52 protein-coding genes, 1 tRNA gene and 3 pseudogenes (1 of these 56 cut by a window edge) are annotated in these 55878 nt (G+C 64.3%); 26 read left to right on the forward strand and 30 right to left on the reverse strand.

Going from position 1 to position 55878, the window contains the following annotated elements:
* The 3 genes from I6F20_RS14770 to I6F20_RS14780 all read left to right on the forward strand — a co-directional run.
* Window positions 1-420: the 3' portion of a hypothetical protein gene (locus I6F20_RS14770; protein WP_225126750.1), read on the forward strand. 87 nt of this gene lie to the left of the window's left edge; only the last 420 of its 507 coding nucleotides appear in the window; the start codon falls outside the window, past its left edge; its stop codon occupies window positions 418-420.
* Window positions 421-436: 16 nt separating this feature from the next.
* Entirely contained in the window at window positions 437-775 is a 339-nt protein-coding gene (locus I6F20_RS14775; protein ID WP_225126752.1) for a hypothetical protein, read from the forward strand.
* Between the two features lie 473 nt (window positions 776-1248).
* Window positions 1249-1485: a hypothetical protein gene (locus I6F20_RS14780; protein WP_036009587.1), complete on the forward strand. Its 237-nt coding sequence runs from the start codon at window positions 1249-1251 to the stop codon at window positions 1483-1485.
* A gap of 18 nt (window positions 1486-1503) precedes the next feature.
* Here I6F20_RS14780 and I6F20_RS14785 read toward each other — a convergent pair whose 3' ends face one another.
* Together I6F20_RS14785 and I6F20_RS14790 are read right to left on the reverse strand one after the other, a co-directional pair.
* The gene (locus I6F20_RS14785; protein ID WP_036009586.1) at window positions 1504-1881 is read right to left on the reverse strand and encodes a thiol-disulfide oxidoreductase DCC family protein; all 378 of its coding nucleotides are present in this window, start codon (window positions 1879-1881) and stop codon (window positions 1504-1506) included.
* A gap of 392 nt (window positions 1882-2273) precedes the next feature.
* Window positions 2274-2939 carry a helix-turn-helix transcriptional regulator gene (locus tag I6F20_RS14790; protein ID WP_225126754.1) on the reverse strand — a complete coding sequence of 222 codons (666 nt, stop codon included), beginning with the start codon at window positions 2937-2939 and terminating at the stop codon, window positions 2274-2276.
* A 120-nt stretch (window positions 2940-3059) separates the two neighbouring features.
* Between I6F20_RS14790 and I6F20_RS14795 the strand changes: the two genes are divergently transcribed.
* The 3 genes and pseudogenes from I6F20_RS14795 to I6F20_RS14805 all read left to right on the forward strand — a co-directional run.
* A complete protein-coding gene (locus I6F20_RS14795) occupies window positions 3060-3317 on the forward strand; it encodes a helix-turn-helix domain-containing protein (protein WP_244429400.1) in 258 nt (85 codons plus the stop codon).
* A gap of 163 nt (window positions 3318-3480) precedes the next feature.
* Entirely contained in the window at window positions 3481-4131 is a 651-nt protein-coding gene (locus tag I6F20_RS14800) for a hypothetical protein (RefSeq protein ID WP_370058632.1), read from the forward strand.
* A gap of 81 nt (window positions 4132-4212) precedes the next feature.
* A pseudogene (locus I6F20_RS14805) lies at window positions 4213-5385 on the forward strand (DUF1254 domain-containing protein); the annotation flags it as partial.
* Between the two features lie 21 nt (window positions 5386-5406).
* On the opposite strand, the pseudogene I6F20_RS14810 reads toward I6F20_RS14805, so the two are convergent.
* From I6F20_RS14810 to dnaG, 4 genes and pseudogenes are all read right to left on the reverse strand, one after another.
* Window positions 5407-5667 (reverse strand): annotated as a pseudogene (locus I6F20_RS14810) (transporter); the annotation flags it as partial.
* Window positions 5663-5797 (reverse strand): annotated as a pseudogene (locus tag I6F20_RS14815) (DUF1214 domain-containing protein); the annotation flags it as partial. The pseudogenes I6F20_RS14815 and I6F20_RS14810, both read right to left, overlap by 5 nt.
* 383 nt (window positions 5798-6180) lie before the next feature.
* Window positions 6181-8316: an RNA polymerase sigma factor RpoD gene (gene rpoD / locus I6F20_RS14820; protein WP_036009578.1), complete on the reverse strand. Its 2136-nt coding sequence runs from the start codon at window positions 8314-8316 to the stop codon at window positions 6181-6183.
* A 375-nt stretch (window positions 8317-8691) separates the two neighbouring features.
* Window positions 8692-10689: a DNA primase gene (dnaG, locus tag I6F20_RS14825; protein ID WP_225126759.1), complete on the reverse strand. Its 1998-nt coding sequence runs from the start codon at window positions 10687-10689 to the stop codon at window positions 8692-8694.
* Window positions 10690-10942: 253 nt separating this feature from the next.
* On the opposite strand from dnaG, the gene I6F20_RS14830 reads away from it, so the two are divergent.
* Window positions 10943-11506: a chlorite dismutase family protein gene (locus I6F20_RS14830; RefSeq protein ID WP_225126761.1), complete on the forward strand. Its 564-nt coding sequence runs from the start codon at window positions 10943-10945 to the stop codon at window positions 11504-11506.
* Window positions 11507-11562: 56 nt separating this feature from the next.
* Here I6F20_RS14830 and I6F20_RS14835 read toward each other — a convergent pair whose 3' ends face one another.
* Window positions 11563-11961: a gamma-glutamylcyclotransferase family protein gene (locus tag I6F20_RS14835; RefSeq protein WP_225114069.1), complete on the reverse strand. Its 399-nt coding sequence runs from the start codon at window positions 11959-11961 to the stop codon at window positions 11563-11565.
* A 76-nt stretch (window positions 11962-12037) separates the two neighbouring features.
* Here I6F20_RS14835 and I6F20_RS14840 point away from each other — a divergent pair, with 76 nt between their 5' ends.
* Window positions 12038-12841 carry an N-formylglutamate amidohydrolase gene (locus tag I6F20_RS14840; RefSeq protein WP_225126762.1) on the forward strand — a complete coding sequence of 268 codons (804 nt, stop codon included), beginning with the start codon at window positions 12038-12040 and terminating at the stop codon, window positions 12839-12841.
* A gap of 4 nt (window positions 12842-12845) precedes the next feature.
* Here I6F20_RS14840 and I6F20_RS14845 read toward each other — a convergent pair whose 3' ends face one another.
* Complete coding sequence (locus tag I6F20_RS14845; protein WP_081494564.1) at window positions 12846-13466, reverse strand: LysE family translocator; 621 nt, start codon at window positions 13464-13466, stop codon at window positions 12846-12848.
* Window positions 13467-13591: 125 nt separating this feature from the next.
* Here I6F20_RS14845 and I6F20_RS14850 point away from each other — a divergent pair, with 125 nt between their 5' ends.
* Together I6F20_RS14850 and I6F20_RS14855 are read left to right on the forward strand one after the other, a co-directional pair.
* A complete protein-coding gene (locus I6F20_RS14850) occupies window positions 13592-13906 on the forward strand; it encodes an ArsR/SmtB family transcription factor (protein ID WP_036040181.1) in 315 nt (104 codons plus the stop codon).
* A 28-nt stretch (window positions 13907-13934) separates the two neighbouring features.
* Window positions 13935-14447 carry an SRPBCC family protein gene (locus tag I6F20_RS14855; RefSeq protein ID WP_036009564.1) on the forward strand — a complete coding sequence of 171 codons (513 nt, stop codon included), beginning with the start codon at window positions 13935-13937 and terminating at the stop codon, window positions 14445-14447.
* 193 nt (window positions 14448-14640) lie between these two features.
* Here I6F20_RS14855 and I6F20_RS14860 read toward each other — a convergent pair whose 3' ends face one another.
* Window positions 14641-15414, reverse strand: coding sequence for a DUF2189 domain-containing protein (locus tag I6F20_RS14860; protein WP_036009562.1), 774 nt, complete (start codon window positions 15412-15414; stop codon window positions 14641-14643).
* A 240-nt stretch (window positions 15415-15654) separates the two neighbouring features.
* Here I6F20_RS14860 and I6F20_RS14865 point away from each other — a divergent pair, with 240 nt between their 5' ends.
* Complete coding sequence (locus tag I6F20_RS14865; RefSeq protein ID WP_225126764.1) at window positions 15655-17883, forward strand: ATP-binding protein; 2229 nt, start codon at window positions 15655-15657, stop codon at window positions 17881-17883.
* A 1-nt stretch (window position 17884) separates the two neighbouring features.
* Here I6F20_RS14865 and I6F20_RS14870 read toward each other — a convergent pair whose 3' ends face one another.
* The 7 genes from I6F20_RS14870 to I6F20_RS14900 form a co-directional block, all read right to left on the reverse strand.
* The gene (locus I6F20_RS14870; protein ID WP_036030342.1) at window positions 17885-18328 is read right to left on the reverse strand and encodes a hypothetical protein; all 444 of its coding nucleotides are present in this window, start codon (window positions 18326-18328) and stop codon (window positions 17885-17887) included.
* 2 nt (window positions 18329-18330) lie between these two features.
* Window positions 18331-18684, reverse strand: a complete 354-nt coding sequence (locus I6F20_RS14875; protein ID WP_249784585.1) for a nuclear transport factor 2 family protein — start codon at window positions 18682-18684, stop codon at window positions 18331-18333.
* Between the two features lie 98 nt (window positions 18685-18782).
* Window positions 18783-19250, reverse strand: a complete 468-nt coding sequence (locus I6F20_RS14880) for a MarR family transcriptional regulator (RefSeq protein ID WP_057027726.1) — start codon at window positions 19248-19250, stop codon at window positions 18783-18785.
* Window positions 19251-19276: 26 nt separating this feature from the next.
* Entirely contained in the window at window positions 19277-20887 is a 1611-nt protein-coding gene (locus I6F20_RS14885) for an acyl-CoA synthetase (protein WP_225126768.1), read from the reverse strand.
* A gap of 187 nt (window positions 20888-21074) precedes the next feature.
* A complete protein-coding gene (locus tag I6F20_RS14890; RefSeq protein WP_225126770.1) occupies window positions 21075-22211 on the reverse strand; it encodes an epoxide hydrolase family protein in 1137 nt (378 codons plus the stop codon).
* Window positions 22212-22432: 221 nt separating this feature from the next.
* Window positions 22433-22888 (reverse strand): GatB/YqeY domain-containing protein, encoded by a 456-nt coding sequence (locus I6F20_RS14895; RefSeq protein WP_036009550.1) that lies wholly within the window; start codon window positions 22886-22888, stop codon window positions 22433-22435.
* Window positions 22889-22946: 58 nt separating this feature from the next.
* Window positions 22947-23648: an alpha/beta fold hydrolase gene (locus I6F20_RS14900; protein WP_225114075.1), complete on the reverse strand. Its 702-nt coding sequence runs from the start codon at window positions 23646-23648 to the stop codon at window positions 22947-22949.
* Between the two features lie 146 nt (window positions 23649-23794).
* Between I6F20_RS14900 and carA the strand changes: the two genes are divergently transcribed.
* Together carA and I6F20_RS14910 are read left to right on the forward strand one after the other, a co-directional pair.
* On the forward strand, window positions 23795-24985 hold the full coding sequence (gene carA, locus I6F20_RS14905; protein ID WP_225126771.1) for a glutamine-hydrolyzing carbamoyl-phosphate synthase small subunit: 1191 nt from the start codon (window positions 23795-23797) through the stop codon (window positions 24983-24985).
* A 247-nt stretch (window positions 24986-25232) separates the two neighbouring features.
* On the forward strand, window positions 25233-25754 hold the full coding sequence (locus tag I6F20_RS14910) for a cupin domain-containing protein (RefSeq protein ID WP_225126773.1): 522 nt from the start codon (window positions 25233-25235) through the stop codon (window positions 25752-25754).
* A 139-nt stretch (window positions 25755-25893) separates the two neighbouring features.
* Here the strand turns inward: I6F20_RS14910 and I6F20_RS14915 are convergent, their stop codons facing one another.
* Window positions 25894-26418 carry a Dps family protein gene (locus I6F20_RS14915; protein WP_036009542.1) on the reverse strand — a complete coding sequence of 175 codons (525 nt, stop codon included), beginning with the start codon at window positions 26416-26418 and terminating at the stop codon, window positions 25894-25896.
* A 105-nt stretch (window positions 26419-26523) separates the two neighbouring features.
* On the opposite strand from I6F20_RS14915, the gene I6F20_RS14920 reads away from it, so the two are divergent.
* The 3 genes from I6F20_RS14920 to greA all read left to right on the forward strand — a co-directional run bounded on the left by I6F20_RS14920 (window position 26524) and on the right by greA (window position 31809).
* On the forward strand, window positions 26524-27225 hold the full coding sequence (locus I6F20_RS14920) for a class I SAM-dependent methyltransferase (protein WP_036030319.1): 702 nt from the start codon (window positions 26524-26526) through the stop codon (window positions 27223-27225).
* A gap of 432 nt (window positions 27226-27657) precedes the next feature.
* Entirely contained in the window at window positions 27658-31122 is a 3465-nt protein-coding gene (gene carB, locus I6F20_RS14925; protein WP_225126774.1) for a carbamoyl-phosphate synthase large subunit, read from the forward strand.
* Window positions 31123-31335: 213 nt separating this feature from the next.
* Window positions 31336-31809, forward strand: a complete 474-nt coding sequence (greA, locus tag I6F20_RS14930; protein ID WP_036009537.1) for a transcription elongation factor GreA — start codon at window positions 31336-31338, stop codon at window positions 31807-31809.
* A 239-nt stretch (window positions 31810-32048) separates the two neighbouring features.
* On the opposite strand, the gene I6F20_RS14935 is transcribed toward greA, so the two are convergent.
* On the reverse strand, window positions 32049-32528 hold the full coding sequence (locus tag I6F20_RS14935; RefSeq protein WP_225126776.1) for an Lrp/AsnC family transcriptional regulator: 480 nt from the start codon (window positions 32526-32528) through the stop codon (window positions 32049-32051).
* A gap of 267 nt (window positions 32529-32795) precedes the next feature.
* On the opposite strand from I6F20_RS14935, the gene trxB reads away from it, so the two are divergent.
* The 5 genes from trxB to I6F20_RS37950 all read left to right on the forward strand — a co-directional run bounded on the left by trxB (window position 32796) and on the right by I6F20_RS37950 (window position 36761).
* Window positions 32796-33761 carry a thioredoxin-disulfide reductase gene (trxB, locus tag I6F20_RS14940; RefSeq protein WP_036009535.1) on the forward strand — a complete coding sequence of 322 codons (966 nt, stop codon included), beginning with the start codon at window positions 32796-32798 and terminating at the stop codon, window positions 33759-33761.
* Between the two features lie 4 nt (window positions 33762-33765).
* Entirely contained in the window at window positions 33766-34689 is a 924-nt protein-coding gene (locus I6F20_RS14945) for a LysR family transcriptional regulator (RefSeq protein ID WP_025032176.1), read from the forward strand.
* 446 nt (window positions 34690-35135) lie between these two features.
* Window positions 35136-36044: a 4-hydroxy-tetrahydrodipicolinate synthase family protein gene (locus I6F20_RS14950; RefSeq protein ID WP_225126777.1), complete on the forward strand. Its 909-nt coding sequence runs from the start codon at window positions 35136-35138 to the stop codon at window positions 36042-36044.
* Window positions 36045-36335: 291 nt separating this feature from the next.
* Window positions 36336-36485 (forward strand): hypothetical protein, encoded by a 150-nt coding sequence (locus I6F20_RS14955; protein ID WP_167361666.1) that lies wholly within the window; start codon window positions 36336-36338, stop codon window positions 36483-36485.
* A 147-nt stretch (window positions 36486-36632) separates the two neighbouring features.
* Complete coding sequence (locus tag I6F20_RS37950) at window positions 36633-36761, forward strand: hypothetical protein (protein WP_260345777.1); 129 nt, start codon at window positions 36633-36635, stop codon at window positions 36759-36761.
* Window positions 36762-36830: 69 nt separating this feature from the next.
* Here I6F20_RS37950 and I6F20_RS14960 read toward each other — a convergent pair whose 3' ends face one another.
* The gene (locus I6F20_RS14960) at window positions 36831-37508 is read right to left on the reverse strand and encodes an AAA family ATPase (protein WP_025032179.1); all 678 of its coding nucleotides are present in this window, start codon (window positions 37506-37508) and stop codon (window positions 36831-36833) included.
* A 458-nt stretch (window positions 37509-37966) separates the two neighbouring features.
* Window positions 37967-38317 (reverse strand): hypothetical protein, encoded by a 351-nt coding sequence (locus I6F20_RS14965; protein WP_225126779.1) that lies wholly within the window; start codon window positions 38315-38317, stop codon window positions 37967-37969.
* A 361-nt stretch (window positions 38318-38678) separates the two neighbouring features.
* On the opposite strand from I6F20_RS14965, the gene I6F20_RS14970 reads away from it, so the two are divergent.
* The 4 genes from I6F20_RS14970 (at window position 38679) to I6F20_RS14985 (ending at window position 41776) form a co-directional block, all read left to right on the forward strand.
* Entirely contained in the window at window positions 38679-39845 is a 1167-nt protein-coding gene (locus I6F20_RS14970; RefSeq protein ID WP_225126781.1) for a CaiB/BaiF CoA transferase family protein, read from the forward strand.
* A gap of 2 nt (window positions 39846-39847) precedes the next feature.
* Window positions 39848-40771 (forward strand): HpcH/HpaI aldolase/citrate lyase family protein, encoded by a 924-nt coding sequence (locus I6F20_RS14975; RefSeq protein WP_225126783.1) that lies wholly within the window; start codon window positions 39848-39850, stop codon window positions 40769-40771.
* A gap of 155 nt (window positions 40772-40926) precedes the next feature.
* On the forward strand, window positions 40927-41073 hold the full coding sequence (locus I6F20_RS14980; RefSeq protein WP_225126785.1) for a hypothetical protein: 147 nt from the start codon (window positions 40927-40929) through the stop codon (window positions 41071-41073).
* A 316-nt stretch (window positions 41074-41389) separates the two neighbouring features.
* Entirely contained in the window at window positions 41390-41776 is a 387-nt protein-coding gene (locus I6F20_RS14985) for a nuclear transport factor 2 family protein (RefSeq protein WP_225127150.1), read from the forward strand.
* Between the two features lie 32 nt (window positions 41777-41808).
* Here I6F20_RS14985 and I6F20_RS14990 read toward each other — a convergent pair whose 3' ends face one another.
* The 5 genes from I6F20_RS14990 to I6F20_RS15010 all read right to left on the reverse strand — a co-directional run bounded on the left by I6F20_RS14990 (window position 41809) and on the right by I6F20_RS15010 (window position 44739).
* On the reverse strand, window positions 41809-42306 hold the full coding sequence (locus I6F20_RS14990) for a DinB family protein (RefSeq protein ID WP_225126787.1): 498 nt from the start codon (window positions 42304-42306) through the stop codon (window positions 41809-41811).
* Window positions 42307-42389: 83 nt separating this feature from the next.
* Window positions 42390-42866: an RES family NAD+ phosphorylase gene (locus tag I6F20_RS14995; protein ID WP_036009526.1), complete on the reverse strand. Its 477-nt coding sequence runs from the start codon at window positions 42864-42866 to the stop codon at window positions 42390-42392.
* 9 nt (window positions 42867-42875) lie between these two features.
* Window positions 42876-43634 (reverse strand): Xre family toxin-antitoxin system antitoxin, encoded by a 759-nt coding sequence (locus tag I6F20_RS15000; protein ID WP_225126788.1) that lies wholly within the window; start codon window positions 43632-43634, stop codon window positions 42876-42878.
* 166 nt (window positions 43635-43800) lie between these two features.
* A tRNA-His gene (locus I6F20_RS15005) sits at window positions 43801-43877 on the reverse strand.
* 427 nt (window positions 43878-44304) lie between these two features.
* On the reverse strand, window positions 44305-44739 hold the full coding sequence (locus I6F20_RS15010) for a phasin (RefSeq protein ID WP_036030951.1): 435 nt from the start codon (window positions 44737-44739) through the stop codon (window positions 44305-44307).
* Window positions 44740-45452: 713 nt separating this feature from the next.
* On the opposite strand from I6F20_RS15010, the gene I6F20_RS15015 reads away from it, so the two are divergent.
* The gene (locus I6F20_RS15015) at window positions 45453-48782 is read left to right on the forward strand and encodes a PAS domain S-box protein (protein ID WP_225126790.1); all 3330 of its coding nucleotides are present in this window, start codon (window positions 45453-45455) and stop codon (window positions 48780-48782) included.
* A 133-nt stretch (window positions 48783-48915) separates the two neighbouring features.
* Here the strand turns inward: I6F20_RS15015 and I6F20_RS15020 are convergent, their stop codons facing one another.
* The 5 genes from I6F20_RS15020 to I6F20_RS15040 all read right to left on the reverse strand — a co-directional run bounded on the left by I6F20_RS15020 (window position 48916) and on the right by I6F20_RS15040 (window position 55790).
* Window positions 48916-50889: a methyl-accepting chemotaxis protein gene (locus I6F20_RS15020; protein ID WP_225126792.1), complete on the reverse strand. Its 1974-nt coding sequence runs from the start codon at window positions 50887-50889 to the stop codon at window positions 48916-48918.
* 201 nt (window positions 50890-51090) lie between these two features.
* On the reverse strand, window positions 51091-52263 hold the full coding sequence (locus tag I6F20_RS15025; RefSeq protein WP_036030944.1) for a thiolase family protein: 1173 nt from the start codon (window positions 52261-52263) through the stop codon (window positions 51091-51093).
* A gap of 355 nt (window positions 52264-52618) precedes the next feature.
* Complete coding sequence (serA, locus tag I6F20_RS15030) at window positions 52619-54208, reverse strand: phosphoglycerate dehydrogenase (RefSeq protein WP_036030940.1); 1590 nt, start codon at window positions 54206-54208, stop codon at window positions 52619-52621.
* Between the two features lie 123 nt (window positions 54209-54331).
* Entirely contained in the window at window positions 54332-55504 is a 1173-nt protein-coding gene (locus I6F20_RS15035) for a phosphoserine transaminase (RefSeq protein WP_225114088.1), read from the reverse strand.
* Window positions 55505-55583: 79 nt separating this feature from the next.
* On the reverse strand, window positions 55584-55790 hold the full coding sequence (locus I6F20_RS15040; RefSeq protein WP_036009515.1) for a hypothetical protein: 207 nt from the start codon (window positions 55788-55790) through the stop codon (window positions 55584-55586).
* Between the last annotated feature and the right edge of the window lie 88 nt (window positions 55791-55878).

Consider the following 55878-nt stretch of genomic DNA (forward strand, 5'->3'; position numbering starts at 1 on the left):
CTCGGCCTTGCGCCACGGACGCCGGCGGCCACGCCGCCGCAAGTCCCCCACCTCGTCGCCTGCAGCGTGGAAGACATGGCCGGCGTGCTCGAGCACATCCGCGGCGTGCTTCCGGCCGTGAACGTACTGTTCGAGCTCGGCCGCCCCGGTATCAGCTTCGGCCGCCCCGCGGTGATGACGTTCCGCCTGATGGACCTCCTGCATCACACGCGCCTTTCGGACGTCAGCGAGGTCATGACGTGTCTCGAGATGATCAACCAGGCGCTAACCGAGGTGAAGAAGGACGCTTCCGTGCGGTTCTGCGGCTTCGACAATGAGGGCCATTGCCTGATCGCGCCGCAGACGCAACAGAGCATCGCGACGTTGTGGCAGACCATGATGGAGCGACAGCAGGCCGCGCGCGCCGCGCCGGCGGCGTGAGGGGAACGTCATCGCCATGCCCAATCGCCAGCAGCCTCCATCAACCCGCTCGCTCCTCCGCATCCCGCTATTTCGCCTGCTCGCCATCAATCTCGCGATCGGCGCCTGCGCCGCCGTGCTATTGGTCGGCGGCCTGCTCTGGCTCAATCCCGGGCATCTGCGCGAGCTGATCTTCGCCGACCGCGCACCTGCCATTGCGCTCGTGCTGCTGCTCGCTTCCTTCCTCATCACCTTCGGCTCGGCCGCGATGGGCAGCGCGATCATGGCGCAGGGACGCAAGGAGCGTAGCGATAAAGGCGGCGGACGGGGATTGCGGCTCGCCGTGCAGGAGGTGGTGCACCGCCGGCGAGATTGAGGCGCGCAGCGCGAAGCGTGCGCGGCGGCGCCGAAACAAAACCGCAAAAACAACCCCATGCACAGTAGAAGTCTTGATGTGATCTTTGCGATTTTTCCATGGTGCCAACATCGCAAGACTCCAGACGCTGACGCCCGCGCGCTCTCGTTGCCTTCCGAGAGCGCAGCAAGATGAACAAAGTACTTCGAGAATCCAAAGCATCTGATTTTCGAAATTGTGGGAAATCGCGATATCCATTAGCTGCATATCTGATGCGCCTGCTGCGACATCGTCGCGCGACGATTTACCTTGCCATCGCGGCGCGCCTTCTATAGCCTTCTATTTTAGGTTGTCGCCCTGCCAGCCCCGGGCGACGCTGAAAAGATAAACGGCGGGCTTCGGCCCGCCGTTTATTGAAGGGCGTGGCGACGATCGCGAAGGTCACAATCCCGAAAGTCATTTGACTGCGGCGTCCTGATCGAGGACAAGCCGCCATGGCCAAAAAACCCGGAACCAACCCCAAAGGCGAATTCGCCTTCTTCAACGTCGTCTACGAAGACGATTCCCAACGCTCCAACCGCCGCGTCCCTTCCGAACTGCTCGGCGGCCTCGACGGCGACGAACCCGCCCGCAACTTCATCATGGAACAGGACCGCGAGATCGCGGAAAAGAGCGGCCGCCCGGCGCTGGAGATCAAGCGGATCGAGCGGGTGGGAGCGAAGAAGAAGTAGGCGGGCACAGCGGGGCGTTCACCAGCGCCCGCTCCATTTATTCCAGGCAAATAGCAGATCGGCAAACCGGTCATAGGCAAACCGCGTGATCGGCAGCGCCACGCGATTGCCGAACAGCACCGCAAGCCACCCCTGCCCCGGCGTCAACCGCCACAGCGCAATCGCGACATCAGCGCCGACGACGAGCCGCCCGGCCTCATCCGTCGCGTGTAGGCGCCGCCTGATGTCGTCGAGCGAAGCGCCAAAGTGCGCCAGTGCATCAGGCTGCTCGTTGATGTCCCTGAACTCGACGGTGCCCGCGCGCACCAGCGCCAGCAGCTTGTTGCGCTGCCAGTCAATGCCGGCGTCGCAGACGGGGCAGCGGGTGTTGTAGTAGACGGTGAGGTGGGGTGGCATCAATGAGCCTTTCTCGCGGAATTATAGTCCGAGAGAAAGCCAGATAAACGCCTTCGGCTGAAGCTGCCGATACAAAGGCACAAAGAAGGACGACCCGACCTCGGCCCGCCGAATTGCGCGGCAGCCTCGACGGCGGCGAGCCGCGCGCAACCTCATTGGGAGCAGGATCGAGAGTCGCGTAAAAGAGTGGGAGGTCGGCGCTGGAGATCGAGCGGATTGAAAGGAGGCGAAGAAGAAGCAGGGTTCGGCCCTATCCCCGTCATTGCGAGCGCAGCGAAGCAATCCAGAGATGCGTCTGTGGGGATGGGCGGCAGAGCAGACCTGATTTGCTCAACTTGAGTTCTTCGCATTGTGCCCCCGAAGCGGACATGATGCAGCGAATGACAACTCGACTATCGAGCCCTCCATTGCTCGCGGAATTGCCCGGGCGTCACGCCTGCAACCCGGCGGAATGCACGGGTAAAATGGGCGGGATCTGCGTAGCCCGAAGCAAACGCAATCTCGATGATCTTGGAATCCGTATCTCGCAAAAGCTTTCTGGCATTCTCAAACCTCACGGTATCCAACAGCCGCGAATATGTCATCCCGGCGCGAGATAGCTTGCGTTGAAGGCTGCGTGCGCTGACCCCCGCCATCTCCGCGACTTCCGCCAGCGCCGGAGGCCGCTCGTCCATGTAGGATGGCAGCATCAGCTTAAGTGCGTGGATAAAGTCAAAGTTCGAATGTTCGACAAAGTCGCTCTTCGGATGAGAAGGAGCTTGCTTCAATCTGTTAGGAAGGCCCAGCAATGAAACAGGTACGTCGATCCACGAAGCTTCTTGACCAGACAGGAATTGAGACGTCGGCCAGAAAGACCGACATGCCGGACCCGGCGTGTACCGCGCCTCAAAGGCGATAGTTGCCGGAGCCCAGTCCGGTCCGGCGAATTGGCGGACGATGTAAATCGGGAAAACGTTCTGAAGCCATTGTGAATGCTCGAGATGCTGAAGTCCGGCAGTGCCGGCTAGCTTGCTGCAATAGCGAACATGGTCGCCGTGGCGCTCGACCCAGTTGCTCAAGTTTGAATCTTCGAGCGAAGCTAATCTACAGGCCTGGTGCAGCGCGACGAGCAAACCCTCGATAGCACAGCGCATGCGCTCAGAATTAGCGGGCGCACATTACAGCGTCATCTAGAACGCATGGGCACAAGCCACAGCAAGATCCTCGACGAAGTCCGATTGGAGATTGCGTGCCGCCTGCTGGCCGATACGAGTAAGCGCTTGTCGGATATTGCAGAATTTCTAGGATACACGAACGCGAGCAGCTTCAGCCGCGCTTTCGTGCGTTTGATGAAAATTCAACCCATCGTTTATCGGCGGCAGCAACGCGGCCGCAAGCATGATCGGTCGCTCGTCCGCCGACGTTCTCACCCCACCAACCCGTTGAATGATTCCTGACGATTGGCGCGAAATGGCAAGACGCGCCGCGTGATTTGGCGCGAAATGCAGAGATGCCGCCGCCACTAGCGACGCTCTTGTCGCTTCCGAATTGCTCACGTGCTGTTCGAGGAAGAACGACCAGCCTGCAAAGGAGAGGACCATCATGACAATCCGCGTTGCCTTGATCGCGGTCTGCGCCGCTGGCTTAGTGGCAATTCCGCACAAGCTTCTTGCTCAATCTCCGGCCGAACCCAAGCCGCACATTCCGCTCGAGAAATCGATTGGTCAGGCTAAGCCGGAAGTGGTCCCATCGCTATTTGTCCTCAACTCGCGCGGGGTGAGCCTGAAGGAGGGTAAGCTGGTGCTGAGTGCGATTTCTCCGAATGCGATCGTGTTTGCCGACCGACCGGTTCGTGCCGCCGGGCATGATCTGACCTCCCGGATTATCGAGGACTGGGGCAATGGCAGCGACAACTTCGCTAAAGACCCGCCCAACGCCACGGTGTCAGGATTCAAGAAAGACGGATCGTCGGTGTTGGATGCCGTCGTCGTGTTGAAATCCCCCAAGCTTGAGGGTGATAAGCTGACTTTCGACGTCGATCTCCTCGAAGGTGATCTCGCCGGGGCGGACGGGCCGGCATCTGTCTTTATCGATATCATTGGCCGTCCGTTGACGCCGTTGTCTTTCGCCGGCGTCGCTCGCCGCACCGCCTGGCGCGGAGCGTTCTACCGCGGCGCTGCCGTGGCAGGAGCCGCTGCTGTGGCCGGGGCTGCGGCGTATCCCTATTACTCACCGCGCTGCGGCTACTACCCCTATCCGCCCTGCTATTGAGCCGTTCGCCCGAGTGGCTTCGTTACAAAGGCGTGAACTGCGAATCCACGTGACTGGTTTTCTATAGGAAGGAGATTAGCGATGAACATCACCCGTCGATCCCTTGCATTTGGCGGAATGGGGCTGCTCGCGGGAGCCGCCGCCACACGACCGGCTCTTGCCCAGGATTCATTTTTCGGAGTGGGACAAGGCCTGGAGGATTTCTGGCTGGCCAGCGACGCCTACATCTTTGGCTACCCGCTGGTGACGATGGAGATGACCCGGCGGATCATCACGAATGTCGCCGAGTCCGTCGGCACGCGCGGTCCGATGGGACACATCATCAAGCTGCGCCAGTATCCCGACGCCACCTTCAGGGATGTGACGGCACCGAATGCCGACACCTTGTACACGACATCCTTCTTCGACGTCGGAAAGGAGCCCTGGATACTCAGCATTCCGGACATGAAGGGCCGCTATTTCCTGATGCCGATGCTGGACGGCTGGACCACCGTGTTTCACGTGCCAGGTAAGCGCACCACCGGCACCGGGGCGCAGACCTACGCGATCACGGGGCCGGGTTGGAAGGGCACGCTGCCGGCGGGTGTCAAGGAGTACAAGTCGGCCACCAATATCGTGTGGCTGCTCGGCCGCATCTATTGCACCGGCACGGCGGACGATTACGCTGCGGTGCACAAGTTGCAAGACGAATGCAAGCTCGTTCCGCTCAGCGCTTATGGCAAAGCCTACACGCCCGCCCCCGGGAAGGTGGATCCAACAATCGATATGAAGACGGCGGTCCGCGAGCAGGTCAATCGCATGGACGCGGTCTCATACTTCAAGCTGCTTTGCGAACTCATGAAGACTAATCCGCCATACGCCGCGGACGCGCCTCAACTTGCGAAGTTTGCCCGCATCGGCATCGTCCCAGGGCAGGATTTTGATGAGAGTAAGCTGAAGGCAGATTTTCTGAGACGCCTGCCGGAGGTGTCGTTCGACCGGATCATGCTTCAGTTCAAAATCAACAAGGCCATCAAAGACGAGAATGGGTTCGCGTTCACGACCAAGACCGGCATCTACGGCACCGACTATTTGATGCGGGCTTTGGTAACCGCGATCGGGCTTGGTGCCAACCGGCCGCAGGATGCCGTCTATCCGACCTCGCAAAAAGACGCCGACGGTCACAAGTACAGCGGCGCGAACAAGTACGTGATGCGATTTCCGAAAGGTCACTTGCCTCCAGCGGAGGGATTCTGGTCGCTTACGATGTACGACAGCGGCTAAGCGGCCACGCTGCTATTTTGTGATCCGCCGGGTTGATGCGACAGTTCTGGTCGGCGCTATCGGCGATATTGAGAACGTCAGCCAAGTGTTCCAGCCAGCCGGCCGATTCTCCGCAGCGAACTCGCCATATCCCTTCAGATTCAAATACCCCTGCATATCGCCTACCGGAAATAGAAAGCCAATCTGCGGACCAACTGCGAAGACTCGGGACCGAAAGCCGCCTAGGGCGGGATGCTGGCCAAAGTCATCAGTTATCTGCTGATAGGCATAGCCAGTTCGACTCCTTCTCTTTGCCGGGAGAGTCCTTCTGGATGTACAGATCAGTTGATCCGTCCGGATTCTCCTTCAAGTCTTCCCGAGCGCTGACGGAGTACCTGTTGAGCGGGTTCTTCACGAAGAAATAGCCGATCTCGCCGACACACCATGGGTCGGTCGAACGTCTCACGTGAACATATCGAACTGAGCTGGTTATCTGCGTAGCCTCGAACCTTCCACCTGCTGAACAAAGCTGGCGTGAAGGTAGTCCAGAAGATCTACCTGCATCGAAATCCCGCACTTTGAAGAAGGAAAGTCGCCCCCCGGACCGGCACTTCCGCTTTCGGCCCATCTCGGAAGTCGGGCACCGTCCGCACTTTCGTTGCTGTTGGAATGGAATCGGACATGGGTAGGGCAATCGCCTGGTGGATTGCTTCGTCGCAAGCGCTCCTCGCAATGACGGGGCGAGAGCCGGGTCAAAGAAAAACGGCGGGCTGTTGGCCCGCCGTTTTCGTTCTGATTGAAATCGGATCAATTATCCAAAAAGCTCCGCAGCTTCCGGCTCCTTGACGGATGCTTCAGCTTCCGCAGCGCCTTCGCCTCGATCTGGCGGATACGCTCGCGCGTCACCGAGAACTGCTGACCCACCTCTTCCAGCGTGTGATCGGTGTTCATGCCGATGCCGAAGCGCATGCGCAGCACGCGCTCTTCGCGCGGAGTGAGAGAGGCGAGGACGCGCGTGGTGGTCTCGCGCAGGTTGGACTGGATCGCGGCGTCGATGGGCAGGATCGCGTTCTTGTCCTCGATGAAATCGCCGAGATGTGAATCCTCTTCGTCACCGACGGGCGTCTCCAGCGACAGCGGCTCCTTGGCGATCTTGAGGACCTTGCGCACCTTCTCCAAGGGCATGCCGAGCTTTTCGGCGAGCTCCTCCGGGGTCGGCTCGCGGCCGATCTCGTTGAGCATCTGGCGGGACGTGCGCACGATCTTGTTGATCGTCTCGATCATGTGCACGGGGATGCGGATGGTGCGCGCTTGGTCCGCGATCGAGCGGGTGATCGCCTGCCGAATCCACCAGGTGGCGTAGGTCGAGAACTTGTAGCCGCGGCGGTACTCGAACTTGTCGACCGCCTTCATCAGGCCGATGTTGCCTTCCTGGATCAGGTCGAGGAACTGCAGGCCGCGGTTGGTGTACTTCTTGGCGATCGAGATCACGAGGCGGAGGTTGGCTTCCACCATCTCCTTCTTGGCCTGGCGGGCCTCGCGCTCACCCTTCTGCACGGAGTGAACGATCTTGCGGAACTCGACGATCTCGAGGCCGGTCAGCGCGGCGAGCTGATGCACCTCGTGGCGGAGGTCCTTGATGCGGTCCTTCTCGTGGTGGACGAAGTTCTTCCAGCCCTTGGCCGACAGCTTCGAGACGCGGTTGAGCCAGCGCGGATCGAGCTCCGAGCCGGTGTAGTTGCGCAGAAAATCCTCGCGGGCGACACCGTGGCTGTCGGCAAGGCGCATCAGGCGGCCCTCATGCGAGACGAGGCGCTTGTTGATGTCGTAGAGCTGCTCGACGAGGCTATCGATGCGGGCCTGGTTGAGGCGCAGCGACTTCACCTCGACGATGATCTCGTCCTTCAGCTTCTTGTACTTGCGCTCCTGGTGCGGCGAGAGCGACTCGTTCTGGAGCTGGTTCTGGATGTCCTGCTCCTGAAGCTTGCGCAGCTTCTTGTAGCTGTCGGCGATGCGATCGAAGATCTCGACCACCTTCGGCTTGAGCTCGGCCTCGATCGCCGCGAGCGACATCTGGTTCTCGAACTCGTCGTCGTCCATGTCGGACTCGGCGGCGGCCTCGCCCGGATCCTTCTCCTCGCCCTCGGGGGCGGCCGCAGGCGCGGCGCGGAACGGCGTCGGCGACGGGGGCGCGGCAGGCGGCGCGACATGCGCGGGCGCAGCGGCGGACGCGGTGGCTTCGCCGCCCTCGGCCGAGGCTTCGCCGCCCTCGCCATTGGGTCCTGCGATCATCGCGGCGTTCATGCCGCCCTTGGCATCCGGGCCGGCATAGGTGGCTTCGAGATCGATGATGTCGCGGAGGAAGATCTTGCCCTCGTTGAGCTCGTCGCGCCAGATGATGATGGCCTGGAAGGTCAGCGGGCTTTCGCAGAGGCCCGCGATCATCGCCTCGCGGCCGGCCTCGATGCGCTTCGCAATCGCGATTTCGCCCTCGCGCGAGAGCAGCTCGACCGTGCCCATCTCGCGCAGATACATGCGCACGGGATCGTCGGTGCGCTCGCCCGGCTCGCTCTTCTTGACCTCGGTGACGGCCTTCTGAGTGACCTCGACGAGCTCGTTATCCGTCTCGTCGTCGCCCTCGTCCTTCTCTTCCTCGCCTTCGGTGTCGTCGGCTTCGGTGACGTTGATGCCCATGTCCGAGAGCATCGACATGATGTCCTCGATCTGTTCGGGCGAGGTCTGGTCGGACGGCAAGACTTCGTTGAGCTGATCGAAGGTCACGAAGCCGCGCTTCTTGGCCTGCTTGATCATCTTCTTCACGGCGGCGTCGGACAGGTCGAGCAAGGGCGAGGGCGCGTCCTGGGAATCCTTCTCCGGCGCATCCGCTGCCTTGTCGTCTTTTTCCTTGTCCTTCGCCTGCAGCGTCTTTGCCTTGGTGGCCATCCATTGCTCCTAAACGCGCTTCATGCGAGACGCGCCGCGCCTTCGCGTGAATTCACATGAACCTGTTGCTCGACGCTCTCGCTTCGGCAGCTCTCGACACGGAAAGGGCGGCGCACAAACCTCTCGCCACCCCCAACTCTCTCTCGCCGGAATTGCCTAACGCTTCGTCAGCCTCTTTGTCGCGGCGGATGCAGGTGTAGTGCCAACAGCGATTGCGCGGATTCATTCCTGACGCGTCTGTTATGCCTGCGGCCGCCTCTGGGCCAAAGTGCTACAAGACCGTTAAGCCTCGATTAACCCTGTTTTTGCCGCCAAACCTAGGATTTGGCGAGTCTTTTAGCGGTTCCAGCCGTGGCCGTCCGCATGTTTCTTTCATCACATGCTCTTCTGGAGCCGGCCCGACAGCTCGCCAAAACCCTCGATCAGGGCCTCGGTACCGTCGACTTCACCTATCCGAGCCTTGACGTCACGCAGCCACGCCAAATTGGCCTCGCTGGGATCCTCCCCCAAGGCCAGCTCGGCGTCTTTCAGCTCTCTAAGTAGTGAATGCCATTGCCGATGCAAGGCAACCAGCTGGTGCCAGGTGGCAAGAACGTCGTCCCTCGCCGCGCCCTCGCGGGCGGCCCACACCGCCTGGGTCGTGATGACATTCTCAACCCTTTGAAGAGTTTGAGAAAATCCGCCCTTTTCGAGGTCGCCGCGCATCTTTTCGGCCTGCTCGCCGGGGTCCGGCGAATGGTGATGGTCGTTGGCAAAGGCGGCGATGATGCCGGCCCGGAGCCTATGGGCCTCCGGATGGGCCAGCTCCAGGGCGGCGACCTCCTCCAGATGCTCGTGCAGCAGCCAGGGGTGGTTGATCAGGCATTGCAGGATCAGCGCCTCCCGGCGGGAGATGGCGCTGCGCTGGCCTCGCAGGATCGGGCTTGCCGCCAGCTGCGGGCTCGCCGCCTGGTAGGGGCCGGAGGGCAGCGGGGCCGGACCCGGAGCGCCGCGGCGGCCGCCGAAGCCTTGTCCACCGAATCGATTCGCCCCGCCTCGCGGCTGGAACGGGCGGCCGCCACCGGGGCGGAAATTGCCCCGGCCGCCAAAGCCGCGCCCACCTTCGGGCGCGAAGGTGCGCTGCAGCCGCTCGACGAAGTCGTCGCGATAATAGCGCCGCACCACCTCGTCGCGAATGCCGTTGGTGAGCTCCCTGATGCGGGCCTCGAGCGCGGCGCGCCGCTCGGGCGTGGCGAAATTGCCGCCTTCGAGCTCGCGCGACCAGATCATGTCGGCGAGCGGACGGGCGGCGGCGATGACCTCCTCGATCGCGCCGCGCCCGCCCGAGCGCACGAGATCATCGGGGTCCTGCCCTTCCGGCAGCAGCGCAAAGCGAAGACTCTTGCCGGGCGCGAGGAACGGCAAGGCAAGGTCCGCAGCACGATAGGCCGCCTTCTGTCCGGCGCGGTCGCCGTCGAAGCAGAGGATCGGCTCGTCCGCCATCTTCCAGAGCAGCGCGAGCTGGCTTTCGGTGAGCGCGGTGCCGAGCGGCGCGACGCTGCCGGCAAAGCCCGCGGTGACCATGGCGATGACGTCGACATAGCCTTCGACCACGATCAGCGGACTGCCGTCATGGGTGGCTTTGCGCGCGGTCTGGTGGTTGTAGAGATTGTCGCCCTTGTGGAAGAGCGGCGTCTCCGGCGAATTCAGGTATTTGGCCGGAACGTCCTTCTCCAGCGCACGCCCGCCGAAGGCGATGACGCGGCCGCGCAGATCGGTGATCGGAAATATCACGCGATCACGGAAGCGGTCGTAAGGAACGGGGATGTCGTCGCCGCCGATCAGCAGACCGGTCTCGATCATGTCCTCGACGGAGATTCCGAGCTTGCCGAGATGCTCCTTCAGCGCGAAGCGATCGGGCGGGGCATAGCCGAGACGGAACTGCAATTGCGTCGCCGGCGAAATGGCGCGATCGGCGAGATAGCCGCGCGCTTTCGCGCCCACGCGCGAGGCCAGCGTCTCGGCGAAGAATTTCGCCGCGAGATCCATCACCTCATATAGCGAGCGCCGCCGCTGCTCCTCGCGCGCGGCGTTGGGCGTCACCGCCGGCAGCGGCAGGCCCGCCATATTGGCGAGCCGCTCCACGGCTTCCGCGAACGGCAGGCCGTCGGTCTCCATCACGAAGTTGATGATGTCGCCGTGCTTGCCCGAGGAGAAGTCGTGATAAAAACCCTTCTGGTCGTTGACGTAGAAGGACGGCGTCTTCTCCTGCTGGAACGGCGACAGCCCCTTCCACTCGCGCCCGGCCTTCTTCAGCTTGACGCGCTTGCCCACGACCTCGGAGACCGAAAGCCGGGCACGAAGCTCGTCGAGGAACTGGGGCGTGAAGCGCATGGGGCGAGTTTAGCCGAGCGTTTGAGTCGGGCGAAGGATCAGGGATATAGGGACGGCCCGGTCAAAGGCCAGGTTTGTCGGGCTTATCCGCGCTGTTCACAGCCCTCCGTCATTCGGGGCGCCCCGAAGGGGCGAGCCCGGAATCCATCGAGCCACTGGAATGCTGGGAGAAATGGATTCCGGGCTCGCGCTTCGCGCGCCCCGGAATGACGAGCCACTTGAACCGCGCCCGGTTCCACGCTTCCATACCGCCATGTTCAGGACCTTTCGGGGCGGCCAGACCGGGGGTTGGCGGGTGATCTCGCTCTCGCCTGTGACGGGCGAGTCCCTGCCCTTCGTGCCGGCGCTGTCGGTGACCGACAGCGAGGCCGTCTCGTTGCCGCTGGTGCCCTCGCGCAATGCCTGGCGGCTGGTCGGCGTCGCCAGCAGCCTGCGCTACACCGAGCGGGCCGAGAAGCAGCAGCTCGTCGCCGTGCAGGCTGGCCTCGGCCGGCTGGAGGCCACCAGCGCGGCACTGATCCCGATCCGCAAATCGCAGGCCTGGTGGGAGCTGACCCAGGAAGAGCGCCGCAAGATTTTTGAGGACAAGTCGCACCACATTGCCAGCAGTCTTCGTTTTCTGCCCGCGATCGCGCGCCAGCTCTATCATTGCCGCGACCTTGGCGGCCCCTTCGATTTCCTGACCTGGTTCGAATTCGCCCCCGTGCACGCCTCGCTGTTCGAGGAGCTGGTGGCGATGCTGCGGCGGACCGAGGAGTGGAGCTATGTCGAGCGCGAGGTCGACGTGCGCGTGGTGAAGGAAGTGCTGTCGGCATAGAGCATGATCCGGAAAAGTGCGCAGCGGTTTTCCGAGAAGATCACGCTCGAGAATATCTAGCGATCAAGGAAGCGCCCGGACTCGATGCGCGGCAGATCGGTAACCGGCCAATTGTAGACGTAGGTCCAGGCCTTCCCGGTGGTGCCGTCGGGCAGCGTCACCTCGATCATCTGCCGCAGATATTCCGTCGGCTCGGGAAAGCCCTCGCCGCAAGCCTCGTACATGTCGAGCTCGCGCAGGAGCTCGTCCGGCACGCGCAGCTGAAACAGCTCACCATGGACGATGTCCGACGGCGTCTCGGAGAGCAGCAATCCCGGATAGTGCTTCACCAGAACGAGCCGGCCGCGACAGGTGGCTTCACTGATGAATTCCGCATGGGCCGCGAGCAGCCGCGCCATCGGGTGGTCGAAGCCGCGCATCAGGGTGCCGTAAACGAAAAGTCGATCCGAGCTCATGCCGTTCCAACGTTGCGGCATCGGTGCGATACCGCTACTCCGTTTACACAGTTTGTCATTCCATAGGCAAATCAGGATGGCTTTGGATATAGCCGACGCAACCGACCAGCTGCTCGGCGAGGGCGACATTCCGCCCGTGCATGAGGTGAATGCGGCGGGGACATCGCCGTTCCTGCTCACCGCGGACCATTACGGACGGGTGCTGCCGCGCGAGCTCGGCGATCTCGGCGTCGCGGACACCGATCTCGTCAGGCACATCGCCTGGGATATCGGCATCGCCGGCGTCGCCGAGCGGCTCGCCGCGATGCTCGATGCGCATCTGATCGCGCAGCGTTATTCGCGCCTGGTGATCGACTGCAACCGCCCGCCCGGCGTCGCAAGCTCGATTCCCGTGATCTCCGAGGCGACCGCCATCCCCGGCAATGAGGATCTGTCGGCCGCGGCCAAGGAGATGCGCCGGCGCGAGATCTTCGATCCCTATCACCGCCGGATTAGCGCTGCGATCGATGCGCGCATCAGGGCGGGCAGGCCGACGGTGCTGGTGGCGCTGCACAGCTTCACGCCGGTCTTTTACGGCGAGCCGCGGCCCTGGCACATCGGCACGCTCTATCACCGCGACACCGTGCTGCCGCTTCTGATGCTGCAGCATTTGCGGGCCGAGAGCGCGCTCGTCGTGGGCGACAACCAGCCTTATGCGGTGAGCGACATCACCGACTACACGATTCCAATCCACGGCGAGGCGCGCGGCCTCGTCAACACCGGCATCGAGATCCGCCAGGACCTGATCGCCGAAGAGAGCGGCCAGCAGCAATGGGCCGAGCGGCTGGCGCGGATCCTGCGCGAGATCGAGGCCGCGCTGCGCGAGCAGGGAATGAATTAAGCGGTCACTTCGCCCGCGTCAGCGCCAGCCAGATGCCGCCGCCGATCATGAAGCCGCCTGAGATGCGCGACACCATCCGCGTGCGCCGCGCCGAGAAGAATTTTCGGGCGCGCCCCGCGGCAATCGCGTAGAGCGCGTCGGTCATCACCGCCGTCACCATGAAGGTGGCGCCCAGCAGCGCGACCTGCGGGAAATGCGGCTGGCTCATGTCCATGAATTGCGGAATGAAAGCGCCGAAGAACACCAGCACCTTGGGGTTCGACAGCAGCACCAGGAATCCCTGCAGGAAGAAGCCGCCGCGCGGCGGCGGAGGCGGCGCGTCGACATCGACGCCTTCGACCGGCTCCCAGATCAGCTTGATGCCGAGCCAGATCAGATATGCGGCGCCGGCAAAGCGCACCCAATCGAACCAATAGCCCATGGTCGCCATCAGCGAGGTCAGGCCGATCGCAACGATGCCGATGACGATGGCAAGCCCGGCCTGCGCGCCGGCCACGTTAATGAGCGCCGCACGCGTGCCGTGGCGCAAGCCATTGGCGATGACGAGGGTGACGATCGGCCCCGGCAGCAGCGCCAGCGCAATGCAGGCGGCGACAAAGGCGAGGTAGGCTTGCATGGACATCATGGGAGGGACTCGCTGAAGGCGGTTTCGCCGCATTAATGCATGGCGAGCGCTGGAACGGAAGACGCGTCAGTCGCTCCAAGCCGATCCCTTGACATGCAACCATTTAGTTGCCTATTATCGCCGCCATGGATGAGGTCTTCAAGGCGCTCGCGGATAGCTCGCGACGTTCGCTGCTCGACAGGCTTCACGCCAGAAACGGCCAGACACTGAACGAGCTCTGCGAGGGGCTTGCGATGACGCGACAGGCCGTCACCAAGCACCTTGCCATCCTGGAGGAAGCGAACCTCATCACCACCATCAGGCATGGACGCGAGAAGCTGCACTACCTCAACCCGATGCCGATCCATCAGATCGGCGAACGCTGGATCAGGAAGTTCGAGCGCAGCAAGCTCGCCGCGCTCAACGAGCTGAAACGTCAGTTGGAGAACGGCGACGAGTGAGTCCGCTCAACGAAGGATTTGATGCACGATGAACCTCGATCAATTCAAGCCGCTGACCGTCTACACCATCTACATCGCCTCGACGCCCGAGAAGGTGTGGGAGGCGCTGACGTCGGCCGAGTTCAGCCGGAAATATTTTTCCGGCTTTGCGGTGGAGATGGAGCCGAAGCTCGGCGGCAGTTTCGTCGTGCACGCGCCCGACGGCTCCGAGCACATCCGCGGCGAAGTGTTCGAATACGATCCGCCGAGGAGGCTCACGGTGAGCTGGAACGTCAATTGGCCGGACCTCGTGGAAAAGCTCGGCACCACCATCGTCACCTACGAGATCGAGCAGGCCGGCGAAGCCGTCCGCCTCACCCTGAGCCAACGCCACGACCGCGAGCTCAGCGACGACATCCTTTCCGGCGGCCGCACCGGCTGGCCCGCGATCCTCTCCGGATTGAAGAGCCTGCTGGAGACCGGCAAGGCGCCGCATATCGAGATGTCCCCGCCGGTGCGGTTGCTGGAGGCGCTGAAGGCGATGGGGATCAAGGTGCCGTAATTGAAGAAGGACAAGCGTAGGTCGCTTCTTCCCCTCTCCCCTTGTGGGAGAGGGTGGCTCGCCGCGAAAGCGGCGAGACGGGTGAGGGGTCTCTCTCCGCGCACACTTCTCTCAATGAGTCCGCGGAGAGAGACCCCTCATCCGGCGCTTCGCGCCACCTTCTCCCACAAGGGGAGAAGGAAGAGCGCCGACACTAAGCCACCGGCGCCACCAACCGGCGGTACAGATGCCAGGTCGCATGCCCGAGCACCGGCAGCGTGACCACCAGCCCGAGAAAATAGGGCAGCGCCGAGACGATCAGCAGCATCACGATCAATGCGGCCCAACCGATCATCGGCAGCGGGCTCGTCACCACCGCGCGCACGCTCGTCACCATGGCCGTGACGAAATCGACCTCGCGATCGAGCAGCAGCGGGAACGACACCACAGTCAGCGAGAACAGGATCAGCGACAGCACGGCCCCGACCGCATTGCCGATGGCCAGGAACAGCAGGCCCTCGCTGGTCGTCAGCACCACCGTCATGAATTCCTGCAAGCTCGAGAACGAGGCGTTGAGGCCGAGCAGCAGCGCGATCAGGAGCCGCACCTGGTACATCCAGACCACGAAGACGAACAACGTCACGAAGGCCATCCAGCCGATCTCGCTGCGCGAGCGGATCGCGGACCAGATCGCAGCGAACGAGACCGGCTCGCCGCGCTCGCGGCGCCGGCTGACTTCGTAGAGGCCGATCGCAACGAACGGTCCGATCAGCGCAAAACCGGCAGCGAGGGGATAGACCAGGTAGACCATGCCGAAGGCGGTGAGACAGAGCATGATGACGATGCCGCCGGCGGCATAGAGCGCGCCGAAGCAGAGACCGTAGAGCGGCAGCGCCTGGAAATCGCGCAGGCCCTCGACCAGCGCCTCGGCGATGTCGACCGCCGCCACTGGACGCACCACCGGATCGACCTTGCCCGAGATGGACATCAGCTTCCTCCGCACATCGGCGCGATCTTCGTCGCGCGCATGCCGCGATATTAGCGCCGCTGCGCGGCGGCGCAACTTGAAGCCGGCCGGCGCGAAGGGTAGCAGCGAAGGGACGATGCTCGCACGGCGAAATCGTTAGCCTTTCGCGCGATTTTTGCACCGACCGCTATGGACGGGGCAGATGATCGTGCCGCAAATTGCACCTCCGAATACCGCCGCCCGAGAGCCGATCGCCCACCGATGAGCCTGCGTACCCGGTTACTTATCCTCGTCATCGCGGCCATGCTCGTGCCGGCGATTCTGGTCGGGCTGCGCTTCGTGCAGAACCGGACGAGCGAGATCGACGCGGCGCTGGCCAATCTCGCCGCATCCGCCGACGACATCGCCAGCGATCTCGGCGAGAAGATCCAGGGGACTGCCCAGCTTCATTACGGGCTCGCCCGCGCCCGCGACCTCGACACGCGCGACAAGGCGGCATGCTCGGCGTTTCTGTCGGATGTCCGCGAGGAATATCCGCAGTTCACGGGTATCCTGACCATCGATCCGGACGGCAGGCTGTTCTGCGACTCGCTGCGGACCAACCGCACGCTCGACCTGAACGACCGCGGCTATTTCAAAGAGGTCAAGACTCTTCACGGCCTCGTCGCCGTGGAACCGGTGTTCGGCCGCCTCACCGGACTGTCGGTGCTGCAGATCGCCTATCCGGTGCGATCGGATACTGGCGCGCTGAAATTCGTGCTGCTGGCGTCCTTCAACCTGAACAAGTTCGCGGAGTTTCACGACAAGCGGCTGCTCGCCGAGAAGGACATCCTGCTCGTCGACGCCAAGGGCACGGTCCTGGCCGCCCCCAAGCGCGGCGGCTGGAGCGTACCCATCGGCGGCTCCATTGCGGGCTCCGACCTGTTCCGCTTCGCGGCAGATCCCGACGGCGAACCATTCCGGGAGATCGCCGATCGCGACGGCCGCACGCAGATCTGGGGCGTTGCCCGTTCGCCCGCGATCCGCAAGGCCGGACTCTATATCTTGGTGGGGCGGTCCAAGGACGGACTGATCGCGGCAGCGAACCGCCAGCTTTACGAGGACATGGCGATCCTGGCGGTGGCCTCGCTGCTGCTCCTCGCCGGCCTCTGGATCCTCACGACGGTGAGCATCGGACGGCAGGTCGGGCGGCTCGCTGCCATGGCGAAGAGCCTGGGGCACGGCGATCTCAGCGCGCGCATTCCGGAGCCCCACCCGGGGGGCGAGCTCGGCGGGTTGATGACGCTGCTCAACAGCACGGCCGAATCGCTCGAGCAGCAGCGCGCCGCCATCGCCGATCTCAGCCACAAGCTCAGCCAGTCGCAGAAGATGGAAGCCATGGGCCAGCTCACGGGCGGCGTGGCGCACGATTTCAACAATCTCCTGACCGTCATTCTCGGCAATTCCGAGCACCTCGCCGACAGGCTTGCGGGCAACGAGGAATTGCACCGGATCGCCGACGACATTGCGACCGCCGCCGAGCGGGGATCCGACCTGACGCGGAGCCTGCTCGCCTTCGCGCGCAAGCAGCCGCTGCGGCCGCGCGAGATCGACATCGCCGAGCAGGTGACCGGCATGAAGCAGCTTCTGCAGCGGACCCTGGGCGAGCACATCGAATCCAGCTTCACGTTCGCGCCGGATCTCTGGCTCGCCAGCGTCGATCCCGGCCAATTGGCGACGGCCGTGCTCAACCTCGTGCTCAACGCGCGCGACGCGATGCCTGACGGCGGCAAGCTGATGGTCGAGGTGCGGAATGCATCGCTCGGTGAATCCGACCTCGACGTCAACGGCGAGCCGCGGCCCGGCGACTACGTCATGCTGGCCGTGAAGGATACCGGGTCCGGCATGAGCAGCGAGGTGTTGCAGCGCGCGTTCGAGCCGTTCTTCACCACCAAGGAGGTCGGCAAGGGCACCGGCCTTGGCCTCAGCATGGTCTACGGATTTGCGCAACAATCCGGCGGACTCGTGCAGATGCAGTCCGAACCGGGTCAAGGCAGCGTGGTCAGGCTGTTCTTTCCTCGCCTGCCGACGTCGTCGAGCGAGGAGCCGTCACCGGCAGCGCGTGTCGCCGCACCCGAGGGATACGAAACGATCCTCGTCGTCGAGGACGACGACATGGTGCGCGCCTATGTCGAGAACGAGCTGAAGGCGCTCGGCTACCGCGTCATCACGACGGCAAACGGACCCGCGGCGCTGGACGTGCTGCGCCAGTCCGCGGACATCCAGCTGCTGTTCACCGACGTCGTGATGCCCGGCGGCATGTTCGGGCCGGAGCTGGCGAGGCAGGCCGTTCAACTGCGGCCTGGCCTCAAGGTGCTCTTCACGTCCGGCTACAGCCAGGATCCGGTCAAGACGCCCGACGGGATCGACGCGCGCATTCTGACCAAGCCGTTCCGGCGCAAGGAGCTCGCCGCGATGCTGCGCGCGGCCCTCTCGGAGCCGCTGCGCTAGATCAGGACGCGATGGTGAGCTGCAGCGCCACTGCGAGATTAGCGGCGAACAGAGCCGCATCGATGACGAAGATCCGGAGCATCGGGCCCTTCAACACCGGCCAATAGGCCACCCCGACGCGGCCGCCGCGCATCAGCACCGGGACATTATAGGCGAACTGGCTGAAATGGCAGGCGGCAAAGAACAGGAAGAGCGCGAGCTGCGCTTCGACAGGCTGGAAGAAGGACGGACGGGCGGCCAGAAGATAGAGCGACAAGAGCCCGATCGGCAGATTCATGCCGCCGAGGAACGCAACGCTCGCTGCAAGGGTCGGCGCGATCGGATTGCTGCGCTCCTCCCGCGGCAGCAGGATCTTCAACGTGTTGGTTTGCGCGATGCTGAACTGGATGAACGCCCCGACGAACCAGAGCGTGTTGAGGAGCAGGACGATATCCGAAAATCGCATGGTCATTTTCCGTAAAAGGCTTCACTGCGCACCACACGGCCCGCATCGTCGAAGTCCATGAATTCGCTGGCGCGCGTATCGCCCAATTGCCACCACACCGTCAGTCGCGCGATCGCCTCGTCCCAGCTCCAGTCCAGGATCTTCAGGTCGGCGCTTTCGATGTGGCCGTAGGCTTTCCGCCAGTAGGCGCGAATGTTCTCGGCGCCGGTGACGGTCGGAGACCCCGTCAGGGTGAGCGCGAGAGGGCTGCGCATCTGTGCATCGTCGGCGAAATGGGCGACGACCGCGTCGATGTCCACTTTGCGCCAGTTCGCGCACCATGCCGCGACGAAGCTTGCGGCGGCCGCGCGGTCCATTGCCTGTCCGCTCACGACACGGATCCTCCCTTCGGCTTGTGGCCAGGAAGGTGGCAAAGCGCGCGCCTCATGTCAACTATGTTGACTTGAGATTTAGGTCAGTTGTTGTCGGCGATCGCCTCCATCACGCCGATCCATCCCGCCGCACCGCTCGCCCCGGCGCGCGCGAACGCTTCGCGCAGGACCTGGCGCTCGTGGTCCGAGGCCCGTTGCTCGATGCGCCGCCCCGCTTCCGTCAGGCGCAGCAATTTCGAGCGGTGCTGCTCCGGCGCCCGCTTCGAGGTCAGGAGCTTGCGCTCCAGCAGCAGATTGAGCGGCCGGTTGAGGGCCTGCTTGGAAATGCCGAGGATCTCGATCAGCGCGCCGATGGCGATGTCGGGCCGGCGCGCCACAACGTAGAGGATGCGATGGTGCGGACGCGACAGGCCCTGCTTGGCCAGATATGCGTCGGCCTCAAGCGTCATGCCGCGCCAGCCGTAATACATGAGCTCCAGCGCCGTATCGAGCTCGTGCAGCTTTGCAAGCGAGGCGCGGTGAAGCCCCGCGGCTTGAGACGTCTTTGCCATGGTCGGAAGCCAGCCCTTGTAAGAAGTCAGCCTTTGGCCCGCAGCTCGCGGCGCAGCACCTTGCCTGTTGCCGTCATCGGCAGCGTCTCCGTGAATTCGACGAAGCGCGGATATTCGTGCGCGGCGAGCTGCACCTTGACGAAGTCCTGAATCTCGCGCGCGAGCGTGTCGCTGCCGGCAAAGCCCGGACGCAGCACGATCCAGGCCTTGATCGATTCGGTGCGGATCGGATCGGGAATGCCGACCACCGCAGCCATGGCCACCGACGGATGTTTCATCAGCGTGTGCTCGATCTCGGAGGGGCCGACGCGATAGCCGGCGGTGGTGATGACGTCGTCCTCGCGGCTGACGTACCAGAAATAGCCGTCCTCGTCCTGCACGCCGAGATCGCCGGTGAGCAGGAGGTCGCCGGCATATTTCTTCGCGGTCGCCTCCGGATTGCGCCAATATTCGAGCATGGTGACGGGGCACGGCTGGCGCACGCCGATGATGCCGCGCTGCCCCCGCGGCAATTCCTCGCCCTTGTCGTTGACGATGCGGACATCGAAGCCCGGCGTCGCCTTGCCCATCGAACCCGGGCGGATCGGAAACAGGTTCGCGTTGCTGCCGATCACGAGGTTGCACTCGGTCTGGCCGAACACCTCATGCGCGTCGACACCAAACGTCTCGCGCACCCAGCCGAGCAATTCACCCCCGAGCGATTCGCCGCCGGTGAAGATGCTGCGCAGCTTGACGCCGGAATGCTTGACGCCGGCCTGCCGCATCAGCTTCAGCGCCGTCGGCGGCAGGAATACGTTGCGGACGGCAAGATCGGCCATCATCTGCATCGCCGCTTGCGGCTCGAATTTCCGCGCGCGATGGCCGACCAGGGGAATGCCGTGGTACCAGAACGCGAGCAGACCGTTGATGAGCCCGCCGATCCAGGCCCAATCCGCCGGCGTCCACATGAGATCGCCGGGCTTGGGCAAGAAGTTGTGGCACATCTCCACGTTCGGCAGATGGCCGAGCACGACACGATGCGCATGCAGCGCGCCCTTCGGGTTACCCGTCGTGCCCGAGGTGTAGATGATCAGCGCGGGATCGTCGGCCGAAGTATCCGCGCGCGTAAAGTCGGGCGAAGCGGCCTTCACCGCATCCCAGAACGATGTCGTGCCGGCGGGCACGCGCGCGCCGACGATGTAGACGTTCCTCAGCTCCGGCAGGCGGTCGCGGATCTTCGCAAGCTTTTCCCAGCCGGCTTCGTCGGTGACGATCGCCTTGGCCTCGGAGTTCGACAGACGGAATTCCAGCGCGTCCTCGCCGAACAGGGCGAACAGCGGGATCGAGATCAGGGCCGAGCGAAACGCCGCCATGTGCACCATCGGCAATTCCAGCGACTGCGACAGGAACACCGCGACGCGGTCGCCGCGGACTAGCCCGTCCGCCTTCAGCACACTGGCGAAGCGGCGCGACATCTCCGCGATCTCATCGAAGGTGGTGCGGCTGGTGGCGCCGGTGTCGTCGACATAGATCAGCGCAAGCCGGCCGGTGCCGTCGGCATGGCGATCGCAGCACGCCTCCGCGATGTTGAAGCGCGCGGGGATATCCCAACGGAAGTTGCGGACGAGTTCGTCGTAGCTTGCGGCTTCGGTGAGCATGGTATGGTCGTTTCCGGTGTCTTGTTATTATCGTTCAGTCTAGGGCCGCGGGCGCACGGGACAAGTCCCTCGCCGTCATTCTGGGGCGCCCGAAGGGCGAGCCCGGAATCCATCGGGCCACAGGAAATGCCGCTTGATGGATTCCGGGTTCGACGCTGACGCGTCGCCCCGGAATGACGGCGGAGACTCACCGCACCGTCGCAAAAAACTTCCGGACATCGCGCACGAACAGCTCCGGCTGCTCGAAGGCGGCGAAGTGACCGCCCTTCTCCATCTCGCTCCAATGCGTGATGTCATGGAAGTTCGGCTCCATCCAGCGCCGCACCGGCGTGACGATCTCCTTGGGGAACACCGCGACACCCGTCGGCACCTTCACCACCGGCGTGGTGCGGCGCTTGCCAAAGCTCTCCCAATAGAGCCGCGCCGACGAGGTCGCCGTCTGCGTCGCCCAATAGAGCATGACGTTGTCGAGCAGCTCGTCCTTGCTGAAGATGTTTTCGGGGTGGCCATTGCAATCGGTCCAGGCCCAGAATTTTTCCAGGATCCAGGCCGCCTGGCCGCTCGGCGAATCCGTCAGGCCATAGCCGAGCGTCTGCGGCCGCGTCGACTGCTGCTTGGAATAGCCGGAGTCGAGATCGGCGTAGTGCTTGAGGCCGGCCAGCGCCCGCTTCTCCTCTGGCGTCGGCTCGCCCTCGACCTTCGGTGCCGCGTTGAAGGCGAGCGTGATGTGGATGCCGGCGCAATGAGTGGGGTCCTGCGCTCCGAGCGAGGTCGTCACCGCCGAGCCCCAGTCGCCGCCTTGCGCGCCATAACGCGCGTAGCCCAGGCGGTCCATCAGCTTGGCCCAGGTCGCGGCAATGCGATCGACGCCCCAGCCGGTGGTCCCCGGCTTGCCCGAGAAGCCGAAGCCAGGCAGCGAGGGGCAGATCACGTGAAAGGCATCGGCGGGATTGCCGCCATGCGCGGCGGGATCGGTGAGCGGCGCGATCACCTTCTGGAACTCGACGATGGAGCCGGGCCAGCCGTGGGTAATGATCAACGGAAGCGCCGACGGCTCCTTCGCGCGCGCATGAATGAAGTGGATGTCGAGGCCGTCGATCTCCGTGGTGAACTGCGCAAAGCGATTGAGCTTTGCCTCGCGCGAGCGCCAGTCATACTCGTTGGCCCAATAGGTGCAGATCTCCTGGATCCATTTCAGCGGCGCGCCCTGGCTCCAGTCGTCGACCAGCTCGGCCTCCGGCCAGCGCGTGCGGGCAAGCCGTGACTTCAGGTCGGCGAGGATGTCGTCGCCGATGGCGATGCGAAATGGCTTGATGGCGGTCATCGGTTGCTCCCGATTTGTTTCTGCCGGGAGAGTAGACCGAACCTATGCGGCATCAAAGGTGCCCCTTCTCCCCTTGTGGGAGAAGGTGGCGCGAAGCGCCGGATGAGGGGTCTCTATCCGCGTGAACTACTGGGAGAGGATCGCTCGCGGAGAAAGACCCCTCACCCGTCTCGCCGCTACGCGGCGAGCCACCCTCTCCCACAAGGGGAGAGGGGAAGAAGCTAGCCCGACAGCGCTGCCTTCACGAGACCAGACGCCTTGCCAAAATCCATCTGGCCCGCGTATTTCGCGCGCAGCACGGCGATCACCTTGCCCATGTCCTTCATGCCGGCAGCGCCGGTCTCGGCAATCGCATCCGCGATCGCCTTCTTCACGTCATCATCGGACATCTGCTTCGGCAGATACGCCGAGATCACCGCGATCTCCTCGCGCTCCTGCGCGGCAAGCTCGGCGCGGCCGCCCTTGTCGTAGAGCTCGACCGCCTCCTGACGCTGCTTGATCATCTTCTGCAGCACCGCGAGGATGTCAGCGTCCGACAACGGCGGCTTGCCGCTGCCGCGCGCGTCGATGTCGGCGTTCTTGATGGTCGAGTTGACCATGCGCAGCGTGGACAGCTTGCGCTCGTCCTTGGCCTTCATGGCCTCCTTGACCGCATTGTTGATGTCGTCGCGCAGCATCATCGTGATCCCTTCGATATAAACGCCTGATCTAGGCCCTTTGCGGCCGTCGCACAACCTAGCTCCCCAGCCATTCGGTCAGCGCCTGAACCGTCGCCTCCGGCTGTTCGGCTTGCGGCAGGTGCCCGCAGCGATCGAGAATCACGAGCCTGGCGCCGGCGATGCCTTCGGCCATCTCCTTGGAGAAGGCGTTGGGGATGGTGTTGTCGGCATCGCCCGTCAGCACCAGCGTCGGGCATGTGATCGTCGCCAGCAAGGAGCGCGAATCCACCCGTGCGATGATCGCGGTCTGCTGCCGCAGATAGCCTTCGACGCCGACGTCCTCGTCCTGCGCATGCACGAGCCTGAGAATCTCGGCATCGTCGCGCCGCGACGGATGCACGAGCTCCGGAAAACTCTCCTCGCGCACGGCGCGCAGCTCGCCGCGTCTGGCGCGCTCCATCTGAGCGCGGCGGCGCGCGGTGGCCTCCGGCGAGTCGGGCCGCGCCTGCGTGTTGATCAGCGCGAGTTTTGTCACGCGCTCGCTGGCCTGGCGCATGATCTCGAAGGCGATGTAGCCACCCATGGAATGGCCGGCGAGGGCGAAGCGCGGCGGCGCCTCGGCGAGGATGCGGCGGGCGATCGCAACCATGCTGTCGTCGCGGATGTGGTTGGCGACCGTCACCGGCCCGAAACGCCAGAGCGCAGGGATCACGGGCGCATAGATCCGGGCCGAGGACGCCAGCCCCGGAACCAGCACAATGGGGGTGGTCTGGTCCATTATTGCCTCGCAAGCCCAGGAAATTGCCGGAAATTGTGCGTCCGAGCTTAAGGGTGGGAGGAGGCCTGTCAAATATGCAAAAACGCATGTGAATCGGCCCTCTCTCGCTTTGACGTGCACACGCGGGGGGCTTATGAAGCGGGCTCATGACACAACATGACAACGATCCCGCCTGGCCGGACCACAAACCGACCGCGCTCCTCGTGCTTGCCGACGGCACGGTGCTGGAGGGCTTTGGTCTCGGCGCCGAGGGCCACGCCGTCGGCGAGGTCTGCTTCAACACCGCAATGACCGGCTATGAGGAGATCCTGACCGATCCCTCCTATGCCGGCCAGCTCATCACCTTCACCTTCCCGCATATCGGCAATGTCGGCACCAATGAGGACGACATCGAGACGGTGAACATGGCCGCGACGCCCGGCGCGCGCGGCGTGATCCTGCGCACCGCGATCACCAATCCCTCGAACTACCGCGCCACCAAGCATCTCGATGCCTGGCTCAAGGCCCGCGGCATCATCGGCCTCTCCGGCATCGACACCCGCGCGCTGACCGCGCTGATCCGCTCCAAGGGCATGCCGAACGCCGTGATCGCGCACTCGAAGTCTGGCGAGTTCGATTTGCACGGCCTCAAGGAAGAGGCGCGCGAATGGCCGGGCCTCGAGGGCATGGACCTCGTGCCGATGGTGACGAGCGGCCAGCGCTTCACCTGGGACGAGATGCCCTGGGCCTGGGACAAGGGCTTCGGCCGCCAGAACAAGCCCGAGTTCAACGTCGTCGCCATCGACTACGGCATCAAGCGCAACATCCTGCGCCTGCTCGCCGGTGTCGGCTGCAAGGTGACGGTGGTGCCGGCGACGACCCCCGCCGAAGACATCCTGGCGTTGAAGCCGGACGGCGTGTTCCTGTCCAACGGTCCGGGCGATCCGGCCGCGACCGGCAAATATGCCGTGCCCGTGATCCGCGACGTGATCAAATCGGGCACGCCGACCTTCGGCATCTGCCTTGGCCACCAGATGCTGGGCCTTGCCGTCGGCGCCAAGACCAAGAAGATGCATCAGGGCCATCACGGGGCCAATCACCCGGTGAAGGACGAGACCACCGGCAAGGTCGAGATCACCTCGATGAACCACGGCTTTGCCGTGGACGAGACGACGCTGCCGAAGGGCGCGACGCAGACCCACATTTCCTTGTTTGATGGGTCCAACTGCGGCATCCAGCTCGACGGCAAGCCGGTATTCTCCGTGCAATATCATCCCGAGGCCTCACCCGGCCCGCGCGACTCGCATTACCTGTTCCAGCGCTTCGCCGACCTGATGCGGCAGAGGAAGAGGGCGTAAGGCGCGTTCTCCACGGATACTTCACGACAAAAGCCCGGGCTCGCCCCGGGCTTTTCGTCATTCCGGGGCGCGCGTAGCGCGAGCCCGGAATCCATCTGACAACAGACTTTGCAGCGCGATGGATTCTCTGATGCGCAATTGCGCATCATAGCTCGACGCTGCGCGTCGCCCCGGAATGACGGTGGAACGAGGAACGTCGCCGCACGCGTTTGGTTGATCCCTGCTATTCTTGCGCAGGAGCACAGCCATGTCCGTCGTCCGCGACAAGGCCGAGCCGCTCGCCATTGTTTTCGAGGATGACGGGCTCGTGCCGAACAACATCCTTCCGTTCCTGGTCTACCAGGGCGCGGTGAAGCTCGACCCAAAGCGCCCGGAAGAGACCATCGAGAATCTGTTCGAAGCGAACGGCTGGGGCGGGACGTGGCGCAACGGCGTCTACGATTATCTGCATTATCATGCGACGGTGCATGAGGTGCTCGCCGTCGCGCGCGGCAGCGCCCGCGTGCGTTTCGGCGGCGATCACGGCCAGGAGCTTCAGATCAAGGCCGGCGACGTTGCGATCCTGCCCGCCGGCACCGGACATCAATGCATCAAGGCGAGCGATGATTTTTGCGTGATCGGCGCCTATCCGCCAGGCGCAAAAATGGAGATCACGCGCGCAACGCCGGAGAACCATGCGAAAGCGCTGAAGACGATTCCACAAGTGGCGTTGCCGCCCGCTGATCCCGTAACGGGGAAGGACGGCGCGCTGATGCGGCTGTGGCGGTAGCCACACGCGTCGTGCAGTACGGTGGGTTAGCCAAAGGCGTAACCCACCTCTTCTGTTTCCGCGGACAGAGACAGTGGTGGGTTACGCCTTGCAGATGCGCTTCGCGCTTCTGCGAGGCTAACCCACCCTACGCATCCCGTTACGCCTCGTTGCCGCCCTCCTGCCTCGTCGCTTCAAACAGGAACCAGGTGCGGCGCTCGGTCTCGTCGATGAAGTTCTCCAAAATGCTGGCGCTGGCGACGTCGCCGGCCTCGTCGCACACGTCGTGCGCCTTGCGCATCGCGGCAGCGACGTGCTTGTTGTCCTGCATCAGCTCGCGCAGCATCTCGCGCGGCGGGACGTAGTCCTCGTTGTTGTCCTTGATGGTCTGGAGCTTTGCGACCTGGCCGATCGACTTCAGCGTGGTGCCGCCGATCTTGCGGACGCGCTCGGCGAGCTGGTCGGTCGTGGCGAAGATCTGGTCGGACTGCTCGTCGAGCAGCAGGTGGTAATCGCGGAAGTGGCGCCCGCTGATGTGCCAGTGGAAATTCTTGGTCTTCAGATAAAGCGCGAACGCGTCGGCCAGAAGCACGTTGAGCGCCTCAGAGACTTTCTTGACCCCGTCGGGCGACAGATCCGTGGGGGTATCGAGTTCGGGCGAGACCTTGTTGTTGGTTTTGCTCACGGGAGACCTTCCTGTTAGGACGCGGACATTGACGGCGCGCCGCCGCACCCCTAACGCAAGGTGGGCAGCGCGGTTCCTAGATAGGAACCCCTGGGCGGGATACCAATGGACGATTGGATCGATTATTACGACTCGACGCATACGATCTATGTCAGCAAGCTGCATCGCAACTTGCACTTCCAGATCATTGCGCGGGACATCATCGGCTACATCCCCTCGCCCGATGCGACGGTGCTGGACTATGCCTGCGGCGAAGCGCTGTCGGCGAGCCAGGTGGCAGCCGCCTGCGGCATGCTGATCCTGGCCGAGCCCGCGCCGGGCGTGCGCGGCCGGCTGATCGCGCGGTTTGCCCCAAACACCAAGATCCGCGTCCGCTCGCTCGAGGACGTCCGCAAGATGCAGGATCAGTCGATCGATCTCGTCGTGATGAACTCGGTCGCACAATACATGACGCCGGACGAGCTCGATGCGGCGCTATTGAACATCCGCCGCATCCTGAAACCCTCCGGCAAGCTGGTGCTGGGCGACATTCTACAGCCCAATGTCGGCATGGTCAGGGATGTGATGGCGCTGCTCGGGTTCGGCCTGCGTCACGGATTTCTGAAGGACGCGCTGATCGGGCTGATCAGCACCGCGCTGTCGGATTATCGCCAGCTGCGCTCGAAGATCGGACTGCAGCGCTACAGCGAGGACGAGATCACGGCCAAGCTGAAGGCGGCGGGCTTCGCGGTCCAGCGCGCCCACAGCAATATCGGGCACAACCGCTGGCGCATGACCTTCATCGCGAGGCCGCCTCTGGTCCGTTAAGCATAACGATCAGCTGAGGTGGCCTGGCGCATGCCGATCGGGAATAATCCTGATGGCCCGGTGGCGGAAATGTCTACGCGGGGGCGGTGCATCGCTCTTCATCCTGGTTCAAATCCAGGCCGGGTCTCCACGCTTCGCCCCTGCGGGCTACGCGTGGCGCAGCCAGGCAAGACCCCAAGGGGCGAAGCGTGTCCGGCGTAGCTGGAGCGGAGCGGAAGCGGAGACGGACTGCCCGCCCGCCCCGACGATGCCGGCAACGCACCGTCAAACCCCTGAAAATTGGCGGTTGATGGGCGTTTTTCGGGGTTTCGCCGCTCCAAAAACTGGTTTAAGACCCACCCGCGCGCGAGGGAGACCCCGCGCTCTCGCCAAATGGGGACGCGCGGCAAGCGCGCCCTTTTTTTGTGCCCAGATCCCAGCCCGTGAGCGGTGATGCCCAAACGAACCGACATCTCGACCATCCTGATCATCGGCGCCGGTCCCATCGTGATCGGCCAGGCCTGCGAGTTCGACTATTCGGGCACGCAGGCGGTGAAGACGCTGAAGGAAGAGGGCTATCGCATCGTCCTCGTCAATTCCAACCCGGCCACCATCATGACCGACCCGGAATTGGCGGATGCGACCTATATCGAGCCGATCACGCCCGAGATCGTCGCCAAGATCATCGAGAAGGAACGTCAAGTCGTCCCCGGCGGCTTCGCGCTGCTGCCGACCATGGGCGGCCAGACTGCGCTGAACTGCGCGCTGTCGCTGCGCCGCCAGGGCACGCTGGAGAAGTTCGACGTCGAGATGATCGGCGCCACCGCCGATGCCATCGACAAGGCGGAAGACCGCCAGCTCTTCCGCGAGGCCATGACCAAGATCGGGCTCGAGACGCCGAAGTCTCGGCTCGCCAACGCCTCCGAGCTGAAGAAGTCGTTCCGCGAGAAATACCAGGCCGAACGCGCAAAGCTGTCGGGCGCCGCGCTCGAAGAGCTCGACCGGCAGTGGACGCTCGGCGAGAGCGAGCGTCGCAAGCGCTACCAGGAATACGCCTTCGGCCAGGCCATGATGGCGCTGTCCGAGATCGGCCTGCCCGCGATCATCCGCCCCTCCTTCACGATGGGCGGCACCGGCGGCGGCATCGCCTACAACAAGGAAGAGTTCCTCGACATCATCGAGCGCGGCCTTGACGCGTCTCCCACCAACGAAGTGCTGATCGAGGAGTCCGTGCTCGGCTGGAAGGAGTACGAGATGGAGGTGGTGCGCGACAAGAAAGACAATTGCATCATCGTCTGCTCGATCGAGAACCTCGATCCGATGGGCGTGCACACCGGCGATTCCATCACGGTGGCGCCGGCGCTGACGCTGACCGACAAGGAATATCAGATCATGCGCGACGCCTCGCTGGCGGTGCTGCGCGAGATCGGGGTCGAGACCGGCGGCTCCAACGTTCAGTTCGGCGTCAATCCCGAAGACGGCCGCATGGTCGTCATCGAGATGAATCCGCGCGTGTCGCGCTCCTCCGCGCTGGCCTCGAAAGCCACCGGCTTTCCGATCGCCAAGGTCGCCGCCAAGCTCGCGGTCGGCTACACGCTCGACGAGATCGCCAATGACATCACCGGCGGTGCCACGCCGGCGTCATTCGAGCCGACCATCGACTACGTCGTCACCAAGGTGCCGCGTTTTGCCTTCGAGAAATTCCCGGGCGCCTCGACCACGCTGACCACCTCGATGAAATCGGTCGGCGAGGTCATGGCGATCGGCCGCACCTTCCAGGAAAGCCTGCAAAAGGCGCTGCGCGGGCTCGAGACGGGATTGACCGGCCTCGACGAGATCGAGATCGAGGGCCTCGGCCGCGACGACGACAAGAACGCGATCCGCGCCGCGCTCGGCACCCCGACGCCGAACCGCATCCTCCAGGTCGCCCAGGCCATGCGGCTCGGCTGGTCGAACGAGGACATCTTCAACTCCTGCAAGATCGATCCGTGGTTCCTCGCCGAGATGCGCGGCATCGTCGAGATGGAGGAGAAGGTCAGGAAGAACGGCCTGCCTGGCAACGCCTTCGGCATGCGCACGCTGAAGGCCATGGGCTTCTCCGACGCGCGGCTCGCCGTGCTGGCCGAGACGACGGAGGCCGAAGTCAAGGCGAAGCGCCACGCGCTCGGCGTCCACCCGGTGTACAAGCGCATCGACACCTGCGCGGCCGAGTTCGCTTCGCCCACCGCCTACATGTACTCGACCTATGAGGCGCCGTTCGCCGGCCTGCCCGCGGACGAGAGCGCGCCGTCCGACAAGAAGAAGGTCATCATTCTCGGCGGCGGTCCCAACCGCATCGGCCAGGGCATCGAGTTCGACTATTGCTGCTGTCACGCCTGCTTCGCGCTGCATGACGCCGGCTACGAATCCATCATGATCAACTGCAATCCGGAGACGGTGTCGACCGACTACGACACAGCCGACCGGCTCTATTTCGAGCCGCTCACCGCCGAGGACGTGCTGGAGATCATCGCCAAGGAGCGCAGCAACGGCACGCTGCACGGCGTGATCGTGCAGTTCGGCGGCCAGACGCCGCTGAAGCTGGCGCGCGCGCTGGAAGCCGCCGAAGTGCCGATCCTCGGCACCTCGCCCGACGCCATCGACCTCGCCGAGGACCGCGACCGCTTCAAGCGCGTGCTCGACAAGCTGCGCCTCAAGCAACCGAAGAACGGCATCGCCTATTCGGTCGAGCAGGCCCGCCTCGTCTCCGCCGATCTCGGCCTGCCGCTGGTGGTGCGCCCGTCCTACGTGCTCGGCGGCCGCGCGATGCAGATCATCCGCGAGGAGAACCAGCTCAATGATTATCTGCTCGGCACGCTGCCGGAGCTGGTGCCGGCCGACGTCAAGGCGCGCTATCCGAACGACAAGACCGGCCAGATCAACACCGTGCTCGGCAAGAACCCGCTGCTTTTCGACCGCTATCTGTCGGATGCCACGGAAATCGACGTCGACTGCCTGTGCGACGGCAAGGACACCTTCATCGTCGGCATCATGGAGCACATCGAGGAAGCCGGCATCCATTCCGGCGACAGCGCCTGCTCGCTGCCGCCGCACTCGCTCGATGCGGAAATGATCGAGGAGCTGGAGCGGCAGACCCGCGAGCTCGCGCTCGGCCTCGACGTCATTGGCCTGATGAACGTGCAATACGCCATCAAGGACGGCGAGATCTACGTGCTCGAGGTCAATCCGCGCGCCTCGCGCACCGTGCCGTTCGTCGCCAAGGTGATCGGCACGCCGGTCGCCAAGATCGCCGCGCGCATCATGGCCGGCGAGAAGCTTGCCGATTTCAAGCTGAAGAAGGCGGCACTCAAGCACGTCGGCGTCAAGGAATCGGTCTTCCCGTTCGCACGCTTCCCCGGCGTCGACACTGTGCTCGGCCCCGAGATGCGCTCGACCGGCGAGGTCATGGGAATCGACCGCTCGTTTGCGGTCGCCTTCGCCAAGAGTCAGCTCGGCGGCGGCACGCGGGTGCCGCGTAAGGGCACCGTGTTTGTCTCGGTGCGCGAAAGCGACAAGACGCGCATCGCGGATGCCGTGCGCGAATTGCATTCGCTCGGCTTCAAGGTGCTGGCGACCTCGGGCACGGCGCGCTTCCTGACCGACCAGGGCATCCCGACCGAGAAGGTGAACAAGGTGCTGGAAGGGCGGCCGCACATCGTCGATGCCATCACCAATGGCGACGTCCAGCTCGTCTTCAACACCACCGAAGGCCCGCAGGCGCTGGCCGACAGCCGCTCGCTGCGGCGCGCGGCCCTCTTGCATAAAGTGCCATATTACACCACTCTTTCCGGGGCCGTGGCGGCCGCGCAGGGCATCCGCGCCTATCTGGGCGGGGACCTTGAGGTTCGTACCCTGCAGAGCTACTTTTCGGAAACCTGATCGCTAGCGGCAGCGAAGCTTCCGCTAAGTGATTGGCAATGAAGCCACAATGGCCGGAGGAACCGATCCGGCCAGGTGGCAGTTCTGTTCCGGCGCTAAAGCCCATATCTGTCAAGGTCCGGCAGCCCCTCTTTGGGCTCTGGAGGACTGACGAATCAAGGTTGCGGCGCCCATCCGCATTCTGGGGCGCACGATCGAAGGACGAGAGAGACGATGGAAAAGGTTCCGATGACCCAGGCCGGCTTTGTCGCGCTCGGGGAAGAATTGAAGCAGCGCCAGTCCGTGGACCGTCCGCGGATCATCGAGCATATCGCGGAGGCGCGCTCGCACGGAGACCTGTCGGAGAACGCGGAATATCATGCCGCGAAGGAAGAGCAGTCGCACAATGAGGGTCGCATCGCCGAGCTCGAGGACAAGCTCGCGCGCGCCGACATCATCGACATCTCCAAGCTCTCCGGCGACACCATCAAGTTCGGCGCCACCGTGACGCTGGTCGATGAGGACACCGAGAAGAAGACGGTGTGGCAGATCGTCGGCGAGGTCGAGGCGGACGCCAAGAAGGGACGGATCTCGATCACCTCGCCGCTCGCGCGCGCATTGATCGGCAAGAAGAAGGGCGCCACGGTCGAGGTCAACACGCCGGGCGGCGCCAAGGCGTATGAGATCACCAAGGTGGAGTGGCGGTAAGGACTTGCCGCTGCGTCTGCTGACGTTTCGAAAAGGCCGCGCAGTGCGCGGCCTTTTTGGCGTGTTGCTGGAGTTGTGGCGGACACACGTTCTCACCACACGTCATTGCGAGCGGAGCGAAGCAATCCAGTGTCTTTCCGCAGAGGCAGTCTGGATTGCTTCGCTCCGCTCGCAATGACGGAGAGGACCGTGGACTGGTCTTCACCTCTCCCCGTAAGAACGGGGAGAGGGAGAAGACCCTACCGTCGTCCCTTCACCTCGAGCGGCACGGCCGCCTCGTACTTCGAATTGTGCAGCACCAATGACGTGCGCACGTTGCGGACATGCGGTGCCGCCGTCAGATGCGTGACGAAATCCTGGAAGGTCGCCATGTCGGGTGCGACGCATTTCAGGATGAAATCGACCTCGCCGGACAGCATCCAGCATTCCCGCACCAGGGGCTCGGCGCGGACGAACTCCTCGAACGCGCGCAAATCCGCTTCGGCCTGGCTGGACAGGTGCACGGCGGCGAAAACGGTCACGTCGAAGCCCAGCTTGCGTGCGTCCAGGAGGCCGCGATAGCCCTGGATGTAACCCTCCTCCTCCAGCGCCCGGACGCGGCGCAGACAGGGGGGCGGCGAGATGCCGACGCGCTTGGCCAGTTCGACATTGGTGATTCGACCGTCGGCCTGAATCTCGGTGAGAATTTTCAGGTCGATCTCGTCTAGGTTCCGCGACACGTGATTGGAACTCCTGGCCTTTGCGGCGGTATTGGGTGGACTTGTCGAAATCCTCATAGCCCAATCCGCACCGCCGGCGCAATTTTATTGCGCGTGCAGCGCAATCGACTTTTGTTCCCTGTTGGAAAAATCCGCCGATAGGGAATGCAATTCTTGCATGGCTCGCCAGATTGCTTAGATTAGCTCTGATATTTCAGCGCCTCCGCTACGCCTCCCGGCACATTCCGCGCTCGCGCTGCAAATCCCCCGTGAAAGGCGTCCATCGAAATGTCCGCTCCTGTTCATGCAAAGGTCGTCATCATCGGCTCCGGCCCGGCTGGCTACACCGCCGCGATCTACGCCGCGCGCGCGATGCTTGAGCCGATCCTGATCCAAGGCATCCAGCCCGGCGGCCAGCTCACCATCACGACCGACGTCGAGAACTATCCAGGCTTCGCCGACGTGATCCAGGGCCCCTGGCTGATGGAGCAGATGGAGAAGCAGGCGGTCCATGTCGGCACCAAGATCGTCTCCGACCTGGTGACCAAGCTGGAGACGGCGCAGCGGCCGTTCCGCCTCACCTGCGATTCTGGCGACGTCTATCTCGCCGAGACCGTGATCCTGGCCACCGGCGCGCAGGCGCGCTGGCTCGGGCTGCCGTCGGAAGCCAAGTTCCAGGGCGGCGGCGTGTCAGCCTGCGCCACCTGCGACGGCTTCTTCTACCGTGGCAAGGAGGTGATCGTGGTTGGCGGCGGTAACACCGCGGTCGAGGAAGCACTGTACCTCACCAACCATGCCTCGCAGGTCACGATCGTACATCGTCGCGATCATTTCCGGGCCGAGCGCATCCTGCAGGAGCGCCTGTTCAAGCACCCGAAGATCAAGGTGATCTGGGACGCCGCCGTCGACGAGATCTGCGGCACCGAGAACCCCAACAAGGTCACCCATGTCCGGCTCAAGAACGTCAAGACCGGCGCGCTCACGGACGTCAAGGCCGACGGCATCTTCATCGCCATCGGGCATGCGCCGGCCACCGAGCTCGTCAAGGATCAGGTCAAGCTGAAACCCTCCGGCTATATCGAGGTCGCCCCGAACTCGACCGCGACCTCGGTGCCCGGCCTGTTCGCCGCCGGCGACGTCGCCGACGAAACCTATCGCCAGGCCGTGACGGCCGCCGGCCTCGGCTGCATGGCCGCACTCGAAGCCGAACGTTTCTTGGCCCTTCGCGCCAGCGAGCGCGCGGCAGCGGAATAGAATCATGCCCCGAACACGCGACGGATTTACGGATATGGACTGGGACAAGCTGAAGGTGTTTCACGCCGCGGCGGAAGCGGGCAGCTTCACGCATGCGGGCGAGCAGCTCGGCCTGTCGCAATCAGCGGTGTCGCGCCAGGTCTCGGCGCTGGAGCAGGAGCTCTCGGTCTCGCTGTTCCACCGCCACGCCCGCGGCCTGATCCTTACCGAGCAGGGCGACCTGTTGTTCCGCACGGCGCATGACGTGTTCATGCAGCTGCAGGCGGCGCGCGCCAAGCTGACCGACAGCCGCGAACGGCCGAGCGGCGATCTCAAGATCACCACCACGCCCGGCGTCGGCATCAACTGGCTGATCCCGCGGCTCGGCGAATTCACCGCGCTCTATCCGGAGATCCGCATCTCGCTGATCGTCACCGACGAGGAGCTCGATCTGTCGATGCGCGAGGCTGACGTCGCGATCCGCACCCGCAAGCCGACGCAGCCGGATCTGATCCAGCGCAAGCTGTTCGCGATGGGCTTCCACGCCTATTGCTCGCCGGAATACATCAAGCGCTTCGGCACGCCGCGCACGCTGGAGGAGCTCGACTCCCACCGCATCATCACGCTCTCGGACGGCAATTTCGCGCCGCACCTGCAAAACCGCAACTGGCTGATCGAAGCCGGGCGCAACGGCTCGGGTCCGCGCGAAGCCTACTTCAAGGTCAACAACATCCTCGGTCTCGTGCGCGCCTGCGCGCAGGGCCTCGGCATCGCCGCCCTGCCCGATTACCTGGTCGAGGAGCAGAGCAAGCTCGTGCAGCTGTTCGGCGAGTCGGACTCGATCCAGCTCGACACCTACTTCGTCTATCCCGAGGAGTTGAAGACGGTCGCGCGCGTGCAGGTGTTCCGTGACTTCGTGGTGAGCAAGGCGCAACGCTGGCCGTCCTGATTTCCGCATGACTGACATGCGGCCTCGGCTGTTGCTGCAAGGCACTCGGCAAGCCCATAATGTTTGCACGCTGAGCCTTCGCGTTGCGCATTTGTCCCCCTCCTCCAGTGGCGCGGGAGTTCAGTAATCCCTCTTGGAAGGTGATTGTGTCGGCCTCACGTGGCCAATACCTAAGCCGGGCCCTCGGGTCCGGCTTTTTTTCGTCAAAATGCGCTTCGCTCTCCGCGTGTGTTGACAGTTCCGCGCATACCCCGCATCATTCGCCCATGATCACGAAGTCGTGCGCAATCGTTTCGAAAAAAGGCCCCCATCCCGGGGCCTCGGAATATTGCGCGCGCTAAGCTGACTTCGTCATCGCGAGCCAATCCCGAAAACCCCGCCGCCTGGACGGGGTTTTTTCATGTGCCCTCCGTCTCAGGCATTTTTCCCGAGAAGGAGATGGAAACATGACCGCACTACGAGATCACTTCCACGGGCTGTGGTTGCCGCTGGTGACGCCGTTCCAGGACGGCGCGCTGGACGAGAGGTCGCTGCGGCGGCTGACCCGGCACTACGGCGCGCAACGAATCGACGGCCTCATCCTGGGCGCGACCTCCGGTGAAGGCATGACGCTGCGCGCGGCCGAGCTCGAACGTCTCATCGCCGTGGTGCGCGAGGAGATGGCCGCCGCCGGCCGCAACCTGCCGATCTGCCTCGGACTGTCGGGCGCGGACACCTCGCGTCTGCAGGAGCGCCTCGACGAGACCGCGGACTGGCCGATCGACGGTTACCTGATCGCCAGCCCCTATTATGTGCGGCCGTCGCAGCGTGGCCTGCTGGCGCATTTCGAGACGCTCGCCGACCACGCGGCATGGCCGATCGCGCTCTACAACATTCCCTATCGCTGCGCCGTCAACATCAGCAACCAGACCATGCTGCGGCTGGCCGAACACAAGAACATCGTCGGCCTGAAGGATTGCGGCGCGAGCCGTGAGCAATCGATCGCGCTCTTGCGCGACCGGCCGAAGGGCTTTCGCGTGCTCACCGGCGAGGACGCCAATTATTTCGAGGCACTCAGTGACGGCGCCGACGGGGGCATCGTGCTCTCAGCCCATGTCGAGACCCCGACGTTCGCGGCAATCTATAGCGAGCACAAGCGCGGCAACCACGATGCGGCGCTGGCGCGCTGGCACGAGGCCGCCGAGCTGACGCGGCTGTTGTTCGCCGAGCCGAGCCCCGCGCCGGCGAAGTACTGGCTGTGGCGATCCGGCCTGATCGACAGCCCGGAGGTGCGCCTGCCGATGGTGGAAGTGAGCAGCGAGCTCGCGGCAACGATCGATCGCGAGATCGAGCGACGGGTGACGATCGCGGCGTAGTTTTCTCTCCGTGCACGCTGCTCTTCCTTCTCCCCTTGTGGGAGAAGGTGGCGCGAAGCGCCGGATGAGGGGTTTTCTCCAAGCGCAAGACTGTTTGTGTGGAGACAGACCCCTCACCCGTCTCGCCGCTCCGCGGCGAGCCACCCTCTCCCACAAGGGGAGAGGGTGAAAGCGTGCCCGTTTGGTTAACCGCGCCCCAACGGCCTTCGCAGCTGCCGCAATCCGTATCCACGTCTCGTTTACGTGACTGCGCCTATCGTTCTGTCCAAAGTTACCGAAGGGGAAATGACCATGGGGTATCGCACCCGGCCTACGGCCGCGAGCCAGTTCGCGCCCGCCGATCTCTTGAAGGGAATTCTCGTCGTCTCGTCGTTCGGGTTCTGGGCCGTGATGCTCGGCCTGATGCCGGTGCTGCTGTTTCGCGTCTGGCTGGTCGGCTGAAGCTGCGCGTGCGGGATGGTTAATCCGTGGTAGCACCTGTGTTCAAAATGCACGGGCAGATGCGATCCGGATCTTAAAACATCGCTGCTATCACTGACGTCCATAAGCGAAGAAATCGCGGGGGCGTTTGTGAATAGTCAGAATGAAATGGCGTCGCATTTCGACGCCGAACAGCAGGGCTTCAGCACCGAGGACATTCTCTGGGCCGTCGGCATCTGGTCGGTAATCCTGACCCTGTCGCCGGTCATCGTGTTCTACATGCTGATGGTGGCGTGAGCGAAATCAGAAACGCAAAACGCGCGGACTTCCCGCGCGTTTTTCGCCGTTCGACATGATCAATGAAAATTAAGCTGCCTGCTTGTGCATTGCGCCGGAGGCCGACGCGGTGCCGCGGATAGCCTTGACCGAACGCTCGATCGCCGCCCACAGTCTTGCGATTTCCTGAGCCGCACGGCTCTCGGCCTGATATTCGCGCGCGCCTTCGCCGTGGCTGAGCGCCATCAACAAATCCGAACGATTGGTGATCTGACCGCCCCACACCGGAGCGCGGAATTTCGCCAGTGCTTCGCGGGCGATGGTCACGATCGGGCTTTCGGCTTCGTCGCGCTTGGCCGGGGCACCGTTGAGCACGACCGCGTAGGGCTTGCGCGCGGCGCGACACATCTGGATGGTTTCCTGCACGGCGTTGACGTCGAACACGCCGGGACGCGCCGGGATGACCACCATGGTGGCGTTCTTGATCGCGTCGTCGACGACGGCCGACAGGTTCGGCGGCGTGTCGATCAACACCCATTCATAACCGTCGCGCTTGGCCGCGGAGACGATGCCGCTGACGGAGTTGACGGCAGCCTTGATCGGGGGCTCGTTGGTGCCGCGGAGCTTGTGCCACAGCGTCAGGGAGCCCTGCGGATCGGCGTCAACCAGCATGACCTGCTTGCTCGCCTTGATCTGCGCGGCGAGATGCGCGGCGAGGGTACTCTTGCCCGAACCGCCTTTACGTGATGCGAAAACAATGACGTTCATACCTTCCGCCTCCAGATTGACCCCAGGCCGCGAAAATGAATCAGCGCGCTGATTCGTGAAAGAAAAATTTGTCGGGAGCTGCGCGACAGCCACGAAATAACAAGACGTGTTGGCTTTTGAGTCACACTGCTTCGCAGAACGGAGACACGGACCGCATCGAAATGCCGCTCGGGCGCGCGTCTGTGCGTTTTTTGAGCAATGCGCGGGACAAAAGCGGAATGCAACCTTGCCGCGCAAACCTGCCGCGCGCTTTCTTTTCAGGGCGCACGCCCGTCAATCGATGCAAGCCTTCCGGCGCCGTGCGAACAAAACGAGTCCGCAATCTGTCGCGAAGCCGAAGTCAGGGCCGGAACGAGGAAGGCGCCCGATTGCGCGCCTTCGGCGGAGTTTCAAACCGGGAACGCGCTGCCGGGCGTTCAGCCTTGGTCGCTGGGCGCTCAGCCTTGGTCGCTGGGCGCTCAGCCTTGGCTGGATTTCTTCTTCGGCGCCGGCTTGGCGGTCTTCTTCGCAGCCTTGGGCGCGATCTGGGTCGGCTTGCCGGCGCGCTGCTCGCGCGGCGCCGGTCCGCGGCGGAAGAACACCGCGCATTGCGGCGAGAGCTGCGCCTTCTTCTTGATCATGCAGGCGGTGATGGCATCGACGTTCGGGACGAACTCACCGCACAGCCGCATCGCGTCCGGCGTGCAGGCCTGCTGCTCCTCCTGGGTGTAGGCGAAACCGGCGCGCGGCAGCGCCAGGATGGCCAGGGCAAGCGCGAGGCTTGCAACGGCCACGGGCTTTGCAAAGGACTTGAAGCGAAACGCCGGCATCGATCCCCCCACATCACGAGTCAGCGCGAATAGTGGGTGAACGGCGGTTCGTTGGCAACCGAGGGCAAGTGCGAAAGCCGGCACGTGTGCGCTCTCGGCAACAGGTTAGGGCCTCGACAGTTCCGGGAAACGAAACGAAGGCGCCGCTGGTCGGCCCCAAACCAAAAGTGCGAAAAACAACCCCATGCACAGTAGCCAAGTCATTGCAAACACTCAGGTCGCCGAATTTTAGGATTTTTCGAAGCCAAATTTGACTTGTCGGGCAAAACAGGGGCATCATGTCACCCTCAAGAAGATGCGCGTGGGGTGGCCGGCCTGTCTCCTACGCTGGTCGAAAAGCGCACACGAGGAGGACAATCACATGACGGGGAATGAAGCGGAGCTGCCGCTGTCGGGCGTGATGGTGGTGTCGCTGGAGCAGGCGATCGCGGCGCCGCTGGCGAGCCGGCACCTCGCCGATTGGGGCGCGCGGGTGATCAAGATCGAGCGGCCGGGCAGCGGCGATTTCTGCCGCGACTACGATCACGTCATGAACGGCATGTCGAGCCAGTTCGTCTGGACCAACCGCTCCAAGGAGAGCCTTGCCATCGACATCAAGAGTCCCGAGGGCCGCAAGGTGCTCGACGCCCTGCTGCCGCGCACCGATGTGTTCATCCAGAACCTCGCGCCCGGCGCGGCGGAGCGGCTCGGCCTCGATGCCGCATCGCTACTGCGCAAATATCCGCGCCTGATCGCCTGCGACGTCTCCGGCTATGGCACTGATGGCCCCTACAGCGACAAGAAGGCCTATGATCTCCTGGTGCAGTGCGAGGCCGGCGTGCTCGCCATCAACGGCACCGAGGCGGAGCCGGCCAAGGTGGGGCTATCCGTCGTCGATATCGCCACTGGCATGTACATTCTGAACGGGGTGCTGATGGCACTGTATCGCCGCGAACGCACCGGCAAGGGCACGGCGTTCCAGGCCTCGCTGTTCGATTCCATCACGGACTGGATGAGCTATCCCGCGTTCTACACGCAGAATACCGGCCGGCCGCTGCCGCGCACCGGTGCCAAGCATGCGACGATCGCGCCTTACGGCCCGTTCCGCGTCGGCGACGGCAACACCATTTTCTTCGGCATCCAGAACGACCGCGAATGGCGGTCGCTGTGCCGCATCGTGCTTGGAGACGCCGACTTCGCCGACGACCTGCGCTTCCGCACCAATCCGCTCCGCATGCAGAACCGCGACGAGCTTCAATCGCATATCGAGCGGCGCTTTGCCTCGATGACCAGCGAGGAGGTGCTGCGGCTGCTGGACGAAGCCGCGATCGCGAATGCGCACCTGAACTCGGTCGAGGCGTTCCTGCAGCATGAGCAGCTGCATGCCCGCGCGCGGGTGAGAAGCGTGGGATCGCCGTGCGGACCTTTGATGAGCTTCCTGCCCGCGCTCACCATTCCCGGCGTGACGCCGCGGATGGATCCGGTGCCCGACGTCGGCGAGCACAACGCGTCGATCCTCGGCGAACTCGGCTTCCGCGAGGGAACGTGACCATGGCCGCGCAGCGCCCGACGCGGGCTTATCTCGCCGTTCCCGCGCATCGCGCCCGTGTCGTCGCCAAGGCGGCGGCATCATCGGCGGACGCGGTGTTCATGGACCTCGAAGACGCCGTGCCGCCCGCGGAGAAGGGCGTTGCGCTGGCGGAAGCCGTCCGCGCGCTGTCCTCGCTGGACTGGAGCAACAAGCACGTCGCCATCAGGCTCAATGCGGTCGACAGCCCGTTCATCGCGGAGGAGATCCGCGCACTGGCGGCCCTGCCCCGGCTCGATGCTTTGATCGTGCCAAAAGCGGAGCGGGTGAGCGACATCGTCCCTATCGCCGATCGTTTCCGCGCAGCCGCGCCGGATCGCGCCGCGCCTGTTACGCTCGAGCTGCTGATCGAGACCGCGCTCGGCCTCGTCAATGTCGACGCGCTCGCCGCGTGCCACGACAGCGTGGCCGCGCTGCATCTCGGCGTCGGCGACCTCGCAGCCTCGCTCGGCGCCCGCACCTCCGACATCGGCATTTCGCCGGATGGTTACCGTCATGTCGGATCGGCGCAGAGCGGCTACGCCGCCGCGCCGCTCGACCTGTTCGCCTATCCCATGATGCGCCTCTTGGTCGCCGCGCGCGCGTGCGGCCTGCGCGCGATCGATGGCCCCTGCGGCGCATTTCGCGATGCTGGACTGACCGAGGCCAGCGCGCAAAAGGCCGCGGCGATGGGCTTTGACGGCAAGCAGGTGATCCATCCCGACCAGATCGAGCCGACGCTGCGCGCGTTCACGCCCTCGGCCGAGGAGCTGGCCCAGGCGCGGCGGATCGTCGAAGCCATGGAGCAGGCCGAGGCGCTGGGACAGGGCGCGGTGACGCTGGACGGCAAGATGATCGACTATGCCAATGTGCGCATGGCGCGGAGGATCATTGGGCTGGGGTCGTAGGGGCGTTTGTCCCCCTGCGGCGCATCCTTCGAGACGCCCGCTTCGCGGGCCCTCAGGATGAGGGCGGAGTGCGTGGCAGCAGGTTCGATGGGCACCGCTGCCGCTGATCCTCACCCTGAGGAGACCGCCACCGGGTCCGCGCGAAGCGTGGCCCGATGACAGGCTCCGCTGTCGTCTCGAAGGGCGAGGCGCTGGGCACGCCGCGCGCGGCGGTGGCGCTCGTGGTGGCGTTGCTGGTTCTCGCGCGGTCGCGTCCAAGCCACAACCAAGGCAAGCGGGCGACGCCGCGCGGCCTCGGATAGCATTGCCTCGATCAGCGCAGACCCAGGAACGAGAGCACCGCACCAATCACGACGACCAGCCCGATGATATAGATGATACCGTTCATGGCTCAGCTCCTCAGCGTTGTCTGTCCTGCCGCTGCTACAAACAGGCGGGAGCCTGAAAGGTTCGCCGGTACATCTCGCCATTTTCTGTCAGACGCGGGGAACGAAAATGTACCATCTGCTCCGCCGCGCCGGGGGCCGTGCCACTTCCAGATGATTTTGCCTTTGCACGCGAAGGTCGCTAGTCTCTCCTGATACGTTCAGGGAGGGGAATATGGCACAACGCGAAGAAATGCTCGCAGTGGTCCGGCGCGCCTATGCCGCACGCGACAATGATGATGCCGAGGGTCTGGTCGCCGCTTTTGATCCCAAGGGTCTGTTCACCTTGATGGGGGACAAGAATGCACTCGAATTGACGGGAAGCGTGGAGGGACACCCAAGCCTGCGTGGTGCCTTCAGCAAATTGATCGAAGACTTCGGTTTCGAAGGCCGCGAGATCCTGGCTGAGCTGGTTGACGGAGATAGGATCGCCATCCATTCCCGCGTCGACGTTCGATATCGTCCGACCGGAAAGGCGGTCAGCACCGAGATCCTGGACCTGTTCAGATTTCAGGACGGCAAGATCGTCGAGTTGATCGAGTTCGCGGATACGGCGCAGGTCAAGGCGATGATTTCCTGACGGACGCTGAGATGGGTTGAAGCGCCCTCGCGCTAGGCCAGAAGATGAATGTCAGTCGGCTCCGGGTCTGCGCCCGCTGCCGTCAACATCGCGTGGACCTGACCTCGGTGGTGGGTTTGGTGATTGAAGAGTTGAACAGCCACCAGCGTCTTTGGCTTCTCGATCCGAGTTGAACCGTCTCCTGGATACCAAACAAGCATCCCGTTCAGGTCTGCGTCGCGCAATCGCGCTGACCACGCTTCGATTTCCTCGTTCCGTTGCAAGCGGAGCGCCTTGAAGGCCTCCCAATCCGAGGGATTTGTGAGGGAATGCTTGATGGTTTCCTCTGGACGCGCATTCCCTTTCAGCCGCTCCAGTATCAGGGCATCAGCCCAATAGAGATGGTTCAACGTAGCTGCAATCGACTGGAAGAACGCCCCCCGATCCTTCCAGCGATCCTCGTGGGTCAGCCGGTCGGCGGCAGCTACCAAAGAGGCGTTCTGCCAAGTGTTGTAGCGGGCCATAAGGCGGCAGTATTCGGCTGAGATCATTTTCTCAGGGCTCCAAAGGTTGTCGATGTTGGCTGATCTCGGGACGTTGCCCTAGACGTGCGCAAAGCAGGAAACCATCAACCTCAGACTTTGCCCGTTCGCAGCCCAAACAGCCGCTCGTCGTGAGGATAGCGCCCGACATGAGACACGCGGATGCGCGCCGCACCCACGTGTCTCGGATTGATGAGATAGTTCTGCGCAAACGGTACGATGACCGACGGCACCGACACCACGGCCGTGCGCATCTCGTCGAACCACGGCCTCAACACATCACGTGTCACCCTGGGATTCCCGGCCCAATTCGGCGATACTCTCTCAATATCGCTCAAGCTCACCTTTTCGACAGCCAGGTTATCAGGCACGTCAATACGAAGCAGTTGGTAGCTGGTCGGCAAGTCCTCCACATCAATTTCCAGATGCACCATCACTTCGAGCAGCGCCGAAGCCGGATGATCCGCGGCGTAGACCACGTGCCGGCCGCGATCGTGCCAGCGGCCGTCGGCCTTCAGGCCGCCGATACCGGAAAGATCGTCGAAATTGGAGATCCGCCAGATCCGCACGCCGAATCCTCAAGCGAGGATGCCGTGATCGATCCGATGCAACATCTCCTCAACCACGCGCGCTCCAGCCTCCGTCGCGAGGTATGCGAGCGGCGTCTCTCCGCCCAGCGCCTTCTTCGGCTTGCGCAGCCAGCGGTGCGCCTTTGCCGCATCGCCGAAGACATTTGCGGCGAGCCGGTCGACCCGCGCCAGCCGAACGGCCTTGTCGGTCTCCTCGACCGTCAGCGGCTCGCCGTCCGACAGCCGCCGCGCGAGCGTGCGCTTGGGCACGACGAGCGCGTGGATTTCGTCATCGCTGTAATTGGCAAGGCGTTTAAGCGCAGCGGGCTCGATGCGAAACAATCTGTTGCCGTCGATCACGACGTCGAACAGCTCGGCCGAGGAGTGCGCTTCATCCGCGGTTCTGCCGAGCCCGAGCGACGGCGCATCGGTGATCGTCGAGAGCCCCGTGACCGCATCGAAATGCCCTCGCACGACAACAGCGCCGGGTTGCGGTTGATAGGTCTGGTCCGGCTCAGCGGCGGAGAGGCGTTCAAGCCCTGCCGAAGGAGATTTACGAGACCCCCTCTTATGGTCAGGCCGCTGAGTAAGGGCCGACGCTGCAATCGCCTTGATCTGCTTGCTAGTCTGGGAGCCGGGGGCGCGAACGCCCCGCGAAGAATCTCGAGCAACGCCTTTGCCACTACGCTCGTTCTTACCCATAGTTTCTGCCTCGGCAGCCTCTTGCCAAATGCCAAAATACTCTTGCCAATTGGCATCTAAGCACATGCAGTGATGGATTCAAGCGTCGTCGCACTTGGGCTCAAACCGCAATCCGCGGGCGATCACCAAGTAGCGGTGAGCAATGCCCCGCCAACATTTTGGCTGGTCTAACGATGCGTCGAAATTCAGCGGTCGGAGCAATGCTGCATCGCGCGCCAATCACTGCGATCGTTGGTACAGTTGGGTGGGCTCGAACCACCGACCTCCTGTTCCACAGACAGGCGCTCTAACCAACTGAGCTACAACTGCATCCTTGCGAGCCGCGCCTTGGGCTGCCTGAAAAGGCTTGATGCCTGAGGGGGCTGGACGGGGCGGAAACTAGGTGCAACGGCCCGGTTTGGCAAGGCCGCAGAACCCGATATTTCCCCTCTTCAGCACGAGGAAAACCGGTCGATCGGTCGGGCGGGATCACCTCTAGCCGGCGGGGAGAGGTCGGATTGCTTTGGTGCGCGAATGCGCGCCGGAGCGATCCGGGTGAGGGGCCGCGGCGGGCAGTGAGACCTGAGCCCCTCACCCGGCCCGCGCCGGACGATGCTTCGCATCGCCGGGGGCGGTCCGACCTCTCCCTTTGGGAGAGGTGGACGGAGTGCTGGGCGCGAGCCGGGCGAACCCATTTCCAAAAGAAAAACCCGGGCCTTTCGGGCCCGGGTTTCGCATGTCACACCAAACTCACCGCTCAGGCGGCGGAAGGGTAGTACTTGGAGGCGCTGGCCTTGATCGGCTCGGCGGTCTCGTTGGCGACGCGCTGGGTGAGCTCGACCAGCTCCTTGGCCTGGGCCTGGTAGGTCTCGAGCTGCTTGCGGGCGTGGCCGGTCCACAGCTCCATCGCTTCAGTCGGTGACTTGGCGCCGAACAGCTGCTGGGCGAAGTCGAGCTGGGCGCTCGAATTGGCCTTCATGAACTCGACCAGCTTGGCGGTGTACTCGCTCGCGCCCTTGGAGGCCGAGGTGAACACGGCCTCGACGGTGCCGTTGTGGGTCTCGGCGGCGTCCTTGAACTTGGCGTAGTTCTCGCGGGCCTGCGCCGCGCCCTTCTCGGCGAACGCACGCACCTGCTCGGGAACCTCGAACGGGATGATCGAGGCAGAAAACGGATCAGTCGCACCTGTCATGTTGGTCCCTCACGCTAATTGAAAAAATGGAGTGAGCCTTTCTGGCGCGCCCGCCGGCCCCGACCATGGGCCCTGCGCATTGAGCGGGTACGAAGACTGGAAACGCGAAACAAAGGTGATGGCTCGCCCAGCGCCAGAATTATGGCTGCCTATCATGTCAACATTGTGCATCGCAACGCGGCAGAGGGGTGCGATGCGAAATTTAATCTCGGGGAGGATGAGGTTCCCAGGCGAGGGAACCGGGGGTTGAGGTAGTGGGATGCGCCCGGCAACACACGCGCTCTTACCCTCCCCTGCAGGGGGAGGGTCGGCTCGCAACGAGTCAGCGATGCAAGCCGGGGTGGGGTGATCTCTCCCCTCGGGGACTGCCTGCGTGGAGAGACTGTCACCCCACCTCGGTTCGCTCTCCGCTTCGCTGCGTGCGAACCGATCCACGGGCGAGCTACGCTCGTCCCGGACCCTCCAGGGGAGGATGGGCACCTGAGATGCCGCGCGGGTGCGTCTCTTCGCAAGCGCCCCACCCCTTGAATCCCTTGGATGCAACGTCGGCTCGGCTTGCGGGGTTGACGGGATTAAGGTTATCGCCGCTTGGGGATCCATCGCGGGCTTTGGGCCGTGGACCTGGTCGCGCCTTCCGGGCGATACTAACCCTTTCTTAAGGCTGTCATTCCCGGCAGCCGCCAACTCGCGAAGCGTGAGATGCAGCCGGCCTGATGACGCGTTCGGATTTCCAGTTGCGAGGGGTGGGCGATCCGCGGCTGGCCGTGCATGCGACCTCTGCCCTGCCGGCCTGGCTATGGTCGACCGACGGCGCGCGCGTGCTGTGGGCCAATCCGGTCGGCGCAAAACTGTTCGGCGCGGCCAACAGCGCCGGCCTTGCGGACAAGGTGTTCGGCCCCGCCGACAGCCATCGCCGCCAAATCGTCAGGCTCGCCCCCCAGCTGCCGGCGAACGGCGCAATGCGGCTGCAGCGGCTGCGCGGCTTCGGCGCCCGGTTAGGGGCGCTGATGACCTGTGCTTGCGCGCGGCTCGACTTTGCCGACGGCGGCCATGCGGTGCTGGTCATCGCGATGGACCCGACGCTGCGCACCATGCCGCTGGTCGAGCGGCTGCATCGGCTGGTCGCCGGCGCGAAGGTGCCGATGGCGGCGTTCGCGCCGGACGGGCTGTTCGTCGGCGCGAGCGAGGCCGCGCGCCCCCTGCTCGGCTTCCGCGATCTGCTCGAGGCCGGGCTCGACCGCGCCCGCAGCGATGCGCTGGCAACCGGCCGCGCTGCGACGCCGATCGGCATCGGCCAGATGGTTCTGCAGCGGGTCGGCAGCGGCGCCGATATCGGCCTGGTCGCGCTGATCGAGCCGGCCGCCTCCACGGCGGCGCACGAGGCCGCGCCCGACGTCACGCCCGCGCAGCCTCCGGCCGCGGTGCCGGAGGACGCACAGCCTGCGCCAGACGAGGCACCGTCTGCGATTGCGCTGTTCGACGCATTCACTGAGCCGGCCGAACCGCCCGCCGAGACGATTGCGCCGACGCCGGAGCCGGTCGTCCCCGCGGCGGCCAAAACTCCGGTTGAAAACCAGCCGCAAGCCATTGTGTCGCCGCAGCCCGCGCCGATCAATGCGGGCATGGTCGAGCCGACTTCGGGCCAGGACTCTTCTAGCCACCAAGAGCCGCCCGCACCGCGTCAGCATCCGCTGCGCTTCCTCTGGCAGATGGATGAAGAGGGCCGCTTTGTGCTCGGCTCCGATGAATTCATCCGCCTGATCGGCACGCACACGGCCGCCGGCTTCGGCCGCCCCTGGCGCGAGATCGCCGCGGAATTCTCGCTCGATCCCGAGGGGCGCGTGGCGAAGGCGCTCGAAAGCAAGGACACCTGGGCCGGCATCACAGTGAACTGGCCGGCCGACGGCGGCGAGCACATTCCGGTCGAGCTCGCGGGCCTGCCAGTCTACGACCACAACCGTGAATTCGCCGGCTTCCGCGGCTTCGGCGTCTGCCGCGATCTCGACGCGCTCAACCGGCTCGAGGCGCTCAGGCGCTTCGAGCTGCTCGTCGAGCCGCCGGCACAGGATCGCTCCACTGAGGCCGTCGCGTTCGATGCGGAGCCCGAGCCTGAAGCGGCGGCGGAAGCTGAGGCGGAGGGCGAAGCAGAGGCACCGCCGATCGCGCCATCCGAGCCTGAGCCGCAAGCCGAGCCTGAACCGCAAGCCGAACCCGACCTGCCAGAGCCCACAAGCGAGACGACTTCACACCCAACCGAACTGGACACGCCCGTGGAAACGCCTCCCAATGTCGTGCCGTTCCGCGTCGCCGGCGATACGCGGCCTCCGACGCTAACGCCGGTCGAGAACAGCGCCTTCAACGAGCTCGCGCGGCAATTGTCGGAGCGGCTCGAACGCGAGCGCGAGACCATCACGACCGACGCGGCCGGACCAGTGGCGGAGATCAGTGCCGAAGCACCGGAGCCGGAGCCGCCGCAGGCCGCCGCCGAATGGCTGACCGAGCCCGCACCGCCGCCGCGCGGGATGAGCGCGCGCGACCGCACGCTGCTCGACCTGTTGCCGACCGGCATCCTGATCTACCGGCTCGACCGCCTGCTCTACGCCAATCCCGCTTTCCTCGCGCGCATGGGCTATGACGGCCTGAACGCGCTGGAGCATGCCGGCGGGCTGGATGCGCTCTATGTCGAGCCGGGCGTGTCGGCGGCCAGCAGCACCACGCAAGGCGGCACGCCTGTCACGATCAGCGCGACGGCGCCGAATGGCGAAGCGCCGCCGGCCGCGACGGAAGCGCATCTGCACACCATCGAGTGGGACGGCGACAGCGCGCATGCGCTGATCTGCGCGCTGCCGCAGGCGGCGCCGATCGCGGCGCCTGCCGCCGCAGAGACCGTGGTGGCCGCAGAGCCTGACGCCGCGGATGCGGAGCCCGCGGCCGGCGATGCCGATGCCGAGGATCTCGCCGCCATCCTCGACACCACAGCCGAGGGCATCGTGATGTTCGATGCCGAAGGCAACATCCACGCCTGCAACCGCAGCGCGGAGGCGCTGTTCGGCTATGACGGCGAGGCGCTGCTGCAGCAGAATTTGCTGACGCTGTTCGCCCCCGAGAGCCAGCAGATCGTCGCGGATTATCTGGAAAGCCTGAAGAGCCAGGACATCTCCAGCCTGCTCGATCACGGCCGCGAGGTGCTGGGCCGCGAGAAGAAGGGCGGCGTCATTCCGCTCGCGATGATCATGGGCCGCACCCGCCCCGACGGGCCGAACTTCTTCGCCGTGTTCCGCGATCTCTCGCACGCCAAGAAGGGCGAGAGCGAATTGACGAAGGCCCGCCGCCTCGTCGACGGCGCAGCCAACGCCAAGGCCGACATGCTGGCGCGGATCAGCCACGAGATCCGCACGCCGCTCAATGCCATCATCGGCTTTGCCGAGGTGATGATCTCCGAGCGCTTCGGCGCGCTCGGCAACGAGCGCTACGGCGAATACATGAAGGACATCCGCGCTTCCGGCGAGCGCGTCATCGCCATCATCGACGACCTCCTGGAGCTGTCGCGGATCGAGACCGGCAAGCTCGACCTGAATTTCGCGAACTTGAACCTCAACGACCTGGTCGAAGCCTGCGTGACGGTGATGCAGCCGCAGGCCAACCGCGAGCGCATCATCATCCGCACCTCGCTCGCCCATGCGCTGCCGCAGGTGAGCGTCGATGCGCGCGCGATGCGGCAGATCACCATGAACCTGATCTCGAACTCGATCCGGCTCGCCAGCGCCGGCGGCCAGGTCATCGTCTCGACCGCGCTGACCGATCGCGGTGAGATCGCGCTTCGCATCCGCGACACCGGCCATGGCCTTTCCGAGCGCGAAGTCGCCGCCGCGATGGAGCCGTTCCGCACGCCGCCGCCGGGCGATGCCGCCGACAGCTCGGCGCTGAGCCTGTCGCTGACGAAAGCGCTGGTCGAAGCCAACCGCGCCCGGTTCAACATCAAGAGCGCCGGCCACGGCACGCTGATCGAGGTGGTGCTCGCGCCAGCGCTGGCGGGGGCGTAGGGCGCGGCACGCTCAAGCCGTCATTCCGGGGCGCGCCTCTTAGCGCGAGCCCGGAATCCATCGATCCTCATCAATGGTGGTGCAATGGATTCCGGGCTCGTCGCTTCGCGACGCCCCGGAATGACGGCGGGGCTCACGCCGCCCGCACCGTCTCCAAAAACCTGCTCACCTCGATCTTCAGCCGGCTGCTGTCGTTCGACAGCGATTGCGCCGCGGACAGCACCTGCGAGGAGGCGGATCCCGTCTCGGTCGCGCCCTGGCGCACGCTGGAGATGTTGACGCTGACCTGCGTGGTGCCGGCGGCGGCGCTTTGGACGTTGCGCGAGATCTCGCTGGTCGCGGCGCCCTGCTCTTCCACCGCGGCCGCGATGGTGGAGGAGATTTCGGACAGGCGCTCGATGGTGCCGCCGATGGTCTTGATCGCGCCGACGGAATCTTGCGTCGCGACCTGGATGCTCGAGATCTGCTGACCGATGTCGCCGGTCGCCTTCGCGGTCTGCTCGGCCAGGGCCTTCACTTCCGAGGCCACCACGGCAAAGCCGCGTCCGGCCTCGCCCGCGCGCGCGGCCTCGATGGTGGCGTTCAGCGCCAAGAGATTGGTCTGGCCGGCGATGGCGTTGATGAGCTCGACCACGTCGCCGATGCGCGCGGCCGCCTTGGACAATTCGCTGACGCGATCGTTGGTCTGCCCGGCCTGGGTGACGGCCTCGCCCGCCATGCGCGCGGAGGCCTGCACCTGGCGGCTGATCTCGTTGACGGAGGCGGTCAGCTCCTCGGCGGCGGACGCCACCGACTGCACGTTGGTCGCCGCTTCCTCGGACGCCGCCTCGACCAGCGTGGCAAGCTCGGTCGAGCGGCTGGCGGTCGTGGTCAGCGACGTCGCCGACGCCTCGAGCTCATTGGCCGCCGACGACACGGTCTCGACGATCTCGCCGATCGCCCCTTCGAAATTGTCCGCCATCCTGATCATGTCGGCGCGGCGGCGCTCGGCGGCGAGCTTGTCCTGCCTGATCTTCTCTTCGGCCTCCTCCTGCGCCTTCCGCTCGGCGTTGATCTTGAAAGTCTCGACGGCTTGCGCGATCTCGCCGATCTCGTCGGGCCGGCCGAGGCCGGGAAGAACGATGGCGAAATTGCCGTTGGCAAGCTCGATCATCGCCGCGCGCATCGCGGTCAAAGGCCTCGAGACCGAACGTCCGATGAAGATGCCGAGGCCGAGCACGCTCGTCGCAATCAGCGCGATCGCCACTGCAATCCAGAACTGGATGCTGGTGCGCTCGGCCTCGTTGAGACGGTCGGCATCGGCGCGGATGCGGTCGACCGATGTCGAGATCTGCTCGATCACGGGCTCGACCGACGCGAAGGCCTCGGACATCGCCTTCGATTCGGCCGCCAGCTTCAGCGCGGTCTCCATCCAGGCGGAGAAGTCGCGCTGATAATCGGCGAGCTTCTGGCGCAGCTCGGCCTTGGCGCCGTCGGCAATGGCTGCCGCGTCGAGGCCGGCGGCAAATTCGGACGCGCGCTTCTTCATCTCCTCGCCATATCTGGCGTTCCGACGCAGCATGAAATCCTTCTCATGCCGGCGCATCATCAGCATGATGACCTTGAGCTCGGAATTCTGGAACTGGTCGACCTGGCTCTCGATGCCGTGGACGGAAGCGCGCAGGCGGCCTTCGAGCCCGGATTTCTCGTCGAGGCCGAGCCGCTGCCGTTCCTCGACCACCGCGGCGAAGCGGGCCTGATAGGACTTCAGCGACGCTTTCATCGCGTCGATCTTCTGCGCCAGCTCGGGCTGGCCGAGTGCTGCGATCTTGCCGCGGAGCGTCTCGATGTCGAGCGCCACCTGCCGGCCGATCTCGACCTGTCGCTGCGCCCTGGCCGGATCGCTGCGCAGCAGAAAATCCTTCTCGGCGCGGCGCGCCTCGAGCAGCTCGACCGCGATCCTGTTGTTCAGCTCGAACACGGTGCGCGCATCCTCGGCCGCGTCGCGATAGACGCCCATCCTCCGCTCGCCGTAGAGGTGAATGCCGCCGATCAGGACGACGCCGATGACGCCAATGACGCCGATCGCGGTGATCTTGTGAGTGAGTCGCAGCGAAGGGAGCCGCATCGTGAACCAAGCTGGTGGTGAGCGATGCGGTTGATGAAGCGATAATCGGGGAAAGCTTCCGTTAATTTGCGGGCACGTATTAATACGTGTATTTCGCTACAATACTCGCCGCTGTGCACGGTGACGTGCACAGGCACAGTTCCAAAAAAGAAACACGGCGCTTCGATCGCGCCGTGCTTCCTTGTCTGCGAGAGCTTGAGCTCAGTGATAGATCTCGAACAGGCCGGCCCCGCCCTGGCCGCCGCCGATGCACATCGTCACCACGCCCCACTTGGCCTTGCGGCGGGCGCCTTCCTGCAGCAGATGGCCGGTGAGACGGGCGCCGGTCATGCCGAAGGGGTGGCCGATCGCGATCGAGCCGCCGTTGACGTTGTACTTGGCGGGATCGATGCCGAGCTGGTCGCGGCAATACAGGCACTGGCTGGCGAAGGCCTCGTTGAGCTCCCACAGATCGATGTCGTCGATCTTGAGGCCGGTGCGCTTGAGCAGCTTCGGAATCGCGAACACCGGGCCGATGCCCATCTCGTCCGGCTCGCAGCCGGCGGTTGCCCAGGCGACGAAGCGGCCGAGCGGCTTGAGGCCGCGCTTCTCGGCGTCCTTGGCTTCCATCAGCACCACCGCGGCGGCGCCGTCGGAGAGCTGGCTGGCATTGCCGGCGGTGACGAACTTGCCGGGGCCCTTCACCGGCTCGAGTTTTGCCAATCCTTCCATCGTCGTTTCGGGACGATTGCATTCGTCGCGATCGACGGTGTAGTCCACGATCGACTCGGCCTTGGTCTGCTTGTCGACGACCTTCATCTTGGTCTTCATCGGGACGATCTCGTCCTTGAACTTGTTCGCCTGCTGGGCCGCGGCCATGCGGCGCTGCGATTCCAGCGAGAACTCGTCCTGATATTCACGGCTGAGCTTGTAGCGCTCGGCGACGATGTCGGCGGTGTCGATCATCGCCATGAAGATGTCGGGGGCGACCTTGAGCAGTTCCGGATCGACCGATTCCTTCGGCGTGCCGCCGCCGGGAATCGAGATGCTCTCGACGCCGCCGGCGACGATGCAATCGGCGCCGTCGGAGCGGATCGAGTTGGCGGCCATCGCGATGGTCTGCAGGCCCGATGAGCAGAAGCGGTTCACCGACACGCCGGCGGTGGTCTTCGGCAGCCCCGCGAGCAGCGCGGCCTGGCGGCCGATGTTCGGTGCGCCATGGGCGCAATTGCCGAGATAGCAGTCCTCGACATAGTCCTTCTCGACGCCGGCGCGGTCCACCGCGTGATGAATGGCGTGGGCCGCGAGCGACATCGGCGGCGTAATGTTGAACCCGCCGCGGCCGGATTTCGCCAGGCCCGTGCGCGCATAGGAAACGATGACGGCTTCACGCATTGTTTTCTCCCTTGTCGAACGATTTGGAACGGAGCGTCCTGACGCCATTGGTACACAAAGATTGGGGGTGGGGAAAATGAAAACGCCGCCTCCGGCGATGGAGACGGCGTTGTTCCGCGTGTCGGAATATATGATATGATGATCGTCATTCCGGGGCGTGCGCGCCCGCTCTATCCACACGTCATGCCCGGGCTTGTCCCGCCTGCGCGGCCGAAGCCGCTTCGGCGCGGCGAAGGGCCGGGCATCCACGTTCTTCGCGCCGAGCGGCAAGACGTGGATGGCCGGGTCATAGGCGAGCGGAAGCGACGCCGTCCTTCGGACAGCTATGCCCGGCCATGACGCCGGTGGGAGCCGCTCAGAACGTCAGCGCCTTGGCCTGCTTGACCTGCGGCAGGGCCTGCACCTTGGCGAGCACGTCGGCCGGCACCACACCGTCGACCTCGACCAGCGCAATGGCATCGCTGCCCGGAGCGACCCGGCCGAGATGGAAGGTCGCGATGTTGATCTTGGCGTCGCCCAGAAGCCCCGCGAACTTGCCGATGAAGCCCGGCTTGTCCTCGTTGGTGACGTAGATCATCGACTTGCCGAACTCGGCGTCGACGCGGATGCCCTTGATGTCGACGAGGCGCGGCTTGCCGTCTGCATAGACGGTGCCCGAGACCGACCGCTCCTGCCGCTCGGTGGTGACCGTGACGGTGATCAGGCTCTCATAATCGCTCTGCGCGGCGCGGACGATCTCGTCCACCACCATGCCGCGCTCCTTGGCGACGACCGGCGCGGACACGACGTTGACCTCGCCCAGCATGGGCCGCAGCAGGCCCGACAGCACCGCGGAGGTGATCGCCTTGATCTTCATCTCGGCGACGTGGCCCTCATAGGTGATCTCGACCTTGAGGATGCCGCTCTCGGTGAGCTGGCCGGCGAACGAGCCGAGCTTCTCGGCGAGCGCGATGAACGGTTTCAGCTTCGGCGCTTCTTCCGCCGTGATCGAGGGGAAGTTGACCGCGTTCGAGATCGCGCCGGTGAGCAGGTAATCCGACATCTGCTCGGCAACCTGCAGCGCGACGTTCTCCTGAGCCTCGGTGGTGGAGGCGCCGAGATGCGGCGTGCAGATCACGTTGGGATGGCCGAACAGCACGCTCTTGGTCGCGGGCTCCTCGACGAAGACGTCGAAGGCGGCGCCGGCAATGTGCTTGGCGTTGAGCGCATCGACCACCGCCTGCTCGTCGACGAGACCGCCGCGGGCGCAATTGATCAGGCGCACGCCCTTCTTCATCTTGGCGATCGCGGCCGCGTCGATGATGTTCTTGGTCTTCTCGGTCAGCGGCGTGTGCAGCGTGATGAAGTCGGCGCGCCTGAGCAGATCGTCGAGATCGACCTTCTCGACGCCGATGTCCTTGGCGCGCTCCGGCGACAGGAACGGGTCGAACGCGATCACCTTCATGCGCAGGCCGAGCGCGCGGTCGGCGACGATCGAGCCGATATTGCCGCAGCCGACGACGCCCAGCACCTTGCCGGTGATCTCCACGCCCATGAAGCGGTTCTTCTCCCACTTGCCGGCCTGCGTCGAGGCATCGGCCTGCGGGATCTCGCGGGCGAGCGCGAGCATCAGGGTGATGGCGTGCTCGGCGGTCGTGATCGAATTGCCGAACGGCGTGTTCATCACGATGATGCCCTTGGCCGTCGCGGCCGGGATCTCGACATTGTCGACGCCGATGCCGGCGCGGCCGATCACCTTCAGCCTGGCCGCCTTCTCGAGGATCTTGGCGGTCGCCTTGGTCGCGGAGCGGATCGCAAGGCCGTCGTAATTGCCGATGATCTCGGCCAGCTTGTCCTTGTCCTTGCCGAGATTGGGCTGGAAGTCGACCTCGACGCCGCGATCCCTAAAGATCTGCACGGCAGCGGGCGAGAGCGCGTCGGAAATGAGAACTTTGGGTTTGGTCATGGGGATGATCCGTTGTGCGTGCTGCATTTACGGCACGTCATCCGCGGTCTTGACCCGCGGATCCATCTCTCTTGATTGATGGATGGCCGGGTCAAGCCCGGCCATGACGAGGATTAGGTTTGCTTACGCCGCCTTCGCGAGCGTGGCCTTGGTCTCGGCGAAGGCCCAGTCGATCCACTGCGTCAGCAGCTCGACGTCCTTTGCTTCCACCGTGGCGCCGCACCAGATGCGCAGGCCGGCCGGCGCGTCGCGGTAATAGGCGAAGTCGTAGCCCGCGCCTTCCTTCTCGACGAGGGCCACCAGCTTCTTGCTGAACTCCGCCTGCGCGTCCTCGGAGAGCGAGGTGATCGCGGGATCGGTGAACTTCAGGCACACCGAGGTGTTGGAGCGGATCGATGCGTCCTTGGCGAGGAAGTCGATCCAGGGCGTCTTCGCCTTCCAGTCCGCCAGCACCTTGGTGTTGGCGTCGGCGCGCGCGATCAGCGCCTTGAGACCGCCGATCGACTTGGCCCAGTTCAGCGCATCGAGATAATCCTCGACGCAGAGCATCGACGGCGTGTTGATGGTCTCGCCGACGAAGATGCCTTCGTTGAGCTTGCCGCCCTTGGTCATGCGGAAGATCTTCGGCAGCGGCCAGGCCGGCTTGTAGGTCTCGAGCCGCTCCACCGCGCGGGGCGACAGGATCAGCATGCCATGCGCGGCCTCGCCGCCGAGCGCCTTCTGCCAGGAGAAGGTGACGACGTCGAGCTTGGCCCAGTCGAGCGGCTGCGCAAATGCGGCGGAGGTCGCATCGCAGATGGTCAGGCCTTCGCGGCTCGCGCTGATCCAGTCCGCGTTCGGAACGCGCACGCCCGACGTGGTGCCGTTCCAGGTGAAGACGACGTCGCTCTTGGGATCGACCTTCGACAGATCGGGGATCTCACCGTAGCCCGCATTGAGCTTGGTGACGTCCTTGAGCTTCAATTCCTTGACGATGTCGCTGACCCAGCCCTCGCCGAAGGATTCCCAGGCGAGCGTGGTGACCGGCCGTGCGCCAAGCAGCGACCACAGCGCCATCTCGACCGCGCCGGTATCGGAGGCCGGCACGATGCCAATGCGGTAATCGGCGGGGACCTCGAGCACTTCGCGCGTCAGGTCGATCGCGAGCTTGAGCTTGGCCTTGCCGATCTTCGCGCGATGCGAGCGGCCGAGAGCTGCGTCCTTGAGATTTTGGGCGTTCCAGCCGGGGCGCTTGGCGCAGGGGCCGGAGGAGAAATGCGGCACGGTCGGCCGCGAAGCGGGCTTCGCTACAGTCATGATCTACCCTTCCAGATAGTAAGCCTCCCGTTGGGGGGAGGTGTCCCGCCGCGGCTGATACGGGAATCGGGAAGGTCCGTCAAGGAAGTTCCGGGGCCTCACGCGCCAGTGATGGCGCTTCCGGTGCAATATCAGGGGATTCGACAACAGTGAGCGCGTTCAGCAAGTCCGTGGCATCGCTGATCAATTGCGCCGCCTTGCGGCGGCTTCCGACCTTCAAAATGCATTTGTCATTGGCCTGCACGACGTAGTCGTTGCCGACCTTGATCATCGAATAGCTTGTCATCGAAATGTCCCGAACCGAGCGAGCCCGGTGTCAGATGCCCCCGTAGCACCCTTCGTTCCTTCATCAATGTGAACGACGGAGCGGTAGT

This window comes from Bradyrhizobium sp. IC3123 (genome assembly GCF_020193625.1).
Taxonomy (GTDB): domain Bacteria; phylum Pseudomonadota; class Alphaproteobacteria; order Rhizobiales; family Xanthobacteraceae; genus Bradyrhizobium; species Bradyrhizobium yuanmingense.

Excerpts from the sequence above, each read along its gene's own strand:
- trxB (WP_036009535.1), top strand. The coding sequence starts at position 32,796 with ATGTCCGCTCCTGTTCATGCAAAGGTCGTCATCATCGGCTCCGGCCCG.
- greA (WP_036009537.1), top strand. The coding sequence starts at position 31,336 with ATGGAAAAGGTTCCGATGACCCAGGCCGGCTTTGTCGCGCTCGGGGAA.
- I6F20_RS14950 (WP_225126777.1), top strand. The coding sequence starts at position 35,136 with ATGACCGCACTACGAGATCACTTCCACGGGCTGTGGTTGCCGCTGGTG.
- I6F20_RS15040 (WP_036009515.1), bottom strand. The coding sequence starts at position 55,790 with ATGACAAGCTATTCGATGATCAAGGTCGGCAACGACTACGTCGTGCAG.
- I6F20_RS15010 (WP_036030951.1), bottom strand. The coding sequence starts at position 44,739 with ATGACAGGTGCGACTGATCCGTTTTCTGCCTCGATCATCCCGTTCGAG.
- I6F20_RS14900 (WP_225114075.1), bottom strand. The coding sequence starts at position 23,648 with ATGGACCAGACCACCCCCATTGTGCTGGTTCCGGGGCTGGCGTCCTCG.
- I6F20_RS14895 (WP_036009550.1), bottom strand. The coding sequence starts at position 22,888 with ATGCTGCGCGACGACATCAACAATGCGGTCAAGGAGGCCATGAAGGCC.
- I6F20_RS14880 (WP_057027726.1), bottom strand. The coding sequence starts at position 19,250 with ATGGCAAAGACGTCTCAAGCCGCGGGGCTTCACCGCGCCTCGCTTGCA.
- I6F20_RS14965 (WP_225126779.1), bottom strand. The coding sequence starts at position 38,317 with ATGCCGGCGTTTCGCTTCAAGTCCTTTGCAAAGCCCGTGGCCGTTGCA.
- I6F20_RS15035 (WP_225114088.1), bottom strand. The coding sequence starts at position 55,504 with ATGACTGTAGCGAAGCCCGCTTCGCGGCCGACCGTGCCGCATTTCTCC.
- I6F20_RS14885 (WP_225126768.1), bottom strand. The coding sequence starts at position 20,887 with ATGCTCACCGAAGCCGCAAGCTACGACGAACTCGTCCGCAACTTCCGT.
- I6F20_RS14795 (WP_244429400.1), top strand. The coding sequence starts at position 3,060 with ATGGGCACAAGCCACAGCAAGATCCTCGACGAAGTCCGATTGGAGATT.
- I6F20_RS14850 (WP_036040181.1), top strand. The coding sequence starts at position 13,592 with ATGGATGAGGTCTTCAAGGCGCTCGCGGATAGCTCGCGACGTTCGCTG.
- carA (WP_225126771.1), top strand. The coding sequence starts at position 23,795 with ATGACACAACATGACAACGATCCCGCCTGGCCGGACCACAAACCGACC.
- I6F20_RS14775 (WP_225126752.1), top strand. The coding sequence starts at position 437 with ATGCCCAATCGCCAGCAGCCTCCATCAACCCGCTCGCTCCTCCGCATC.
- I6F20_RS14875 (WP_249784585.1), bottom strand. The coding sequence starts at position 18,684 with ATGGACCGCGCGGCCGCCGCAAGCTTCGTCGCGGCATGGTGCGCGAAC.
- I6F20_RS15015 (WP_225126790.1), top strand. The coding sequence starts at position 45,453 with ATGACGCGTTCGGATTTCCAGTTGCGAGGGGTGGGCGATCCGCGGCTG.
- I6F20_RS14970 (WP_225126781.1), top strand. The coding sequence starts at position 38,679 with ATGACGGGGAATGAAGCGGAGCTGCCGCTGTCGGGCGTGATGGTGGTG.
- I6F20_RS14865 (WP_225126764.1), top strand. The coding sequence starts at position 15,655 with ATGAGCCTGCGTACCCGGTTACTTATCCTCGTCATCGCGGCCATGCTC.
- I6F20_RS15025 (WP_036030944.1), bottom strand. The coding sequence starts at position 52,263 with ATGCGTGAAGCCGTCATCGTTTCCTATGCGCGCACGGGCCTGGCGAAA.
- I6F20_RS14975 (WP_225126783.1), top strand. The coding sequence starts at position 39,848 with ATGGCCGCGCAGCGCCCGACGCGGGCTTATCTCGCCGTTCCCGCGCAT.
- I6F20_RS37950 (WP_260345777.1), top strand. The coding sequence starts at position 36,633 with ATGGCGTCGCATTTCGACGCCGAACAGCAGGGCTTCAGCACCGAGGAC.
- rpoD (WP_036009578.1), bottom strand. The coding sequence starts at position 8,316 with ATGGCCACCAAGGCAAAGACGCTGCAGGCGAAGGACAAGGAAAAAGAC.
- I6F20_RS15000 (WP_225126788.1), bottom strand. The coding sequence starts at position 43,634 with ATGTGCTTAGATGCCAATTGGCAAGAGTATTTTGGCATTTGGCAAGAG.
- I6F20_RS14980 (WP_225126785.1), top strand. The coding sequence starts at position 40,927 with ATGACAGGCTCCGCTGTCGTCTCGAAGGGCGAGGCGCTGGGCACGCCG.
- dnaG (WP_225126759.1), bottom strand. The coding sequence starts at position 10,689 with ATGCGCTTCACGCCCCAGTTCCTCGACGAGCTTCGTGCCCGGCTTTCG.
- carB (WP_225126774.1), top strand. The coding sequence starts at position 27,658 with ATGCCCAAACGAACCGACATCTCGACCATCCTGATCATCGGCGCCGGT.
- I6F20_RS14830 (WP_225126761.1), top strand. The coding sequence starts at position 10,943 with ATGTTCAGGACCTTTCGGGGCGGCCAGACCGGGGGTTGGCGGGTGATC.
- I6F20_RS14960 (WP_025032179.1), bottom strand. The coding sequence starts at position 37,508 with ATGAACGTCATTGTTTTCGCATCACGTAAAGGCGGTTCGGGCAAGAGT.
- I6F20_RS14920 (WP_036030319.1), top strand. The coding sequence starts at position 26,524 with ATGGACGATTGGATCGATTATTACGACTCGACGCATACGATCTATGTC.
- I6F20_RS15020 (WP_225126792.1), bottom strand. The coding sequence starts at position 50,889 with ATGCGGCTCCCTTCGCTGCGACTCACTCACAAGATCACCGCGATCGGC.
- I6F20_RS14945 (WP_025032176.1), top strand. The coding sequence starts at position 33,766 with ATGCCCCGAACACGCGACGGATTTACGGATATGGACTGGGACAAGCTG.
- I6F20_RS14955 (WP_167361666.1), top strand. The coding sequence starts at position 36,336 with ATGGGGTATCGCACCCGGCCTACGGCCGCGAGCCAGTTCGCGCCCGCC.
- I6F20_RS14870 (WP_036030342.1), bottom strand. The coding sequence starts at position 18,328 with ATGCGATTTTCGGATATCGTCCTGCTCCTCAACACGCTCTGGTTCGTC.
- I6F20_RS14780 (WP_036009587.1), top strand. The coding sequence starts at position 1,249 with ATGGCCAAAAAACCCGGAACCAACCCCAAAGGCGAATTCGCCTTCTTC.
- I6F20_RS14985 (WP_225127150.1), top strand. The coding sequence starts at position 41,390 with ATGCTCGCAGTGGTCCGGCGCGCCTATGCCGCACGCGACAATGATGAT.
- I6F20_RS14835 (WP_225114069.1), bottom strand. The coding sequence starts at position 11,961 with ATGAGCTCGGATCGACTTTTCGTTTACGGCACCCTGATGCGCGGCTTC.
- I6F20_RS14845 (WP_081494564.1), bottom strand. The coding sequence starts at position 13,466 with ATGATGTCCATGCAAGCCTACCTCGCCTTTGTCGCCGCCTGCATTGCG.
- serA (WP_036030940.1), bottom strand. The coding sequence starts at position 54,208 with ATGACCAAACCCAAAGTTCTCATTTCCGACGCGCTCTCGCCCGCTGCC.
- I6F20_RS14890 (WP_225126770.1), bottom strand. The coding sequence starts at position 22,211 with ATGACCGCCATCAAGCCATTTCGCATCGCCATCGGCGACGACATCCTC.
- I6F20_RS14860 (WP_036009562.1), bottom strand. The coding sequence starts at position 15,414 with ATGTCCATCTCGGGCAAGGTCGATCCGGTGGTGCGTCCAGTGGCGGCG.
- I6F20_RS14990 (WP_225126787.1), bottom strand. The coding sequence starts at position 42,306 with ATGATCTCAGCCGAATACTGCCGCCTTATGGCCCGCTACAACACTTGG.
- I6F20_RS14855 (WP_036009564.1), top strand. The coding sequence starts at position 13,935 with ATGAACCTCGATCAATTCAAGCCGCTGACCGTCTACACCATCTACATC.
- I6F20_RS14910 (WP_225126773.1), top strand. The coding sequence starts at position 25,233 with ATGTCCGTCGTCCGCGACAAGGCCGAGCCGCTCGCCATTGTTTTCGAG.
- I6F20_RS14840 (WP_225126762.1), top strand. The coding sequence starts at position 12,038 with ATGGCTTTGGATATAGCCGACGCAACCGACCAGCTGCTCGGCGAGGGC.
- I6F20_RS14785 (WP_036009586.1), bottom strand. The coding sequence starts at position 1,881 with ATGCCACCCCACCTCACCGTCTACTACAACACCCGCTGCCCCGTCTGC.